Raw genomic sequence first — 53,676 nt, 5'->3', positions numbered from 1 at the left:
CTAATTCGGCCATTACCCAATACTTTTACAACTCGGATGCTTACTTCCGCTTTGTGGACGATGCGCACAAGTTGGGTGTGGATGTGCCTGTGGTGCCTGGCATCATGCCCATTACCAGCTCGACACAGTTGCTTCGTTTTTCAGATGCTTGCGGTGCAGAGATTCCCCGTTGGATTCGTTTGCGCTTGCAAGGCTATGGCGATGACACTGCCTCTATCAAGGCATTTGGCCTAGATGTGGTGGCCGATTTGTGCGATCAGCTGCGCAATGCGGGAGTGCCTGCGTTGCACTTTTACACGATGAATCAGAGTGCGACGACTTTGGAGTTGTTGAAGCGCTTGGCTTGATTACCTATAGGTGGTTTATTTAGTATGAATCGTTTGAGGATTCTAGTGAACCACTTGTTAAATTAGCGCTGTCATGAAGCAAGCGAATGACCAAAATGGTTTGATCATCCATGGCTTTAAACATCACAAGGTGGCGGCCTTTTTTCCCTTTTCGCTGTACATGTAAAAGCCGTATGCCTGGTCCAATATCGTCTCTGGGTTTACTACCTTGAATGTCTGGACCGATCTCTAGGGCCTCAATGGTTGATGAAATGGTGTCTACGTATTCGTCAGCTTGATTTTTACCAAAAGTATCTGCGGTCCAGAGATAGATGCTTATTAAATCTACTTCAACTTGATCAGTTTGCTGAATTCTCCAAATGTTACTCATACTGCTGCTGCAGCTTTTGCAACGATAGACTTCAGGTGCGCACGTAAGGATTCCTTCGAATCAAACTGTTTGTATCTTCCAGCTTCAAAATCTGCCATGCCTAATTGCATTGCTTCCCTAAGTGCCTGAAGGCGTAAGGCGTCCTCTTTCTCGCGCTGCTCGATCAACCGAAGGCCTTCTCGCAATACCTCACTGGCGTTTTGATAGCGACCGCTGGCGACCAAGTTCTCAATCATCAAGGCTTGATGCTCTGTGAGAACGACGTTTCGAGTAGGCATGGAAGTTTCCTTGTTAAGGGGTGTTGGCATATTATGCCAATTGACTGCCTTTCTGGTCAATTTAATCTTATTGCTCTTTGCAAATTCAAGGGCATCCAATAAAGCTTCTGCATCGTCCTGAGCTATGTGTTTTGCTATGTCTTCATCAGTAGTGGAATCCAGTAAAAAATGATTGACCTTATGACTTAGCTTGGATGGCTTTTGATTCACATCAATATTTTTACGAGTCAATTTCGTCATCTTTTTTCCTTGCAGCTACGTACGATTTACTTTCCGAAATTGACGGACCTTCATTTACCGTTCATCAAAACTCATCACCACCTCTTTGCTAGTGGGCTTGGCCTGGCAACTGAGCACAAAGCCTTGTTCGGTTTCCCAGTTTTCTAGCGTGAAGTTTTTTTCCATAGCCACGGTGCCTTGCATCACTTTGGCGCGGCACGTGCAGCACACGCCGCCTTTGCAAGAGTAGGGCAGGTCTAGGCCGGCCGCCAATGCCACATCCAAAATTTTGTCGGTAGCTGACATCTGCATTTGATGCTTCTTGCCGTCCAGCACAACTGTCAGTGCCACATCGCCTTTAGATTCAGGGGCATGGCCTAAGACCACTTGCTTGCGCGCGTCTGCGGGCAAAGCTTCCAAAGTGGGCGATGTGAATCGCTCTGTGCGAATGTTGCGAGCAGGCACACCGACTTCTAACAAAGCTTTTTCGGTGGCTTCAATCATGGCTTCAGGGCCACAGATGAAAACCTCGTCCATGCTGGCCGCAGGCAAGAGGCTGTTCACAATTTCTTTGACCTTGGCTTCATCAATACGGCCTTCAAGCAAAGGCACTTCTTGCGCTTGGCGTGACAACACATGAATGAGTGTGAGTCGGTTGGGATAGCGGTCTTTGAGGTCTTGCAGCGCTTCGTTGAACATGACGCTGTCCATGCGGCGGTTGCCATAGACCAATGTGAATTTGGACTCAGGTTGTTCTTCTAAGGTGCTGGCCAAAATAGACAAGATAGGCGTGATGCCAGAGCCTGCAGCAAAGCCTACGCGGTGAATGGCACGGGGGCGCTGCACGATGAAGCGGCCATCGGCTGGCATGACTCTGAGGACATCGCCCACCTTCAGTTGCGTGGCAGCCCAGTTTGAAAACACGCCACCTTGAACAGGACGAATGCCCACTTCTAAAGTTCCGTTTTGTGTGTAGGCGTTTTGTGACGAACTGATGGAATAACTACGTCGCACATCCTTGCCATCGATGTTGGCGCGCAGTGTTAAAAATTGACCGGCTTTGAAATTGAAACCGCTGCGCAATTCATCTGGCACTTGCAACGTAATGGCCACCGCACCTGCTGCTTCGGGTGTAATGTTGGAAACAGGCAGGTCGTGAAATTTGAAAGCGGTCATGGTGAATCAATACGGTTTGAAATAATCAAACGGCTCCATGCAATCGAGGCAGCGGTAAAGCGCTTTGCAGGCGGTGGAGCCAAAGTGGGATGTTTCGGTGGTGTTGTGCGAATTGCATTGCGGGCAGGGCACCGCCAATTGTTCGTGGCGACCAGGATTGCTGGCGCTGCGGGCGGCAAATTGGATGATGCTGGCGGCGCCCGATGCACTGGCTTTGCCAACTTGAGTTTGGCAGTCGTGATCAGCGCCGCTGTGCGGCGGCGCAATGCCGTACGCGCGCAATTTTTCTTTGGCTTCAGGTGTGATCCAGTCGGTGGTCCAAGCAGGCGCCAATTGAGTTTTGACCTTGCCCTTCAAGCCATGCGCTTGCAGCAAGTTGTGCACGTCGTCTTCAATTTGCCCCATGGCTGGGCAGCCGCTGTAGGTGGGCGTGATGACCACTTCCAATTGTTCAGTGCCATCTTGCGCAAGTGCCGTTCGCACATCTCGCAAGATACCTAACTCGCGCAAGGTGACCACGGGAATTTCGGGATCGGTTAGCGATTCAAGCAGTTGCCATGCTTGTTCAACTGCGCTTGGTGAAAGCGCAGTCGTTGAAGCAGAGGTAGCCATCGTCATGATGAACTTAAGATGCTTGAATTACCAAGTGGCATTGGGATGCGCACGCGGCAAGGTTTGCATCTCGGCCAACATAAAACCCAAATGCTCAGAGTGAACGCTGTGTTTGCCAGTGGGCACAAAGCCGCCAGCCGCAGGGCGCTTGAGAGTAGCTTCGGCCAAGGCCTGATCCACAATTTGGTTCCAATCGTTTTGCAAACTGGCCATGTCTAAGCCCGTTGCTTTAGCCGCTTCCGATTCGTATTCAGTGCTAGTCCAAAACTCTTGCGTATAAGGCATCAAGTGATTGACAGCCGCTTGTGCGCGGCCATGCGATTCAGCGGTGCCATCGCCCATGCGCAGCAACCAATCGCGCGAATGACGCAAGTGATATCGCACTTCTTTGAGCGACTTGGCTGCAATAGCTGCCAATTGCGCGTGTGGTGCATGTTGTAGTTTGTCCCACACCAACACCATCAGTGCGCTGTACAAAAAATTGCGAACCAAGGTGGTGGCAAAGTCGCGCTCACTGGCCGATGTGCCAGCCAGCGGTGCGTGATGCGGCAACTCTAGCAAGGTGTAGTTTTTGAAATCGGGCACATCGCGAAAGAAGGCCAGAGTGTCTTCTGTTGCGCCATTGCCCATTTGCGCTGCGGCTTCTTGGTAGAGCAATCGTGCTTGGCCGACCAAGTCCAAGCTGTTGTTGGACAAGGCAATGTCTTCTTCCAGAATGGGACCGTGGCCACACCATTCGGCATTGCGTTGGCCCAAGACCAAAGCGTTGTCGGCCAAGTGCAGCAGATAGTCGAGGGGCAACGTGTGGTTCAAAGTTGCTTGCGCTGCTGACATTACATGTGCCCCACTTCAGAAGGAATTTCGTAGAAGGTGGGGTGACGGTACACCTTGTCGCTGGAAGGCTCAAAGAATTCCGATTTGTCATTGGGTTCGCTGGCCGCAATGGACGAAGACTGCACCACCCAAATGCTCACGCCTTCTTGACGACGTGTGTAAACATCGCGCGCCATTTGCAACGCGTGTTGAGAGTCGGACGCATGCAAACTGCCGCAGTGCTTGTGCTCCAAGCCTTGCTTGCTGCGCACAAACACTTCCCACAAGGGCCACTCTTTGAGGGCGGCAGGAGAGGCAGAAGCAGCGTTGGCACTTGAAGTACCTGCTTGCGAAGCTGATTTTGTTTGATCGGCGCTCATGCGGCCTCCTTCAAATTCTTTTGTGCTTGTCTGTGCGCTTGTTTGTTGGCGTGTGCCACAGCGGCATCGCGCACCCATTGGCCATCGTTCCAAGCCTTCACGCGCGCACCCAAACGTTCTTTGTTGCAAGGACCATTGCCATTGACCGTGGCCCAGAATTCGTCCCAATCAATCTGACCGTAATCGTGATGTTGACGTTCTTCATTCCACTTCAAATCGGGGTCGGGCAATGTGACGCCCAAGATCTTGGCTTGCGGCACTGTGGCATCCACAAACTTTTGGCGCAGGTCGTCATTGCTGATGCGCTTGATGCCCCAGCGCATGCCTTGCACGCTGTTGGGGCTGTCGGCATCGGGCGGTCCAAACATGGCCAAACATTTCCACCACCAACGATTGACCGCGTCTTGCACCATCGCCTTTTGTTCGGCCGTGCCTTGCATCATGACGAGCAAGGCTTCGTAGCCTTGGCGTTGGTGAAAACTTTCTTCCTTGCACACGCGAATCATGGCGCGTGCATAAGGGCCGTATGAGCAACGGCACAAAGGAATTTGATTCATGATGGCCGCGCCATCGACCAACCAACCCACCACACCCACATCGGCCCAATTGAGCGTGGGGTAGTTGAAGATGGAGCTGTACTTGGCTTTGCCGGTGTGCAGCGCGTCCAACATTTGATCGCGGCTGGTGCCCAGTGTTTCGGCAGCGCTGTACAAATACAAACCATGGCCGCCTTCGTCTTGCACCTTCGCAATCAAGATGGCTTTGCGCTTGAGGCTAGGTGCCCGGCTGATCCAATTGCCTTCAGGCAACATGCCCACAATTTCGCTGTGCGCGTGTTGGCTAATTTGTCGCACCAAAGTTTTGCGATACGCATCAGGCATCCAATCTCGCGGCTCAACTTTGCCGTCGGCATCAATGCGCGCATCGAACTGAGACTGCAAAGCCACTTCGGCTTCGGTCAGAGGTTTGGGAACTGATTTGAGTGCGGCGGTGGCTGCAGTGCTGTTGGTGTCCGGTGCGTCCGGCACATTGAAGGATTGCGTGTACATGGGCTTCTCCTCGCTTGGTAAGCGTGTTTGAAGCGAAGTATATCAATTAACCGACCGATCGGTCGGTTAATTGATTGGCAAAGTTCTAGGTGTTTTCTCCAGAGCTGCGCCATTTGAAAATGCATTGGTTAAGACCATTCTGAGTTATTAGGTGTTACATTAAAAAGAATATTTAAGTACACACTTAAAACTTAAAGAGGTGCATATCAATGAAGGTTTACTTAAGCAACTACAGGCACCATTGGTTCTCTCCCTATACCTTGATCGACTATTTTTTCTTCTGGACTAAGTGGTCGAAATGTCATCGCGACCAAAGCTTGGCTCGGGCCTTGTCAAATTCAGAGGATGAGTCAACCTGGACAGACCGGCCTGACTGGGTAGAAAAATGGCACGACCGCCTAGCGCCATTGAGCGTGGCCATTCAAAAAACATTGGATTTGATTCACCCCAAAATTGACTATGTGAAGGTTGACTACTGGGATACATGGAGCATGGATGACAGCTTGGCCCAGATCATCTTGCCACTTCTTCGCCAGTTGCATGATAAAAATCATGGTGCACCTTTTGTTGACGATGAAGACGTGCCCAACCACACCTACAAGTGTGACTACGAGGGCATGCGGGCAGTTGAGGCACGCATTCAAAATGGTTTCCGCCTTTTTGGACGGTATTACCAAAATCTCTGGGATTGAGTTGGCTGCAATGGCGCGGCTACTGTCTGAACCGATTCATGCTCACACGAAGCATTTCAATCTCTCTAGCCCTAACCCCCATCTGCGCAAAGTGTTCAGGCCAAGTGGCCACTACTTTTTGGATGTTGCTCACCATGTCCTTGGCCTCTGAAAGTTTCAAACCAAACGCAGCCACTTCAGACAAGGCATTCGAAATGCTAGATTCGTGGCCGTTAGCGCCCACGCGCATTTGCTGGTAGCCCAAAGCCTGAGCCGCAGGCAGCACATCAAATGCGGGTGACAAATGGTAGTGACCTTGGTCTGAGCGAATCAGGGCATGGTTTTTTTCATGGTCATCGGTGTTGTCGATCAAGATGTTGAACACCATGCGTTTGAAAAGTTGTGCTTGTTGCTGTTTGATCAAGCTAGGTTGCGCATATCGGCGCAACAGTTGAGAAAGTTCTGGATAGCCCATGGGCTCGCCAGCTGCCCTTATGACGGTGTGGGCCGACAGCACATGAAGTCGTGTGTTTTCTAAACGATCAAAACGCTCAACCGCAACGGCATGTCCTTGGGCCAATGCCAGTGCACGGGTGTGGGCTACAACAATCCCGGCCTTTGCTGCCAAGGTCATGCTGGCGTGTTCAATGAGAGGGGTATCCCATTCTGAGGTTTCAGCAAACTTCAGCACCCATTGTTTGCCATCCATTTCAATGAGTGACTTGGGGTGCGCGCCGCCAAACGAGGGTCCGGGTTTGAGAAGCCGGACGTGTGCCTCGCTGAGTTTTTCTCCATCCAGAACGTTTTGAATGGCTTGATGCATCTGCGGCAAGTTTTCAAATGTGGCGATGGCGCTTGCAAGGGGTGCGTTGTAATGAGACTGATGCAAAGAGACGCCCAATGCGCCAAACCGATCGTGACCTGCAAAGTACAAGTACTCCAAAAGTGACAAGCGCACGGGCTTGAAAATGTGTCGGATGACACGCTCTCCCCAGCGGTCTGGCCTGGCATCGTTGACCGCGCCTGCTGCCGCATCCAATTCTTTGGGCAAGTGCAAAGCGTTGGACAGCGGCAAGTCGTCGCTCAAAGCAAATCTGTTTTGCAACCATTCGTCGGCATAAGCAAGGCCTACTTTGCGGTTGTTTTCTGCCAGAACCAATTGACCAATTAATTGGGGCTTGGTTTGACCTAGCCACCACAGCGACATTTCTGAAGCGGGTGTGTATGCGTTATCAGTCATGCACATTCCTCTTTGGGCGTTTGAGAATGCGTAACTCGTGGGCAAGGGCTTGCGCATCATTGGCCGGGTTTGCCAAATGGCGCAGACCCTCTTCGAAACCTGCCAGCCAGAGTGCAGTGGCATATACGCCCATGCCCACTTTGGGGTCGCCTTTTTCCATGCGCATCAGTGTGGGCACAGACACATTGAGCCGGGTGGCCCAATCTCGCAAAGACTCGGATCTGCGAAGCCTGGCGGTGGACAAATGATCACCCAATTGGATCAAGGCTGCAAGCACAGCCGAAGGCAAGGTCACGACGGCTTGAGAGGGTCTAGACATTGATTTGTATTCTTAAAAATAGACAATAAATGATTTTTGTTAAATCATATGTTAATTTTTAAGAGTGCGCTATACACGTTCAAACCCCCAAAGGTATTTGACTGAATTCTTGGAGATGAAAAAAGTGACCGCTTTGGCTTAAAGCACTTAGCTGTGCTCAACCGCCCAGCTATGACCCGTACCTCTTGCCAACGCTGGCCCTACCACTTCCATAGCCTCGCGCAATTTATCCTTCAGCGTAAACGGCGCATTCACCACAAACATGCCACTGGCCGACAAACCTGCCGAGCTGCCGTCTGTGTTTCGACCAATCGACAGTGTCAGATTGAGCCAAGGCTTTTGGGATTGATTGCTCAAAGTGCGCAAGCGCTTTGGCAAATCGTGCGCTTCGGGCCGCGCAATGATGGGATACCAAACTAAGTAAGTGCCCGTGGCAAAGCGCTTGAGGCAGTCTTGTATGTTAGCGGCCACTTTGCTGTAATCGCTTTTAATTTCGTAGCTGGGGTCCATCAGCACCATGGCGCGCTTAGAGCCCGAAGCCGAAGGCGGTGGCGGGAGCAACTTTTTGAGCGACTCAAATCCGTCTTCGCGGGCAATCATGATGCTGCGGCCTGCATCGAGCTGGGCCACATTGGAGGCTAAGGCTTTGCTGTCAGTAGGATGCAATTCAAACAAACGCAGCTTGTCGCGCGCATCTTTGCGCAACATTGCGTGAATAATGAAAGGTGAGCCGGGGTAAAACTTGGCTTGACCATTGGGGTTGAAGCTGGCAATCATGTCCAGGTAGGCCTGGAGTGCTTCAGGAATGGGCTTGGCGTCTTTCTTGGCACTGGCAACGTCTAGTTGGCTGAGCAGTTTGAAAATGCCATCTGCAGCTTCACCGCCAGTTTCGGAATAGTCGCCATCAAGCCGGTAAAGGCCGGCACCGGCATGGGTGTCCACAATGGTGATGCCGCCCTCTTTTTGCTGCAAGTGCTGCAAAGTGGCAATCAAGGTGAGGTGCTTGATGACATCGGCATGGTTGCCGGCGTGAAAGGCGTGTCTATAACTGAACATGCTCTGATGGTAACGCCTCCACCCCATCAAATGCCAAAAAACCCTTGCAAAACAACAATTTTGTCGTTTAGAATCGAGGGCTTCGCAGCGCATTAGTGATCCCGCGGCGAAGGGCCTAGATTTTTACCGCAGGTAACAACGCACAGGCCAACCCCACCTAAGAGGTTCCCAAAAGAGGAACACCGACCGTGGAAAAGGATCCGACAAACCTTCTTTTAAAGAGAAAACTCATGACAAAAACGTTCAGCGCAAAACCCGCTGACGTGACGCACGAGTGGTTTGTGATTGACGCGACCGACAAGGTCCTCGGACGAGTAGCCAGCGAAGTTGCTCTCCGTTTGCGCGGCAAACACAAGGCCATTTATACGCCTCACGTCGATACTGGCGACTTCATCGTCGTCGTTAACGCAGCACAACTCAAAGTGACTGGCACCAAGTCTTTGGACAAGGTGTACTACCGCCATTCTGGTTATCCAGGCGGCATTACAGCCACTAACTTCCGCGACATGCAGTCCAAGCACCCTGGACGCGCGCTCGAGAAGGCCGTTAAGGGCATGTTGCCCAAAGGTCCTCTGGGCTACGCCATGATCAAAAAACTCAAGGTGTACGGTGGCGCTGAGCACCCCCACACCGCCCAACAGCCTAAAGTGCTGGACATTTAAGGAGCCTTGAGAATGATTGGTGAATGGAACAATGGCACCGGCCGTCGCAAATCTAGCGTCGCCCGCGTGTTTCTGAAAAAAGGCTCTGGCAAGATCACGGTCAATGGCAAGGACATCCAAGCCTACTTCGGCCGCGAGACTTCGATCATGATCGCTAAACAACCTTTGATGTTGACAAACAATGCCGAATCTTTCGACATTCAAATCAACGTTCACGGTGGCGGCGAATCCGGTCAAGCTGGTGCAGCTCGTCACGGCATTACACGTGCCCTGATTGACTATGACGCTTCTTTGAAGCCCGTGCTCAGCCAAGCTGGTTTTGTCACACGTGACGCCCGCGAAGTTGAACGTAAAAAGGTCGGCTTGCACTCTGCTCGTCGCCGTAAGCAGTTCTCTAAGCGTTAATTCGTTTTCAGACTGTTTCAAGAAAACCGCACTGGTTCGCCATGGCGGTTTTTTTTCGCCCAACGAAACCCCTTCTATCAGGGCAGTTATTCAAAGTGAATTGTTGACTGATCCACTATACTACTTGCCTAGTAGACGGAGAAAATCATGAGCGCCTTAGCCGAAACAGTCCAAACAGAAATGCCCGAACCCATTGTCTTTACCGACAGTGCCGCAGCCAAAGTTGCCGATCTAATTGCCGAAGAAGGCAACCCAGATTTGAAACTGCGCGTGTTTGTTCAGGGCGGTGGTTGCTCTGGCTTTCAGTACGGTTTTACATTTGACGAAATCGTCAATGAAGACGACACCACCATGACCAAACATGGCGTGTCATTGCTGATCGATGCCATGAGCTATCAGTACCTCATTGGCGCAGAGATTGATTACAAAGAAGACCTTCAAGGTGCGCAGTTTGTCATCAAGAACCCCAATGCCACCAGCACGTGTGGTTGCGGTTCTTCCTTCTCAACCTGATCGGTTCAGATTGACACAGGGCTATCTAGGATAGATGGCCCCCAGCACACGGGCGCCTCGAGCGCCCGTAACGCTTTCTAGACTTCCCGTTTCTCGCTTCATGGCTTTGGCGGCCAGCCACGCAAAGGCTGCAGCTTCTACTTGTAAAGGTGGCAAGCCGTGCGCTTCGGTTGAAGCCACTTGCACACCCGGCGCATGTGCTTGCAAGCGCGACATGAGTTGCGCGTTTAGTGCGCCACCGCCGCACACCCACAATTGTTTTGCTTCAGGCGCATGGCGTTTTAAATCTTGCGCAATGGCGATGGCCGTGAACTCGCAAAGCGTGGCTTGCACATCGACGGCTTGATAGTCAGTGCGCAAATGTTGTTGCAACCATGCGGGGTTGAACAAATCTCGGCCTGTGCTTTTTGGGGGAGCTAGATGCAAGAAAGCTTCTGTTAATAAGCTTTGCAAAAGCGCATCAATGACTTGACCTTGCGCAGCCCATTCGCCATTGGTATCGTAATCTTTACCTTGGTGCAAATGGACCCAATGGTCCATGAGCGCATTGCCTGGTCCGCAATCGAAGCCAATGATTTCAGCTTTCTCATTTGAAGCATTGCGCATAATACTGATGTTGGAAATGCCGCCAATGTTGACCACTGCAACAGTGTGCGATGGATTGCCAAAAATTTCTGCATGAAAGGCTGGCACCAAGGGTGCGCCTTGACCGCCTGCTGCCAAGTCGCGCGTTCTAAACTCGGCCACCACATCGATGCCCGTGAGCTCGGCCAACAATGCGGGGTTGTTCAGCTGCAAGGTGTAGCCCACTGCGGGTTGGCCAGTGGCAGGGTCGGCATCAAACTCAAGAGGGCGATGACGCACCGTTTGTCCATGTGCGCCAACCGCTTGAATGTCATTGGCTTGCATGCCACTGGCTTTGAGTAACGCATGCACCACTTGGGCGTAGCTTCTTGCTAAGCGATTGCCAGCCAATGCGGCGCGATGCAACTCGTTGTTACCCGGTGTATTCAAACTTAAAAGTTCTGCCCGGAAATCAGCGTCAAATGGCATGAAGACATGCTGCAAGACTTTGAGGCTGGGCGTCTTCAACAACGAAGGAGACAAGTTTTGAACCAATACACCATCGACCCCATCGAGCGAGGTGCCAGACATCAAGCCAATCAAGAATTGCATGGTGGGTTGATGGCCTACTGTTGGGAGTGGCGGGGAGGCTGGCGCAAGCGGGGCGGAAGAGGTCAACCAGGCCCCTGCCAACGCTGAAAATTATTGAATGTTGCCTTGGCGCATTTGCGCCGCGGCCATCAACTGAGAACGTGCAACTTGGGCGCGTTGGTTGAACTGAGGACGCACAGCCGCAGAGACAGGCTCGGCAGAACCTTGTTGGGCCAATGTGAGTGGGTCGACGTGTCGGCCGCCGATGCGGAATTCAAAGTGCAGGTGTGGACCAGTAGACAAGCCCGTAGTACCGACTGCACCAATGATGTCGCCTTGCTTAATGGCTTGGCCGCGTTTGACATTCATTCGGCTAAGGTGAGCATAGACCGTGCTTTGGCGCGCGTTATGCTGAACCACCACCATGTTGCCGTAAGCACCTTGGTAGCTGCTCTCGGTGACTACGCCGTCGGCCACAGAAATAACTGGCGTACCGGTGGGGGCTGCATAGTCAACGCCGGTGTGGGCGCGCCGTGTTTGCAAAATAGGATGGAGGCGTGAACCAAAGCCGCTAGAAAGGCGTGAATACGGCACGGGTGACGCTAAGAAGGCACGGCGCAGGCTGTCGCCTTTCATGGTGTAGTAAGCGCCCTTTTGACCGGGCTCTTGAAACCAAATGGCGTCGTAGGTTTTCTTGTCGTTGGTAATTTCGGCGCTGAGCAAACGACCTGTGCGCAGGGGTTCGCCTTCGGCTTCTAATGTTTCGTACACCACAGAAAACACAGCGCCTTTGCGCAGTGCACGGTGAAAGTCAATTTGACCTGAAAACACGTCGGCCAATTGGCGCGTGACGGTGTCGGGCAAGCGCGCTTCGTCAGAGGCCGCATACAAAGACGAGGCCACTGTGCCGCCGGCCATGCGAACGCTGGCTGTTAAGGGAGCTGTGTCTGTGCGGACGCTGAATGTGTTTTGGGCGCTGCGCGTGATGACCATTCGCTGAAACTGCGAGTCGTTGTCGCTTCTGAGCCAGCGTGTGGTGAGCGTCAGCAGTTGTTGTTGCTCGTTGGCTTCGACCGACACATTGCGGCCAGAGCGATTCAGCAAGGCTTGGCGCGCTTCTGGGTTTTTGCGAATGAAGGCCGCAGCAGCTGAATCAACCAAGCCCAAGCGGCGCAGCAGACTTTCGGGGGTATCTGTGCCGCGGGTGATGTCGTTGCGATAGAGCCTGAGCGTTTTTTGCTCGAGGGATGCAACTTGGGCTTCTAAATTGGGTGTTTCGAGTGTTTCTACCAAAGTGCGCACAGGCAAGTTGGCGGCATCTGGCCCTAAGCTGGCAACCGCAAAGGCGCCGCCACCGCCGCCCAGCAAAACAGCGGCCACCACAGCGGTGACGTGTTGAGGATGACGCGCAACAAAAGCCCGCAGCGTTTCGCTGTGGGCTTTGGCCTGTGCCAACAGCTCTAGGCTGTAGGGTTTGGCAGTCGTCATTAACTGGTCGAAAAAATTCATGCGGTCCGAGAAAAAACAATATCAAGGTCAGCCCTTAAAATAGAGCAGACAATTCCCGCCATTCTAACGCCTAAGCGACCTGGCGCACACTGGAAAACCCTTATGAATTCACCCGTTTCGACCCAATATCCCGTGACAGATGCGGTCAAAGAGGCTTTGGCGGTCACTTTGCGAGGCTGTGAGGAGCTGATTCCCCAAGAAGATTGGGTCAAAAAGCTGGCCAAATCCGAGGCCACGGGTGTGCCATTGCGAATTAAATTGGGATTGGACCCCACGGCGCCAGACATTCACGTGGGCCACACCGTTGTGCTGAACAAGATGCGCCAATTGCAGAATTTGGGTCACCAGGTGATCTTTTTGATTGGCGATTTCACCAGCCTCATTGGCGATCCTTCTGGCCGCAACTCCACGCGTCCCCCTTTGACGCCCGAGCAAATCAAGGCCAACGCCGAAACGTATTACCGACAAGCCAGCTTGGTGCTGGACCCCACCAAAACCGAAATTAGGTACAACAGCGAGTGGAGTTTGCCGCTGGGTGCCATGGGCATGATTCAATTGGCGGCCAAGTACACGGTGGCGCGCATGATGGAGCGCAACGATTTTCACGACCGTTTTAAGGCGGGCACACCCATTAGCGTGCATGAGTTTTTGTACCCCCTCATGCAAGGTTATGACTCCGTGGCTTTGAAGTCCGACTTGGAATTGGGCGGTACCGATCAAAAGTTCAACTTGCTGATGGGCCGCCATTTGCAAGCCGAGTATGGCCAAGAGCCGCAATGCATTTTGACCATGCCTTTGCTGGAAGGCTTGGATGGCGTGGACAAAATGTCCAAGTCCAAGAACAACTACATCGGCATTAGCGAAGAACCCAACACCATGTTTGCCAAGGTACTGTCTATTTCTGACGTGCTGATGTGGCGCTGGTACACCTTGTTGTCGTTCAAATCGATGACCGACATTGAAGCCTTGAAGAAACAAGTGTCTGAAGGATTAAATCCCAAAGAAGCCAAAGTGGCTTTGGCCAAAGAGATTACCTCGCGCTTCCACGGCGCAGCAGCGGCCGAAGCCGCTGAGCAAGACTTTATGAACCGCAGCAAGGGCGGTGTGCCCGATGAAATTCCTGAGGTGAGCTTAAGTGGCGCACCTTTGGGCATTGGCAATTTGCTCAAGATGGCCGGTTTGGCGCCTTCGGGTTCTGAAGCCAATCGATTGATTGATGGCGGCGGTGTGCGCGTGGACTCTTCTGTGGTCAGCGACAAAGGATTGAAGCTAGAAGCAGGGACTTATGTGGTGCAGGTGGGTAAGCGCAAATTTGCGCGTGTGCATTTAAGCGCTTGATGATTTCAAAACTGCCAGCTTGGTCGCCGCGCACTTTAATGTGGGCATCGGTGGTGGTGGCCATCATTACCATCACCCTTAAAACTTTGGCTTGGTGGATCACAGATTCTGTGGGCTTGCTGTCGGACGCCATGGAGTCTTTGGTCAATTTGGCCAGCGCTATTTTTGGCTTGGTGATGGTCACGGTGGCAGCACAACCCGCCGATGCAGAACATCCTTATGGTCACCACAAAGCAGAATATTTTTCTTCGGGCTTTGAAGGCATTTTGATCATTGTGGCGGCCATGGCCATCATTTGGGCCGCCAGTCATCGCATCTTTGATCCACAACCCATTGAGCAAGTCGGTTGGGGTTTGGCTTTGTCAGTGGGTAGTTCGGCTTTGAATGGCTTGTTGGCATGGGTCATGTTTGGTGCAGCCAAAACGCATCGCTCTATTGCGCTTGAAGCCGATGCCAAACATTTGGTCACCGACGTTTGGACTTCGGTGGGTGTGGTCATTGGCATTGCCATGGTCAGCATGACCGGTTGGTTGTGGCTCGATGCGCTCGTTGCCATTGCGGTGGCACTCAACATTTTGAAAGAAGGCATTCACCTGATCTGGCGCTCATCGCAAGGCTTGATGGACGAGGCCGTTGAGCCTGAAGTGATTGCGCAGATCAACGAAACCTTGGCGGGCTTTGCGCACCAACGCGATGACGTTTCTATCATTCGCTTTGACCACATCACCACGCGCAAAGCAGGGCAACGACGTTTTGTCGACATGCACATGCACATGCCGGCCTCTTGGACCTTGGGCCGTGCGGCCGCATTGCGAACGAGTGTCGAGCAGGCCTTGATGAGCGCCGTGCCAGGCTTGCGCGCTTCCATTCAGTTGTTGCCTTCCGATGTAGAAGCACACTTTGATTCTGAAAGAGATTTATTGTGATTGGTGTAGCGCAACGCGTGCTCGAGGCACGAGTGATGGTGGATGGCCAAGTGATTGGTCAAATTCAAAGGGGTTTGTTGCTGCTGTTGTGCGCCGAGCAAGGTGACACGGTGGCCAATGCAGACAAGATGCTCAGCAAACTTCTGAAGTTACGCATTTTTGGTGATGAAGACGGCAAGATGAATCGCTCTTTACAGGACTTGGATGGCAATGGTTTGCAGGGTGGTTTGTTGGTGGTGAGTCAGTTCACTTTGGCCGCCGATGTGAGCAGCGGCAACCGCCCCAGTTTTAAACGCGCTGCGTCACCAGCAGATGGACAGCGTCTGTACGACTACTTCGTAACCCAAGCCCGAGAGGCACACCCCATAGTGCAAACGGGTCAGTTTGCTGCTGACATGAAGGTTCACTTGGTGAATGACGGACCTGTCACCATCCCTATACATACGTAATCGGGGTAAGTTTCATCCTCTCCGGAGAGAGTAAAACAATTGGGGTCAGATCAACATTAATTTCTAATCTAAAGGGCTTAAGGCAAAGGGGGCTGAACGATTTCTGGTACTCCAGTATGAGGAAGCCCCCTTTGCCTTAAGCCCTTTAGATTGACAAAATTAATGTTGATCTGACCCCAATTGTTTTTTCACCCCAAGCCTCCCACACGCATAATCGACGCATGAACGAAAACAAAAATGATTTTGCGAAGCTGAGTTTGTCGGCTTCGATGTTGGGCAATTTAGAGCAGTTGGGCTATTTGCAAATGACGGCCATTCAGGCGGCCAGCTTGCCTGTGACCTTGGCTGGCAAAGATTTGATTGCACAGGCCAGTACAGGCAGTGGTAAGACGGCTGCTTTTGGCATCCCCTTGGTGGAAAAAATTCTGCCCGCAGACTTTGCCGTTCAGGCCATGATCTTGTGCCCGACACGTGAATTGGCCGATCAGGTCAGTCAAGAAATTCGACGCTTGGCGCGTGCGGTGGGCAATGTCAAAGTAGTCACCTTGTGCGGTGGCGTGGCCTTGCGTGGCCAAGTGTTGAGCTTGGAGCATGGCGCACACGTAGTGGTCGGCACGCCCGGTCGCATCATGGACCATTTGGAGCGCGGCTCTTTGAAACTCAAAGGCCTCAAAACCTTGGTGCTCGACGAAGCCGATCGCATGCTCGACATGGGCTTCTTTGACGACATTGCCACAGTCGCCAGACAGTGTCCGCAAAATCGTCAAACCTTGTTGTTCTCGGCCACCTATCCTGAAGGCATTGCCAAGTTGGCCACGCAGTTCATGAAAGAACCGCAAACCGTGAAGGTGGAAACACAACACAGCGCCAACAAAATCAAACAGATCTTTGTGCAGGTGAAAGAGTCTGAGCGACTGCACGCCGTGTCGATGGTGTTGAATCATTTCCGCCCAACTTCTACGCTGGCGTTTTGCAATACCAAAGTGCAGTGCCGCGATTTGGTGGCGGTGCTGCAAGCACAGGGCTTCAGTGCGCTGGCGCTGTATGGTGAATTAGAGCAGCGTGAACGCGACCAAGTGCTGATTCAATTTGCCAACAGAAGTTGCTCTGTTTTGGTGGCCACCGATGTGGCGGCGCGCGGATTGGATGTGGCGCAACTGGAGGCGGTGATCAACGTTGATGTCACCCCCGATGCCGAAGTGCACATTCACCGCATTGGCCGCACAGGCCGTGCCGATGCAGAAGGCTTGGCGGTGAGTTTGGCCAGCATGGACGAGATGGGCTATGTGGGCAAGATTGAAGTGCTGCAAGGCCGCGAATCTAGCTGGCAAGAGTTGAGTACATTCACGCCTGCTGGCAAAGACATGCTGGTACCCGCTATGGCCACCTTGCAAATTGTGGGCGGTCGCAAAGAGAAGATTCGTGCGGGTGATGTGCTGGGTGCACTCACGGGCGATGCAGGTTACACGCGTGAGCAGGTGGGCAAGATCAATGTGAATGAATACTCCACTTATGTGGCGGTTGCGCGTGAGATTGCACATGAAGCTGCTGACAAGTTGTCGCGCGGTAGAGTAAAAGGCAAGTCGGTGAAAGTGCGTTTGCTGGAAGATGCTTCTGGTGTAGACAGCGAATAAGCGTTGTTGTTGCTTTAGTTATTTTTAATAGATTTACTAGATTGCAAAGACGATCATTGATTCACTGATACTCAATGTAGGTCCATGAAGTTGAGGGCTCAAGCATCATGACTTGATGCTCTTTACATGTGATCCCAATAAAAGCCGTGCAAATTATTTCAAACATGGCATAGTGCTTGAGTTCGCTCAATATCTTGATTGGGATAAAGCTTTCATTTTTGAAGACGAGCGCCGAAATTACAACGAGACTCGCATACATGGACTGGTCCCGTTAGACGGCAGACTTTATAGTCTGATCTATGTTCTGCGAAATGGTTCTACCAGATGTATCAGTTTGCGGAAAGCAAACAAACGGGAGGCTAAGCTCTATGAAAAAAATCAATAAAAACACCCAGAAAATTAAAATCATCATGCCAACGGATGACGAAGACTATCAAATCACTTTGGCAGCCATGAGCGATCCAGATAACCCGCCTTTGACTGATGCTGATTTTGAGTACATGGAAAGGCATGGCGTCTTTGGCGCGCCCTGGACCAAGCCTGGTTATGGTCAAGTTAAAAAAACAAACTGACCTCTGAAATTAATACGGGTTCTTAAATCCCAGCCTGTGCATGATCTCAACCTCATGCGCCTCCATGGCCTCGGCATCGGCCTCACTGGTCTCATGATCCCAGCCTTGCGCATGCAAGGTGCCATGCACCAGCAAATGCGCATAGTGCGCCTGCAATGTCTTGCCTTGCTCACGGGCTTCCTTGGCCACTACCGGCGCGCACAACACCAAATCGGCCATCACCACAGGTGACTGCATGTAATCAAACGTCAGCACATTGGTGGCGTAGTCTTTCTTACGAAACTCACGGTTCAAGCGTTGACCTTCTTCGGCGTCCACAATGCGCACTGTGATTTCGCCATCAGCAGCCAAGCTGCGACGAACCCAGCGGGCTACTTTATGACGAGGCAAGGCGGCACGATGGCGCGCAGCGTAGGGGATGTCGCCAAATTGCAAAGAAAAGTTAAGAGTGGAAAGTGCCATGTCGAGAAAAGCGATATTAAATTAGGTGAACGTCAGAAAATCTGGCGAAGCGAGCACTTTAAGCGTCAATCGATCGACTGCGTACCGTGGTTCTTTGCGCATCATAAGCATCCACAATGCGCGCTACCAAAGGATGACGCACCACATCCGCGCTAGAAAATCGCGTCATGGCAATGCCCTTCACGCGCCTTAAAACACGCTCGGCATCAATCAAGCCACTGAGTTGCCCTTTGGGCAAATCGATCTGACTCACATCCCCCGTGACCACCGCCTTGGCGCCAAAGCCAATGCGGGTGAGGAACATTTTCATTTGCTCTGGCGTGGTGTTTTGCGCTTCGTCCAAAATGACAAAGGCATTGTTCAAGGTGCGGCCGCGCATAAAAGCCAAGGGTGCAATTTCAATGGCATTGCGCTCAAAGGCTTTTTGCACTTTGTCATAGCCCATGAGGTCGTAGAGTGCGTCGTACAAAGGCCTTAGGTAAGGGTCCACTTTTTGCGATAAATCGCCTGGCAAGAAGCCCAAGCGCTCGCCAGCTTCTACGGCAGGGCGAGTCAGCACAATGCGCTGCACACTGGCGCGTTCTAACGCGTCTACAGCACAGGCCACAGCCAAGTAAGTTTTGCCGGTACCAGCAGGGCCAATGCCAAACGTAATGTCGTGCGTGGCAATGTTGTCCATGTACAAAGCTTGCACGGGCGTACGGGCTTTGAGGTCGGCGCGGCGGGTTTGCAGCGTGGGCACGTCGGGGTTGTTGGCCACCTCGGGGTCGCCGGCCATCATGAGTTGCAGTGAATCTTCCTTGATGGGCCGATCGGCCATCTCGTAAAGGGCTTGCAGCAACTCGAGTGCTTGGTTGGCCTTGGCTTTGGGGCCGTCAATCTTGAATTGCTCGTGCCGATGCGCAATTTTGACCTGCAGACCGGCCTCGATGGCGCGCAAATGGGCGTCCATGGGGCCGCAAAGATGCGTCATGCGGGTATTGTTGTGCGGCGTGAAGTTGTGTCTGACAATCAAGCTGATAATCTCCCTATACCCCCTAATGATAGGCACTTATCTGATGAAGAAGAACGGCAGGCCATGATTGGTCAGTTAACAGGCACTTTGATCGACAAAAACCCACCCGAAGTGATGGTGGATTGCCATGGCGTGGGCTATGAGGTGAGTGTGCCCATGAGCACTTTTTACAACTTGCCCGCCTTGGGCGAGAAGGTCAAGCTGCTCACGCATTTTGTGGTGCGCGAGGATGCGCAGCTGTTGTACGGTTTTGCCACGGTTGAAGAGCGTGCGGCTTTTAGGCAGTTGATCAAAATTTCGGGCGTGGGCCCCCGTACCGCATTGAGTGTGCTGTCGGGCATGGGCGTGGCCGATTTGGCGCAGGCCATCACGCAACAAGAATCCGGTCGCTTGGTCAAGGTGCCAGGTATTGGCAAGAAAACCGCTGAGCGTTTGCTGCTAGAACTCAAAGGTAAATTGGGCGCCGACCTCCTCACCACGGGCAGCACCTCACACGACCACGCCAACGACATTTTGCAAGCCCTGGTGGCTTTGGGCTACAGTGACAAAGAAGCCGCGTTGGCCTTGAAATCTTTGCCCCCCGATGTGGGCGTGAGCGATGGCATCAAGATGGCGCTCAAGGCTTTGGCCAAATAAAATAATCAAACATGAGCATTCAAACCGACGACTTTGGCACACCACCGCCTGCACGGATGGTCGACGCCGCTCCCGCAACGCCCCAAGAAGAAGCCATAGAGCGCGCCCTGCGCCCCAAGTTGCTAGACGACTATGTAGGCCAAGCCAAGGTGCGCGAGCAGCTCGAAATTTTCATTGGCGCGGCCAAAATGCGCGGCGAGCCTTTAGACCACGTGCTGCTGTTTGGCCCGCCTGGTTTGGGCAAGACCACCTTAAGCCACATCATTGCCGCAGAGCTTGGCGTGAACCTGCGTCAAACCAGTGGCCCCGTTTTAGAAAAGCCCAAAGACTTGGCAGCCTTGCTGACCAATTTGGAAAAGAACGATGTGTTGTTCATTGACGAGATTCACCGCTTGTCTCCCGTGGTGGAAGAGATTTTGTACCCCGCCTTAGAGGACTACCAAATTGACATCATGATTGGTGAAGGCCCCGCAGCGCGCAGCATCAAGCTCGATTTGCAGCCCTTCACTTTGGTGGGCGCCACCACCCGCGCGGGCATGTTGACCAATCCTTTGCGCGACCGATTCGGTATTGTGTCGCGCCTTGAGTTTTACACGCCAGAAGAGTTGGCGTGCATTGTCAAGCGCAGTGCCAGCCTGCTCAAAGCGCCCATGGACGCGGCTGGTGGCGAAGAAATTGCCAAGCGCTCACGCGGTACACCGCGCATTGCCAATCGGTTGCTCCGACGTGTTCGCGATTACGCCGACGTCAAAGGCGTGGGCCACATCACGCACGACATTGCCAAACGCGCATTGGCCATGCTCGATGTGGACCCCGAAGGTTTTGATTTGATGGACCGCAAGCTGTTGGAAGCCGTCATTCACCGTTTTGATGGTGGGCCTGTGGGCTTGGACAACATTGCCGCCAGCATTGGCGAAGAGCGCGACACCATTGAAGATGTGATTGAGCCGTACCTGATTCAACAAGGCTTTTTGCAACGAACACCCCGCGGCAGAACAGCCACCTTGGCGGCCTACAGGCATTTGGGTGTGACGCCGCCCAAGAGCTTTACGCAAGCATAAATCGATGGCTGTCAACGCTCAACTGCATTGACTTAAAACTCGTCGCGAGTCGATTCATCCAAGTGAGATGTATCCGCCCACCCCACCAATGACACACCTTGCGGCGTCCACAACAAACGATTGATGGCCGTGTTGGTGAGCGTCCAAGTGCGAGGTGCTTGCAAATCTTGTTGGGTGGCAATGCGATACAACAAGTCCATGACACCCCCATGTGCAAACAAAGCGATGTGTTGTCCCATGTGTTTGGCTGCCAATTCATCCAGAGTTTGGCGCACACGTTGTTCCATGACCACCAAGGACTCGCCGCCGTTGGGCGGCATCCAATGCGGATCGCGCTTGCGCCAACGCAGGGCATCTTCGGGCAAATCTTTTTCAATCTCGGCAAAGGTCTTGCCTTCAAACGCGCCAAAGCCACGCTCGCGCAGGCCAGGGTGGCTGATGGTTTCAAGCCCTTGCTGAACAGCCACCGCTGTGGCCGTTTGATGTGCGCGTTTTAAGTCGCTGGTGTACACCGCATGCAAGGGGTCTTGTGCGGCCAAGGCTTGCGCCAGTTGACCGGCCTGCCATTCGCCTTTGGCATTCAATGGAATATCGAGTTGACCCTGAATGCGGGTATCGACGTTCCACGCGGTTTCGCCATGCCGGATGGCAATGATTCTGGTGGCCTGCATTTATCGGGGTAGCGTGGTATCGACGCGCCGGTTCATGACGCTGGGTTGAGGAAAGCCTTGCAAAGCTGCGCCCATGATGGCGCTCAAGATGGTGGGGTGGTCGGCCCAAGGGCCGTCATGGGAAGCCTTGGTTTGGTAAACCACTTGGCTGGTTTTGAGGTCGCGAATGATGATACTGACCTCTTGGGCATAGGCCACGGCAGGTGGAAAGCCAGGACGAATGCCGGGGTACACCGGCCCACCCACGCTCCAGCCAATATTGGTGCTCATGCCGCGTGGACGATAGCCACTGCCAATGCCAATGTGAAGGTGATTGACCCAAGGTCCTCGCACAGGGCGCCCCCATGTGTCTGTGATGAACTCTGCGGTACGCACACCCACCCAAACACTGTATTGAGCGTCGACATCGTTGCGAGTCCATCCCAAAGGTGTTAACACAGCTTCTAATTCAACTTCGGCCCAACCCGCTTGGACGCTGTTGACATCTGCTGGCAGACGCTCCCATCTAAACAGGGCTTGTTTGGGTGCTGCAGAGCCAGTAGGCCATTGTGTGCTGGTTTGCACTTGGCTTTCAAGCACGCGCATGGTGCTACAGCCACTGAGAAACAGCACGCAGCAGAGGGCTAAAAATCCAGAGATGAATTTGAATTGACGTGTCATCTTGTGCACTTTCATTGAGAAATCAATCAACCCGAGATTTCAAATGGCGACTCAAAGTTGAACCACCTGCACACCTTGCAAGCTGGCCATCACATTGGGCGCTTCAAAGCTCTCTTCGTCAAATGCTTTGTCACCGTCTTCGGTGGGCATGCCTGTGATTTTTAAATTTTTGAAGTCATGCAATTCGGTGTCCATCAAATGCGAGGGCACCACATTTTGCAAAGCGGCAAACATGTTTTCAATACGGCCTGGAAACTTTTTTTGCCAGTCGCGAATCATGTTGCCAATTTGTTTGCGCTGCAAGTTTTCTTGGCTGCCGCACAAGGTGCAAGGAATGATGGGGAACTGACGGTGCTCGGCCCAGCGCGCCAAGTCGGCTTCGGCCACATGGGCCAAAGGCCGAATAACCATGAACTCGCCGTTGTCGCTGAGCAATTTGGGCGGCATGCCTTTGAGCTTGCCGCCAAAGAACATGTTCAAGAAAAAGGTTTGCAACATGTCGTCGCGGTGATGGCCTAGTGCCAGCTTGTTGCACTTTAATTCGCGCGCGACTTTGTACAAAATGCCGCGACGCAACCTGCTGCACAAACTGCACATGGTTTTGCCTTCAGGAATTTTGTCCTTGACGATGGAGTAGGTGTCCTGCGTTTCAATGTGAAACGGGATGCCCACGTTGGCCAAATAAGCCGGCAAGATTTCTGCTGGAAAGCCAGGTTGCTTTTGGTCCAAGTTGACGGCAATGAGTTCAAAGTCGACGGGCGCGCGGGCTTTCATCTTCAGCAAAATGTCGAGCATGCCGTAGCTGTCTTTGCCGCCCGACATGCAGACCATGACGCGGTCGCCTTCTTCAATCATGTTGAACTCGCTGATGGCCTGGCCCACCTGTCGGCACAAGCGTTTTTCGAGCTTGTGCGTTTCGCGTTCAATTTTGATGGCCTTGGCTTTTTGCTCGGCAGCAAGTTCGGCTTCATCGGCCACGGCTTCTAGCCATGCGTTGTGTGTGGGTGCGTTCATGGCTTCACCATTGTCCTGTTTCCATGCGAATGGCAACTTCGCAATCTTCAAAAATTTCTAACTTGGCAATCTTCACGCGCACACCTTTGACACCATGCAATTGCATGAGGCGGTGCGAGAGTTTGCCAATGAGGCTTTCTAGCAAATTGACATGCTCGGCGGTGCATTCATCGATGATGATTTTGCGCACCTTGCGATAGTCCAATACATTGCTGATGTCGTCGTCGTGCGGCAGCAAAGGTTGCGGGCCAAGGTTGAGTTCGGCGTCCACTTGAATAGGCTGCGGCGCTGTTTTCTCGTGCTCCAAAATACCCAAGTTGGCGTCAAAGCGCAGACCTGTGAGCGTAAGGGTTTGGTTGCCAGAGGTGGCTGCTGGATTTGAAAGAGTGGCCGTCATGGTGTATTCACATCAAAGAAAAGTCGCGCTCGAATTTCATCAAGTGCTGACCGCCATCCACCAACAATGTGGTACCTGTGATGGCGCGGTTGTGCATGGCAAACACCACGGTGCTGACCACATCTTCAACAGAAGAAGATCGGCCTAGCGGGCTGAGCTTGTGCAGTTGTTCAAATTTGTCGTCGGCCAACATGTGGCTAGTAAGCGTGAGGCCTGGTGCCACGCCCACCACTCGCACTTGGGGCGCCAAGGCTTGCGCCAACAAAGTGTTGGCCGCTTCCAGTGCCGCCTTGGACAAGGTGTAGCTTAAAAAATCGGGATTGGGATTCCATAACTTTTGATCGAGCATGTTGATGACCACTGCCTCGGCAGCGGGCGCTTTCCGATCTTGGCAATGTTGGTGCAGGGCCTGCGCCAACACAATGGCGGCGCCGGTATTGCTGGCCCAATGCGCGGCCATGTTGGTGTAGCTAAAGCTTTGAACATCGTCGTGTTCAAACAAAGCGGCACTGTTGACCACAGCACTGAGGGCCCCCATTTGCTTGACGACTTGGGGCAGTAGCGCTTTGGTGGCGGCTTCGTCTGCCAAATCGGCTTGGAAGATGCACAAGCGGGGGGCTGTTGAATCGCCGTTCAAGGTCAAGCAGTCTTGGGCCGTTTGCAAGGCCTCGGCTTCGGAGCTTTTGTAATGCACCGCCACTCGCCATCCGGCACGCGCCAAGCCCAGGGCAATTTCGCGGCCTAAGCGCTTGCCGGCGCCTGTAACCAGGGCCGTGCGAGGGGCGGATGAAAGAGGAGCCGACATTCGGGGACAATCAGGGGGTGATGACAGAACCTCATAGTTTAACGACCGACATGCGCTTGCGCGTGCACAAGGCCATTTCTGATGCGCAGGGCTGGTTGCCTTTTGACCAATTTATGGCCATGGCCTTGTACGAGCCTGGGCTAGGCTATTACGCCAACCAGCAGCCCAAGTTTGGCAGCATGCCCCAGTCGGGCAGCGATTTTGTAACAGCTCCCGAGTTGTCGCCCATGTTTGGCGCCACCTTGGCCAAGCAGGTGGCTGAGGCTTTGGCCGCCAGCGGCACCGATGAAGTGTGGGAATTTGGCGCAGGCAGTGGTGCCTTGGCGCAGCAACTGCTGACAGAACTCAAGCGTTTGGGTTGCCCCCTTAAGCGCTACAACATCATGGACTTGTCCAGCACCTTGAAGGCTCGGCAGCAGGCCAAATTGGCCGAATGGGGCGATCAAGTGCGGTGGCTCAGCCAATGGTCGGACACCCTGCAAGGCGTGGTGGTGGGCAACGAAGTGCTCGATGCCATGCCGGTGAAGCTGCTCCATCGCATTCAAGGGCAATGGCACGAGAGGGGCGTGGTGCAGGCCGACAACGAACACGGATTGGCTTGGCAAGACCGGCCCACTGAGCTTCGTCCGCCCATGGCGCCTGTGGGCGAGCACGATTATTTGACCGAAATTCAGCCGCAAGCAGAAGCCTTTGTGGCTAGCTTGGCCGAACGCCTGTTGGCCAGTGAAAAAGGCGGCGCAGCATTCTTTTTGGACTATGGGTTTCCAGAGTCCGAATACTTTCACCCCGAGCGCCACATGGGCACTGTGATGTGCCATCAGGCGCACAAGGCCGACCCCAATCCGCTTGAAAACGTGGGTTTGAAAGACATCACGGCCCATGTCAATTTCACGGGCATTGCATTGGCAGGGCAAGACGCAGGCTTGCAGGTCTTGGGTTACACCAGCCAAGCGCGGTTTTTATTGAACTTGGGAATGGCCGAAAAAATGGCCGATTCGCCTTTGGTCGAGCGGGCACAGGCCATGAAACTCCTGAGCGAGCATGAGATGGGCGAGCTGTTCAAGGTGATTGGTTTTGCCACCCACGACCATTGGCAAGCCCAAGGTTTTGCAGCGGGCGACCGCAGTCACCGGCTTTAAGGATCCCATGCTGCGCTGGCTCATTGTGGTTTTTTTGGCGCTGTTGCTCATTAGCTGGGTACGGCCTTGGCTAGAAAAGATGGGCTTGGGCAAATTGCCCGGTGACTTTCACTTCAAATTGTTTGGTCGCGAGTGGTTTATTCCGTTCACCAGCACCTTGTTGTTGAGCTTTGTACTCAGCCTGTTGACCAAGTTGTTGTAAATAAACGGCGACTTTTAAAACATTTGTGTTACAGTTCGGCTCTTGTGGCCTTCCGCTAGATCCAAATATAGGCAGGTCACAACAAGCGCGGTTCCTGATTGAAGTCTGATTTCTCGTGATTCAGGCTTGAACAGAAGAGCGGCGCACCCCCAAATTTGGGTGGGTTTGATTTCACGCTTCCCCCTATTTCCAGTACTCAGTTCAGTGCTTAGCCAACAGTTAAGCCAAGGACTTTTGGACCCCTTGCCTGTTTGGCAAGTTGCCAACTGTTGTTCTGTGCACACCAATTTTTTAGCTTATTAGATGATTCATACAATTACTTTTGAAAATAACCCCGTCACCGTGGGAAAATACCGCATTGCCGCTTGTCCGCGCGCATTGCCCTGTGGCCGTTTTGCGGCGCAAGTGTCAGTGGCCAGTGGACGTGGCAGTGCAAGTACCGATCGGGTGATGTGTTTTACCAATGACTTCGCCACCCGCGATGCTGCCGCCAGTTTTGCACTGGCAAAGGGTTTGGATTGGGTGCGTGACAGCACGCAAGCCCACTGAACTCCCGAGAGAACCTGAAAGGAAAAAATGGCGAAAGAAGATTTGATCGAACAGATGGGCGTTGTGAACGAGGTTTTACCTGACACACGTTTTCGTGTGACCTTGGACAACGGACACCAGTTGATCGCTTACTCGGCAGGCAAGATGCGCAAGAACCACATCCGCATTTTGGCGGGCGACCGCGTCACCTTGGAGTTGTCCCCTTACGACCTCACCAAAGGCCGTATCAGTTTCCGTCACTTGGCAGGCCGTCCACCGGCAGCGCCGCGCACGCCTCGCACACCTTCCCGTTAATCTTCAGTTAGCCACTGGCTAACCTGCGCTTAACGCCGGGTGTGTTGCGAGTTGAGTTCGCTAGACCTTGAACTGGTCAATGGCACGCACTCTGGCTTCATGAATTTTTTCGCCAATAGCAGGGCCCATGAGGCCCTGTTTTTGCGCCTGTGCTGCAATGTCTGAGGTGATAACCGACAAAGCTGCACGCAACACTTCTTGCAAGCGCTGGGCTGGCGCATAAACCGTATTTTCAAATCCAAGCCGGCCCCGCGCATCGCACTCGCAGGCCAACAAAATGTCGGGCCAACGTTCGGGTTTGCGGATGGCATCGCAGCGCTCTAGCAGTCTCATCAGAGAGGCAGCATTCAAATCTTGACTGCGGTGAATGTTGCCGTGCTCTCGCGCCACTACATCGGACAGTTCTTTGCATTCCACCGGAATGCGCAATCGCTCGCACACTTGCTTGAGCAATTTGGCGCTGCGCTGTTCGTGACCAATGTGGCGTGGCCATTCGGCTTGCGGCGTGTTGCCTTTGCCTAAGTCGTGCATCAGGCAAGCTACGCGCACAGGCAATGAGGCATTCAGTTGTGCGCTCATGTCGAGCACCATCATGAGGTGCACGCCAGTGTCTATTTCAGGGTGGTATTCGGCGCGTTGGGGCACGCCCCACAAAGCATTGACTTCGGGCAACAGGACTTTGAGCGCGCCGCAATCTTTGAGCACTTCAAACATGCGTGACGGTTTGACGGTCATCAGGCCTTTGGCCAGTTCTTGCCAGACTCTCTCGGGTACCAAATGTTCAACTTCACCAGCATCCACCATCTCTTGCATGAGATTTAAAGTTTCGGGCGCAATGCTGAATTCTGGAAAGCGCGCCGCAAAACGGGCCACGCGCAAGATGCGCACAGGGTCTTCTCTGAAGGCCGTTGTCACATGCCTCAGCGTTTTGGATTGCAGATCTTTCAAGCCGCCGTAGGGATCGATACCGTGCGCTGTAAAGACCTTTGCAAACGCGCCGTTGGCGGTTTCGTTGTGCGCTTGGGCCAACATGCCTGAATGCGCTTCAGGCAAGGCCAATGTGTTGATGGTGAGGTCGCGCCTTGCCAAGTCTTCTTCTAAAGTGACCTCGGGCGAGGCATGAACGGTGAAGCCTTTGTAGCCCGGCGCGGTTTTGCGTTCGGTGCGGGCCAAGGCATATTCTTCGCGCGTTTGCGGATGCAAAAACACAGGGAAGTCTTTGCCCACCGTTTGATAGCCCTGCTGCGTCATTTGTTCAGGCGTAGCACCCACCACCACCCAGTCTTTGTCTTTGACCGCTTGGTGAAGCAAGGCGTCTCGAATGGCGCCGCCAACGCTGAAGATTTGCATGGCCATCTTGCTGAAAATCTAACGTTTATGGCTTGGTGCGGAAAGGCTCTTCAAAATCAATGAAGTCTTTTTCTGCCAAGGCTTCATCGATCCAAGCTTTCACGCCAGGCATGTTGCACAAGCGCTCTATGTAGGCCTGTGTTTCTGCACTGACGGGCAAAGCATAAGTTTTGATGCGCATCACCACGGGTGCAAAGTAAGCATCGGGAATGCTGAACTCACCAAACAACATCGGGCCTTTGTGCGCTTTTAAAAGCGATGAGAACAAGCTGTCAATGCGCTTCAAATCTTTGCGCACCGCTTCTTTGTCGCGCAGGGCCAAGGCGCCAATTTCTGGCAGAGACGCATCAATGTTCATGGGGCATGCGCTGCGAATGCCCGCAAAGCCGCTGTGCATCTCGGCACAGATGCTGCGTGCATGAGCGCGGTGTGCCACAGCAGATGGCCAAAGTTTTTTCTCGGGAAACTTTTCGGCTGCGTATTCGGCGATGGCCAAGGTATCCCACACAGCCAAATCGCCATCGACCAAGACGGGCACTTTGCCTACTGGGTTGATGTCTTTCAAACTTTGCTTGAACTTGGACTGTGCATCAAAACTATCAAAGCGCACCATGACTTCTTCGAAGTCAATGCCGGCTTGTTTGAGCATGACCCAGGGCCGCATGGACCAGGATGAATAATTTTTGTTGGCGATGTAGAGTTTCATGGACGTCCCTTAGCCCGGAAAACATCCAGTTTATGGCATGCACCTTTGTGGCTCAAATAGCTAGGGGCAATGCTGCCAAGACTGCTGGCTTGAATGTTCAGGTCTTGAAGACTTAAGGCTTTACCAGAAGCAATGTTGTCAACCGCCATAGAGCGCAGGTTGTCGCGACTCATGAGGGGCTGGCCTGGTGCCAATTCCATCAGGAAAGCTTGAAGCCAAGCGACGGTATGCGGAATGCCAAAGACCCAACGCCCTTGGCCGCCTTTCACGCCCGCCCATTGACCAGACTTTTGGACCAATTCTTTCAAGGTCAAGGTGTCGGGGCCACAAATTTCGTAGGTCTGTCCCGAGGTGTTGTTGTGCATGACGCAATGCGCCACCGCGCTGGCAACATCCTCGACCCAAACAGGTTGAAAGCGGGTGCTGGCGCCGGCCAAGGGCACCACTGGCGCAATCTGTTGAAGCTGGGCAAACAAGTTGAGGAACTTGTCTTCGGCGCCAAAGATCACGCTGGGTTGCAAAATCGTTAAATCTAAACCGGCTTGTTTCAGCACTGACTCGCCTTGTGCTTTGCTGCGCTGATACAGCGAAGGGCCTTGCGCGCTAGCACCCAAAGCGCTGATGTGAATCAAACGTTTGACACCGCTTTGTTGGCAAGCCGCTGCAATGATTTTGGGCAACTGCACATGCGCTTTGTCAAACGCCGCTTCAGAGCCATGCAAGATGGCAATCAGATTGATCACCACATCGTGCTGTGCCATGCACTGCGCCAAAAATGCTTGGTTGTAGACATCGCCTTCAAGCACCCGCACTTTGGGCATGCTTTGAATAGCCGCGGCTTGTGATGCGCGGCGCGTGATGACGGTCATGCGGCAGCCGATGCGAGTGAGTTTTTCGCAAACATGGCGGCCCACAAAACCTGTGCCGCCCAAAATTAAAACGCGTGGCTGAATGTTCATCTCTATCCCTCAGGGCAGTTGGCCCAAAGGGAGATGATACGCATGGAAAGACGTGTTGTTATTTGACCGTAGGATTGGCCAGCCATTGCGTGGCCAATTCGACCCAATACGTACCGCCCAGCGGGATCAGGTCGTCGTTGAAATCGTAGCTGGGGTTGTGCAAAGTGCAGGGGCCAGCGCCATGGCCCATTTCGCGGTGCGAGCCGTCGCCATTGGCAATGAACACATACGCACCGGGCTTGGCTTGCAACATGAAGGAGAAGTCTTCTGCGCCCATGGTGGGTTCTTGCGTTTGGACGTTCTCTGAGCCCACGATGCCGGCCATGACCTTGCGCGCAAATTCGGCTTCGGCTGGGCTGTTGATGGTGGGTGGGTAGTTGCGGTTGAAATGGAATTCGGGCTTGGCATCGAAAGCGGCGCACAAGTTGTCCGTGATTTGGCGCATGCGCGATTCAATCAGGTCGAGCACTTCAATGCTGAAGGTGCGCACAGTGCCTTGAATGACGCAGAAGTCGGGCACCACATTGGTGGCTTCGCCAGCATTGATCATGGTGACCGAAATCACGCCTGCATCGACCGGCTTTTTGTTGCGCGTGATGATGGTTTGGAAAGCCTGCACCAATTGGCAAGCCACGGGCACGGGGTCGATGCCGTTGTGGGGCAGGGCTGCATGGCTGCCTTTGCCGCGAATGGTAATTTTGAATTCGTTGCTAGACGCCATGACAGGGCCGGGGCTGACAGCAAAGCTGCCCATTTGAGCGCCTGGCCAGTTGTGCATGCCAAACACGGCTTGCATGGGGCATTTGTCGAACATGCCGTCTTTGATCATTTCGCGGGCACCACCACCGCCTTCTTCGGCGGGTTGGAAAATCAAATAGACGGTGCCATCAAAATCGCGGTGCTTGGCCAAATGTTTGGCAGCGGCCAACAACATGGCTGTGTGGCCATCGTGACCGCAAGCGTGCATTTTTCCTTTGTGCTGGCTGGCGTGCGCAAAGGTGTTGAACTCTTGCATAGGCAGGGCGTCCATGTCGGCTCTCAGGCCCACACCACGGCCGCAAGCACCGCCATCGCGGCCGTGCACCACTCCCACCACACCGGTTGTGCCCATGCCACGCAAAATGGGAATGCCCCAATCGGTGAGCTGCTTGGCCACCACATCGGCTGTGCGAACTTCTTGGAAGCACAACTCGGGGTGAGCATGAATGTCTTTGCGAATGGCCGCAATGCTGGCGGCGTCGGTCAGGATGGAGTCGATGATTTTCATGACCACAGTCTACCCAGAGTCTGGCCAATGCGCTACACCCCTTCAGAACGTGGGGGACATTGAAATTCAGGGTTATCCCCAGAATTCCACCGATTTAAGGCATGCCATTTCAATGCACCCCTTTTAGAATGAAGCCATGACCGATTCAGTCCTCGAAAAAAATGCCGTGGTGCGCGGCTTGTGTCCGCACGACTGCCCCGATACCTGCGCTTTACTGACCACCGTAGAGAACGGGCGCGCCGTCAAGGTGAATGGCAACCCAGACCACAAGCACACGCAAGGCGTGCTGTGCACCAAAGTGTCCAGGTACACCGAGCGCACCTACAGCCCCGAACGCCTGATGCACCCCCTGAAGCGCAGCGGCCCCAAAGGTTCGGGTCAGTTTGTGCAAGTGACTTGGGACGAGGCGATTCAAGACATTGCGGCGAGATTGAAATTAATTGCGGCCCAAAATCCTGAGGCCGTCTTGCCTTACAGCTACGCCGGCACCATGGGCTGGGTTCAGGGCGAGGCCATGGCCTCCCGGTTTTTTCACAAAATGGGTGCCTCGCAGTTAGACCGCACCATTTGTGCCTCGGCTGGCAGCGAGGGCTTGGTTTACACCTTGGGCGGCAAGTTCGGCATGAAGACCGAATTCTTTGCTGAATCTAAGTTGATTGTGATTTGGGGCAGCAATTCCATCACCAGCAACATCCACTTCTGGCGACTGGCACAAGATGCCAAACGCAACGGCGCCAAACTGATTTGCATCGATCCCCGTCAAAGCGAAACCGCCGAAAAATGCCATGTGCATTTGCCCATCAAACCCGGTACCGACGCCGCTTTGGCGTTTGCCATCATGCGCGAGCTGGTGGTCAACAATTGGCTAGACCACGACTACATCGAAAAATACACCGTGGGTTGGGAGGCACTGCGCGAGCGCGCCATGACCTGGACCCTAGAGCGCGCAGCAGAAGTTTGCGGCATCGACGCAGAACTGATTCGATCCTTGGCCAAAGACTGGGGCACCACCCCCCAAGCCGCCATCCGTTTGAACTACGGCATGCAACGCGTCAAAGGCGGCGCCAATGCGGTGCGCGCGGTGGCGTGTTTGCCTGCCTTAACGGGCGCATGGCGCAACAGAGCGGGCGGCATGTTGCTCAGCAATTCAAGTTGTTTCAAAGTCAACAAGCAAGACTTGCATCGGCCCGATTTGCTAGGCGCAAGGCGGCCGCGCATGATCAACATGACCACCATCGGCAACGACTTGAACCACCCTGGTAGTCCAGAATGGGGCCCGCAAGTCAAAGCCCTTTTGGTCTACAACAGCAACCCAGTTGCCATTGCGCCGCATTCGAGCAAAGTGGTGCAAGGCTTTGCCCGCGAAGACTTGTTCACGGTGGTCATGGAGCACTTTCAAACCGACACCGCTGACTACGCCGATTACATCTTGCCGGCCACCACACAGCTCGAACACTGGGATGTGCAAGGCAGCTATGGGCACACCGATTTGTTGTTGAATCGTCCCGCTATTGTCCCGGTAGGCCAAGCCAAATCGAACAGCGAAATTTTCCGCTTACTGGCCAAAGCCATGGGCTACACCGAGCCATGCTTTAGCGAATCGGACACGAGTCTGTGCCGCACCGCGGTGGGTACGGAAGTTAATTTTCAAACTTTGTTGGATGTGGGTTTTGTGTCCATGCCCGTACCCGATGCACCTTTTGCAGAAGGCGGATTTGCCACACCCTCAGGTCGCTGCGAATTTGTGAGCGACCGTTTGGCCTCTCAAGGTTTAGACCCCTTGCCAGATCACATCCCCAATTACGAAATGCCTTCTGCAGGTCATCGCTATCCCTTGGCCATGATCTCGCCCCCTGCACGCAATTTCTTGAACTCGTCTTTCGTGAACGTGGAAAGTTTGCGCGAAATAGAAAAAGAACCGCTGGTTGAAATTTGTTTTGAAGATGCCTCTGCACGCGGCATTGCCACAGGCGATACCGTCAAAGTATTCAATGACCGCGGCGAATACCACTGCAAAGCAGATGTCACAACGCGCGCACGCCCTGGTGTTGTGCATGGCTTGGGTATTTGGTGGCGCAAGATGGGTTTGAACGGCACCAATGTGAATGAAGTGACCAGTCAATTGTTAACCGACTTGGGCCGAGCGCCTGTGTTTTACGACTGCCAAGTAGAAGTGGCACTCTTGAAGAAAGCTTAATGTCATGGCAGAAATTTTGATTCAGCGCGCGCACACTTTGGGCATGGATAAAGCTCGCGCAGTTGCCGCTCAGTGGCAAAAAGAAGCCGAAGAAGATTGGGGTATGGACTGCACTTATGTGGCCAACGAAACGAACGATAAAGGCGAAGTGCAAGACCGCCTGAACTTTGAGCGCGCTGGTGCATCAGGCCATCTGTGCGTGACTGCTACGCAACTCAGTATGAAGTTGGAGTTGGGTTTCCTGATGGCGTCGTTCAAAGACAAGATTGAAGAGAAGATTTCTAGTAACTTGGACAAATTGCTGGCGTGAATAAATGGGGTCAGATCAACATTAATTTAGTCAATCAAAGGAGCTAAAGGCTAAGGGGGGCTTCCTCATACTGGAGTACCAGAAATCGTTCAGCCCCCCTTAGCCTTTAGCCCCTTTGATTAGAAATTAATGTTGATCTGACCCCATTTATTGAAATCTTCCAACAACCAAATAAGTTGAGAGGATAGGGTAGGGGCTCTGAACGATTTCTGGTACTCCAGTATGAGGAAGAGCCCCTACCCTATCCTCTCAACTGCTCTCTCACGGCAAGTCAGTATTCTCTTCAGGCGCCTGAGTATTTCGAGGCCCAACACTCCCCAAGCGAGCCTTCAAAGACTGCGGCTGCCCAGTAATGATTGCCGCGTAGTTGGTCGTGTTAGACAAAACCTTCTTCACATAATCCCGAGTCTCAGTGAAAGGAATGTTCTCCGCCCAAATAGCAGCTTCCAACACAGGCCCCTTGCGCCAATTGCGTGACCGACTAGGACCCGCGTTGTAAGCGGCAGCGGCCAAAGGCATCGAGCCATCGAAATCGTCGAGCACCAGTTTGAGATAACCCGTACCGATAGCGACATTGACTTCGTGATCCGTGATTTGCTGGGGCTGGAAATTGGTCATCCCAATTTTTTTGGCCGTCCACTTGGCAGTCGCTGGCATCACTTGCATCAGTCCTGCTGCGCCCACCACAGATTTGGCGTCCATGATGAAGCGGCTCTCTTGACGAATCAGGCCGTAAACATAGGCTGGGTCGAGTTGAATTTCTTTGGCTTTTCGAAGCACGGTGTCTTTGAGCGGCATTGGGAATCGCTGATCAAAATCGATTTGCGTCTTTGTTCTGTCGCTGGTGTTGATGCACCGATCCCACACTTGTTTGCTGCAGGCCAAGTCTGCAGCTGCCAACAAATCGCGCTCGCTCATGCCACCAGGCGTATGCAAATTGGTGGTGTAGTTCCATTCGCGATTGCCTTCTGAACGAAGACCCAAACTCAATGCATACAAAGCACGCTGAAGTCCGCCGTTTTGTGCAGCTTCCAATTTTTCTTGAGGGGTCAAAGCAGCGGGTTTGGCGGGCGCTGTGATGGACTGACCCAGTTCTTCAAGCGCCAATTGCTCATAGAAACCTTTCACACTGGCAATGCTTTGAAGTGCCGCTGTGGCCTCTGCACGTTGAGGGTCTGTGGTCGCTTTGTGCAGTGCCAACTGACCGCGTGCTTTCCAATAAATCCAAGTCGGGTCTTGCTTGCTGCCTTCCATGGCGTCAATGCTGGCTACCACCGCCTTCCAATCGCCTTGACGCAGGGCTGCGCGCGTTTTCCAAATGAGCAAATCGTCGTTCAAGTCTTGGTTGCGACTGACTTTGTTGAAATAGCTGTGCGCGTTGTCTTGAAGTTTTTGCGCCGCTTGTTTGCCTATGACCGCCCACACCCAGTTGTGCTCTTCTTTGGTGAGCATCAAGCCCCATTTTTTCTCAAGCAACTGCGCCGCTTTGTCGGGGTCGGTGTTGGCTACACGAATGAGGGCCAAGACCGACAGTTCCTTGCGCTTTTTGGTGATTGCCAAAATGCGTTTGTCTAAATATTTTTGTGGATCGGCTTGGATCAGGATGGCTTGCTTGCCTAGCTCTGTTGATTCAATGTTGAGCGCCAGTTGCGCGGCGCGGGGGCGGTTGTTGTCCATCGCCAAGCGGGCTTTGCGCCACACATCCAAGACGTCAATTTTCTTCAGGTCGTGGAGCTTTTCGGCGGTGTAAGTGCAGCCGTCTTCGGTGTCGCGGAAGGCGTACCAAAGACGCTTTAATTCTGCGGCTGTTTCGGGTTTAGAAATAAAGGCGTCGGTCGACAGGGCGTAGCAGCGCACCTCGCGGTCGTCGTTCATGCGAAAGCGGGGGTACTCCTGGGCGAAGGTGGCCCATTCGCGTTGCCTGCCTAGTTGCAACAACCAATCGTTGCGCAATCGGTCTTCGGCGTAAGTGCCTGCGTACTGCGTCAAAAATTGCTGAATTTCGGCGTCGGTGGCTTGGTCCAAGCGCACGCGCAGTTCCCAATAGGCGGCCCAAGACTCAAGGGCATGACCTTTAGCGCGTGGCAAAAGGCGCGCGAGTTGGTTCTTGTCGTTCTTTTTGAAGGCCTGATTCATCTCCAAAATGACGTCATCCGCCTTGTTTTGGACGTTTGTTTGACCCAAGGCGGGGTTCATGAACGAGAAAATGAGGACGGAGGCCCCAAGCGATGTCAAAATCTGTGTGAATTGCATAGGTCGATTATGGACAAATCAGAAGCCAAAAAACAAATTCGCCAAGACTTGTTGAATGCGCGCCTCAACATGACGGACCGCCAAGAACGGGTGGATGCCCTTCAGCGCGTGATGCGCATCTGGTTGTTTGGCCGGCCCGAGTTGGTCATTGGTGCTTATTGGCCCATCAAAGGCGAGTTTGATCCTTTGCCTGCGCTGCACCGTTGGAAAGAAGATGGCGAGTTGACGGGCGAAGCGCAATTGCGCCGTATTGGCTTGCCCGTGGTGGACAAAGTGAACAAAACCCTCACCTTCCACGCGTGGTATCCCGGTTGTCCCATGGAAGAAGATGCCTATGGCATCCCCAAACCCAAAGACACCGAAGTGATTGTGCCGACCCTTTTGTTTGTGCCTTGTGTAGGCTACACCGCAGGCGGTTATCGCTTGGGTTATGGCGGCGGCTTTTACGATCGCACCTTGGCCACTTTAGAACCCAAACCCTTCACAGTGGGATTGGGCTTTACGCAGGCCTATGTCGATGATTTTGAACCCGAGCCGCACGATGTGCCGCTAGATGCCATCTTGAACGACAACGGCGTGGTTTGGCCTGTGGGCTAAATCACCTCGCCATTGCGTATTCAAATGATAAAAAATTGAGATCACATCAGTATGGCAAGACCTAAATCCGCAACGCACGACATCAAACGCGATGCCATTTTGGACATCGCGGCCCAGTGCTTTGCCGACCGCAGCTATCCAGCTGCCAGCATGAGTGAAATTGCCACGGCTTGCGGCACGTCGAAGGCCCGGCTTTACCACTACTACGACAGCAAAGAGGCCATTCTGTTTGACCTGATGGACCGCTACACGCAGCGCTTGTTGTCTTTGATTGCGCTGACGGACGCCACCGCGCAACGCCGCAACTTGGACGACCGTGCGGCATTGCATGAGTTGATTCGCGCTTTTTTGCAAGAGTACGAAAGCTCGGCCACTCGGCATGTAGCGCTTCTGAACGACACACAGTTTTTAAGCGACGTGGCCGATGAGAGTTTAGGAACCCCCGGTATTTCGCCTCGCGAACTGATTTTGAACCGCCAGCGCGATGTAGTGGCCGCAGTTACCCGCGCCTTGCGCCGCGCCTATCCCGGCCGCCTCAATGCCAGCAACCAAACCGCCATCACCATGATGCTGTTTGGCATGATCAACTGGACCTTCACCTGGCTGCGCCCCGGCGGCCCTATCTCGTATGTGGCCTTTGCCGAAGAAGTCATCCTCCTCCTCGAAAAGGGCTTAAATTAAATGGGGTCAGATCAACATTAATTTCCATTCAAAGGGTCCAAAGGCTGAGGGGGGCTGAACGATTTCTGGTACTCCAGTATGAGGAAGCCCCCCTCAGCCTTTGGACCCTTTGAATGACCAAATTAATGTTGATCTGACCCCATTTAATTTTTCTCGAAAGCCAACCATGCTGATTCGCAACAACGACGATGGATTCATTCATCCCTTGAGCAGTGAGATCACGAGCAAAGATGCCTATTCAACGCGGCGAGAGTTGTTGCGTCAATGGAGTGCGGGTGCAGCAGCTGCAGGCTTGGCGGGTTGGGGGCACCGTGAAGCTTTTGCGCAGGGCAATGCTGCCGCGAAATTGGCGGCGCTGCCGGCCAGTCAATCTGCCGTTCAAGGGGCCATGACCGTTGAGAAACTCACCTCTCAAAAAGACGCTACCACGTACAACAACTTCTACGAATTTGGCACCGACAAATCAGACCCCGCACGCCAAGCGCACACCTTGAAAACATCGCCTTGGACCATTGAGGTGGAAGGCTTGGTTAAAAAACCAACGCGCTTTAATTTGGAAGACATCATGAAGTGGGGCGCAATGCAAGAGCGCATTTACCGCTTGCGATGCGTTGAGGGTTGGTCCATGGTGATCCCCTGGATTGGTTATTCGATGTCCGACCTCATCAAACGCGTCGAGCCTTTGCCTGGCGCCAAGTTTGTTGAGTTTGTGACGCAAGCCGATTCGCAAACCATGCCGGGTTTGAGGGGCGGTTTCTTAGATTGGCCGTATGTCGAAGGCCTGCGCATGGACGAAGCCATGCACCCTCTGACCTTGCTCACCTTTGGCATGTACGGCGAAGTCTTGCCCAAGCAAAACGGTGCGCCAGTTCGCTTGGTGGTGCCCTGGAAATACGGTTTCAAGAGTGGCAAGAGCATTGTCAAAATTCGATTTGTTGACAAGCAACCCGTCGTCTCATGGGCCAAGGCTGCGCCCCAAGAATATGGTTTCTATTCCAACGTCAACCCCACCGTGGATCACCCGCGCTGGAGTCAAGCTTCAGAGCGCCGCATTGGTGAGGGCGGTTTGCTCGACAAAAAACGCAAGACGCTGATGTTCAACGGCTACGAAGCGCAAGTGGCTTCGATGTACACCGGCATGGACTTGGTTAAAAACTTTTGAACCTGCGCAACGCACTCAGGCATGCATGGGCCAAGCCATTGTTGCTGGGCTTTTTGTTGTTGCCGTTTGCGTTTTTGGTGCAAGGTATTTTTGAACAAAGCTTGGGTCCTAATCCTGCCGAATATTTAATTCGATCGACAGGCGAACTGGCGCTTCGGATGTTGTGCCTCACCTTGTTGATTACACCTCTGAGGGTTCAATTTACTTTGCCAGAACTGGCGCGGTTCAGGCGAGGGCTGGGCTTGCTGACCTTTTTCTATGCCTTCATGCATGCGCTCTGCTACAGCCTACTGGACATGGAACTGGTGTGGAATGACATCGTCAATGACATTGTGAAGCGGCCCTTTATTTTGGTGGGTACGTTGAGCTTTGTGTTGCTGAGTTTGCTGGCAGGCACGTCGTTCAACCGCGCTGTGAAGACATTGGGGGCTCAGCGCTGGCGTAAGTTGCACCAGGCTGTTTATGTCATTGCAGGCTTGACCATCCTGCATTTCTTTTGGATGCGTTCAGGCAAGAAAAACTACGAAGAGGTGATGGTCTATGGCGCTATCCTGGGCTTGTTGCTGGGATGGCGTGCCTGGCACACATGGAAAAATTGGCAAGCTGCCAAGCGCAACACTTAATTAAATTTTCATCAAGTGTTGCTTGGGCCAGGATCAAGCTTTGACCAAGTGCTCGCCCACAAACGTTTGAGCCACAGTCTCGCGATCGCGAATGACATGCACCTCTGTGCCATCAATTAACACTTCGGCCGCGCGGCCGCGGGTGTTGTAGTTGCTAGACATGCTCATGCAATAGGCCCCTGCAGACAACACGGCCAAGGTATCGCCTGCTTGCACATTGAGCGTGCGATCGCGGCCAATCCAGTCGCCGCTTTCGCACACAGGGCCCACCACATCGACCAAAGTGCCTTCGCCAGCGCGCGGCGTGACGGGCAAGATTTGGTGAAAAGCTTGGTACATGGCCGGACGGGGCAGGTCGTTCATGGCGGCATCGATGATGCAGAAGTTTTTTTGCTCGCCGGGTTTCATAAAAACAACCTCGGACAAACACACACCCGCATTGCCCACCAAAGAGCGACCCGGTTCAATCATGAATTGACGCTGGCCATAACCACGTGAATCTAACTTGGCAAAAAGTTGCTTCCACAACTGATCGGCAGCAGGCGGTGTATCGCCGTTGTAATCAATGCCCAAACCACCGCCAAAATCGATGTGGTGAATGGGAATGCCGGCAGCTTCAATGTCGGCAACCAAATCGAGCACGCGGTCCATCGCGTCCAAATAGGGCGTGGCCTCCGTAATTTGAGACCCGATGTGGCAATCGATACCCACCACCGCCAAGCCTAGCAACTGCGCAGCGCGCTGATAGGTTTGCAATGCGCTTTCGTGCGCCACACCAAATTTGTTGCCCTTCAGGCCGGTAGAAATGTAGGGATGCGTTTTGGGATCGACGTTCGGGTTGACGCGCAAACTGACGGGAGCTTTTTTGCCCAAGGACAAAGCCACTTCGTTCAGCACTTCCAGTTCGGCTTCGCTTTCAACATTGAAGCAGCCAATGCCCAGCTCTAACGCCTGTTTCATTTCGGCGCGAGTTTTGCCCACGCCCGAAAAAATAATTTTGGACGGCTCACCACCTGCGGCCAAAACGCGGGCCAGTTCGCCGGCCGAAACAATGTCAAAGCCACAGCCTGCTTTGGCAAAGATTTGCAACACGGCCAAATTGGAATTGGCTTTCATGGCGTAGCAAATTTGCACCTTGCGACCTTCAAAGCCGCGTTGGTAGGCCGCCAAGGCCGACAGCATCGACGCTTTGGAATAGGCAAACACGGGTGTCCCCATTTGTGCGGCCACGTCTGAGAGTTTGACGCCCTCCATGCACAAGTTGTTGCCCTGGTAGGCAATGTGAGGTTGTCCTGGAATGTTGGGGGCTGTCATGGTGTTTTGGCCGGAGGCGTGGGAGAGGGAGGAGGAGAGGGAGGTTTGGGGCTGCTTGGCGCCGGTGAAGTCAATTGAGGCGTTAAAGTTTGCAGCAAAGTGGCGCGGTCTGCAGCCATCGGGTCTTGCGGGTGAACCAAGGGCCCTTTTTGACCGCAAGCCGACAAAGCCACCGCACAAACCCCAAGGGCTTGCGCAATGACTAAAATTCTAGAAACTTTGAACATGTGACGATTGTAATGACCGACCTCGAATTTCTAGACACCGCCGAACGCCTTTTGTCACGCATCGAGGCCAGTTGCGACCGCATCAACGACGAAACCGATGCCGACATCGACAATCAGCGCGTGGGCGGCATGATTACCATCACCTTCAGCAACCGCTCGCAAATCATTGTGAATTTGCAAAAACCATTGCACGAAGTGTGGATGGCCGCCAAGTCTGGGGGCTATCACTACAAGTTCAAGGATGACCTATGGCAAGACACCAAAGGTCAGGGCGAGTTTTTTGATAACTTGTCGCGTTTTGCGACAGCGCAATCAGGCACTTCTTTGCAGTTTTAAGCCTGGGCAAAGGCTTCAAAAAAGCGCCATGCCTGACATGCCTGAAATGAATTTAGTTTCGGAATAAATCCATAATCTTTTTGCGCTCATCGGTTTCAGGCAGCGCGCCGCCTTTGTCTGCGCCTACGCCCAAGGTGCTGACCCCGCCGCCCTTGGCGTACTCTTCAAAGTACCAATCGCCATTCAGGTACAGCAAACCTTCAGGCGCAATGGCGTCTGAAATGGGCATGTTTTTAAGGGCAGTTTCCATGAAGTTGATCCAAACCGGCAAGCTTAAGCCGCCGCCGGTTTCGCGATCGCCCAGCTTGCGCGGCGTGTCATACCCAATCCAGACCACCGCGGCCAAGTTGCGGTGATAGCCAGCAAACCAAGCGTCCATGGAGTCGTTGGTGGTACCGGTTTTGCCGTAGATGTCGTCGCGCTTTAAAGCCACACGTGCCTTGGCCGCTGTGCCAGAGCGCGTGACCTCTTGCAACAAACTGGTCATGACAAATGCATTGCGCGGCGTAATGGCGCGGTTGGCTTCGTCCAATGGCGCAGGCGGTGAATCCACCAAAATTTTGCCTTTGTGGTCTGTGATGCGGGTAATCAGGTGCGGCTGCACGCGCACACCGCCATTGGCAAACACCGAGTAGCCTGCGACCATTTGCATGGGGGTCACAGAGCCAGCGCCCAAGGCCATGGTGAGGTAGGCCGGATGTTTTTCTTCGTCAAAACCAAACTTGGTGACCCATTCTTGTGCGTTGCGTGTGCCAACAGCTTGCAAGATGCGGATGGAAATCATATTTTTTGATTTGGCCAGACCTTTCCGCATGGTCATCGGGCCTTCAAACGTGCCGTCGTAGTTTTTGGGTTCCCAAGGCTGACCGCCTGTGACGCCGGCGTCAAAAAACAAGGGTGAGTCGTTGATGACAGTGGCGGGCGTAAAGCCTTTTTCTAAAGACGCTGAATAAATGAAAGGCTTGAAACTGGAGCCGGGCTGGCGCCACGCTTGAATGACGTGGTTGAATTTATTTTTTGCAAAATCAAAGCCGCCTACCAAGGCCTTGACCGCGCCGTCTTGCGGGTTGATGGCCACAAAGGCGCCTTCAACTTCTGGCAGTTGGGTAATTTCCCAAGCGCCCTTGGGTGTTAGTACCACGCGAATGACTGCGCCGCGTTTGATTCTGATGTTGGGCCCGGCTTTGTCAGACAAACCAGACTGCGCAGGCTTGAGGCCATCACCCGTGATTTCCAATTGCTCCGCGTTTTGCCGAACCGCCACAATTTTCTTGGCATTGGCTTCGAGCACCACGGCCGACATGACGTCGCCATTGTCGGGGTGCTCTTCTAAGACGTCATCGATGGCGTCTTCCATCTCCTTGGGGTTGTCGGGCAAAGTGATGAATTTTTCGGGGCCTCTGTAAACTTGACGGCGCTCATAGTCCATGATGCCTTGGCGCAAGGCTTGGTAAGCGGCAGTTTGCTCGGACGACTGCAGCGTGGTGTACACATTCAAGCCGCGGGTGTAGGTCTCTTGACCGTATTGCGCAAACATGAGTTGTCGCACAGTTTCTGCAACATACTCGGCATGGATGCGATTTTTGTCTTGGCTGTGGCGAATTTTGAGCGTTTCGGCCTTGGCTTCTTGTGCTTGCTTGGCAGTGATGAAACCATTTTCTTCCATGCGCTCAATGATGTACAACTGGCGTGAGCGGGCACGTTTGGGATTGCTGATGGGGTTGTAAGCTGAAGGTGCTTTGGGCAGGCCAGCCAACATGGCCGCTTCGGCAATGCTGATGTCTTGGAGGGGTTTGCCAAAGTAAGTTTCGGCTGCTGATGCAAAGCCATAAGCCCGGTTGCCCAAGAAAATTTGATTCATGTAGATTTCAAGAATCTGATCTTTGGTCAGCAAATGCTCTAACTTAAACGTCAACAAAATTTCATAAATTTTGCGCGTGTATGTTTTTTCTGTAGACAAATAAACATTGCGCGCCACCTGCATGGTGATGGTCGAAGCGCCTTGGCTTTTGCGTTTGCCCAAGTTGGCAATGGCCGCCCGAATTAAGCCCAAATAATCCAAACCACCGTGCTGATAAAAACGCGCATCTTCGATGGACAACACCGCATCTTTCATGACTTGCGGAATTTCTTTAATGGGCGTTAGGTTGCGACGCTCTTCGCCAAACTCGCCAATCACCGCGCCATCTGCGGTAAAAACACGCAGGGGCAACTTGGGGCGGTACTCGGCCAAATCGGAAGTGTCTGGCAGTTGTGGATAGGCCATCACCATGGCGACGCCCACCACCATCAAGATGGACAACACACCTGCGCCCACCAATCCCAAAGCCCACAGGCAAACCCTCAGGGCCCAGTGCAAACGCGGGGCTTCTTGAAGCTCAAGTTGATCGGGTGAAGAAGAGGATGATTTTTTTGGCATGGATGTGGCGGGAAAAACCGCTGACCGCATTATAAAAACTGCTGGGCAGATGGCGGAATTTGCATGTTGCGCAATGCAACTGAATTGCCAGAGATTGTAGTCTTTTAGAGGGGGCAAGGGCAGTTCAATCAGGGCTTGTGTTGCTTCCTTTGAAAGCCCCCTTTGAACCCTATCGCCAAATTGAAGTTGCTAGCGCTGTCGCCCCCTGCTTTGCATGTGGGGGTCTGGCAAATTTCAAGTCATCCCTTAGAAGCCAAAGCACAGCATTCAGATGTCCTGGATACCCATCAAAGCAGCTGGGCGGTCACCACCGTCAAAAGCGCCAAGGTCACTGTGCAAAGGGGCTTGTCCTTGCGCCACTTGTTGCACTTGAGCTTGAACCTTGGTGACGACCATCAAGTGGCCAATCCAGCGCCCCATCCATCGATCAATCCAACTTGGAAGCCAGAGCCATTGTCCATTCAAGAATCAGCCATCAGCCTAACCTTGTTCTTGCCGGACCATCACTTTTGTACATTTCAAATGCCATGCATGCCGCAATGGGGCCCCCAAGACATAGAGGCCGAAAGTCGCTTGGAAGCTGCACGTCTCATGGGGCGTCCTATGGAAGATGTGAGTTTGGATTTCCAAGTGCATGGTCTGCCAGAAGGGACCATGTTAGCCACTGTCATGGCGTGCGAGAGTGCCCTGGTTCAAGCGGCCATGGCCATGTTTGAAAAGCTAGGCTTCAAATTAAACAGCCTAAGCAGTCATTCTAATTTGCAAGCGTATGCCCTTGGCTGGAAAGTAGCGCCCGAATTTCTAAATTCAATGGTGCATGGCAAGGTGGCAACATGTTGAATGTCTTGCGGCTAAGCCAAGCACCACAGCAACCCAAAACGCTTTGGATTGTGGCCTGCCTATTTGGCTTTTTGTTGGGCATTGCTTGGACCCTTTGGCAAACCCATTGGGCTGAGTTGAGCCTGCCACTTTTACGCCAAGAAAAGGCGCTATGGACGGCTCAGTTGCTACAAAAGCAACCCACCCAAACTGACCTAGAGGCCTTGCAGTTCAGTTTGACGCAGGCCACGCAAAGAGTTCAGGCACTCGAAAAAAGGCAAAGCATGCGCCAAGATTTGGAGGAAGTTCAAGCGCTGTTGTTTACCAAAAAACCAATTCAAAACAGCCATCCAATTCGTTTGCAAAAACTGCGTTGGCAAGGCGGGCATTTTGAATGGGAGGCTTCGACTTTGTCGCCCGAAGCGTTGCAGGCTTTGTTGTTGCAAACCAGCCAGTTTGAAAGGTGGCACACACTGCCCAAACTGGTTCAGATGCAAAGTGCTACGGGCCTGGATGCGGTTGTTTCGAATGCGTCAAATGCGTCAACTTCGAGTCCCAAAATAGCGTCTCAAAGTATGGTCTTCAAGCTCGAAGGTCAAATTGAAGCAGATGTTTCAAACTTGCCCTGGGTGTTGCAACAGCCATGAACTTTCAAGATATCAACGAGCGTATGGGGCGTGGTCTGCGCGTTATTGTGTGGCGTTGCTTGCCTCAAATTTCTTTGTTGTGGCGCAATGGTTTACTTTGGCAGCAGGCCCTTGTTCGGTGGGGCGTAGGCCTAAGCTGTGTGTGTTTGTCCGCTGCTTTATTGAATTTGATTCAACTGTTTCTGCACCAAACAGGTCTCTGGGTCAACCAAGCAGTGCTCAATCAAAACTTGATGCATGAGCTTGAAACCCTAAGACCACAAGCCCTTCAAGTGCAAGCAGAGGGCGCGGCCAGAGCGCAGGTGATGCTGCAAAAGAAATCGGCCCTCCAAGACTTGAACGCGCAATCGGATGCCGTGGTGGCGCACTGGCCCAATTCAGCCCTTCGCATGCCCTTGCTCAGTCAATTGCAGACTTTGGCCATGCAACGCGGCTTGCAAGTCATTGAGTTGAAAGTTGCGCCTGCACCGGACAGTCATGGTTTTGAAAGCTCGCGGGTTCTTTTTCAAATGAAAGGCTCAGAGCGGTCGACCTACGCCTATTGGCTCTCTTTAAATCAGGTTTTTTCCAATGGCATCTGGCTGAATTCGTCTTGGCTGCGGCAAGCAGATGGGGAGTACCTCATGGCGGCACAACTTCATTTGTGGTGGGATACCGAGGATGCTTTTACGGACACGGGCGTGGAAGTTCGGTGGCAAGACCCCTTGCTTCACAAATCAATTCTGAGCGATTCAAATTCAAAGCCCAATGACTTGGGGGTTCATGTTTTTCCAGATCACAGTCATGCTCAGATGCATTTGGTTGGGTCTGGGTTTTCGGATTCCACATGGGCGTTGGTCAAGTCGGGGCAACAAGTGTTGCCAGTTCAAACCGGGCAGTACTTGGGGCGTGAGCGCGGCAAAGTTCAATTTGCCAATGAGCAAGGGCTTTGGGGCGAGGTTGACGATGGCCCACTTCAAAAACTGTTGGCTTGGGAGCAGGCCAAGCCATGAGATCTGCCGCTCTATTTTTCAAACGGTTTGTCTTGCTCTGTCTGTCCTTCGCATGCATGGTCTCAGCGCTGGCATCATCAGAAGCCAAGCTGAAATGGAATTTTCAAAACATCGAAATCAAAGCCTTGCTTCAATCCTTGGCAGAAATTGGCCAACACAATCTAATCGTTGCCGATGGGGTGGTTGGGCAGGTGAGTTTGCACTTGCGCGACATGACTTGGCGCGAGGCGCTGCAAGTGGTGGTCAGCTCCAAAGGCTTGGTCATGACCGACAAGGCGGGCGTCTTGTGGATCAGCTCACCAGCGCTGACCGCAGAAAATTTACAAACCTTGGCCGTGCCTTTGAAATACGCCAAGGCCCTAGACATTGCGCAGCGTTTGCAAGCGGCCTCAGCAGGTGGCGCTGGCGGTGGCGGCGCTGCAGGCGCAGTGTCGCATCGCTGGATGAGCGCCAAAGGCACCGTGATGGCAGAACCCAGAACCAATCAACTGTTTTTTTTGGACACGCCTGCCTACCTTAAGCAGCTGCAAGCGGTTATCCAGCAATTGGATGTGCCGGTGCGGCAGGTGTTGATAGAAGCCAAAATAGTGGAAGCAGAAGAGCAGTTTGGCAAATCGCTGGGCACGCGTTTGGGGGGTGCTTATGCCGCCAGTTTTGCGCCGCCGTTTTCGAGTTCCGGACGCCCTGTCAATGTGGCATTGGGCGCCCAGGGCTTGCCTACAACTGGAGGAGTTCAGCCTGGCTACATGGTTAATTTGCCAGCGGGCCCGGCCGGCCAAGCGCTGTATGCGCCGCCCACCTTTGCCGTGTCATTGTTCAACGCCGGCGCCAACCAGTTTTTGAACCTAGAAATTTCGGCCATGGAAGCCGATGGCAAAGGCCGGGTGGTGGCCAGCCCTCGGGTGATCACGGCCGATCAAACCAAGGCGCTGATTGAACAAGGCACAGAATTGCCTTATCAAGTGAGCAACGGCAATGGCGCCGCCTCCATTTCATTTCGCAAAGCCAATTTGAAGCTGGAAGTGACCCCCCAAATTACGCCAGAAGGCGCCGTGGTGTTGGAACTCGACATTGCCAAAGACAGTGTGGGTCAAATTACCACTGCAGGCTATGCCATCAATACCAAACACGTCAAAACCCAGGTCTTGGTAGACAACGGCGGCACGGTGGTCATTGGGGGCATTTTGGAGGCTGCCGACAAGGACGATGTGGCCAAAGTGCCAGGTTTGGGGCAATTGCCCGGGCTGGGCTGGTTGTTTAAAAGCCAACAATTGACCCAAAGAAAAACCGAAATGTTGATTTTTGTAACCCCCCGTGTGCTCGCTGACGCTGTGCCCTCGGCCGCCTCGAATACACTCGGAGGATCAACCTTTCCATAGCTTTTTCTTTTGCTCATTATTTTTGTTGGCCTTCCAGGATCTGGCAAAACGACCATCGGCAGACAGATGGGGCGTCGGCTTGGCTTGCCCTTTTTAGACTCCGATGCCGTCATTGAGCAACGCTTGGGTTGTTCCATTCGCGAATTCTTTGACCGTGAAGGCGAAGAAAGGTTCCGCGACATTGAGCAAAATGTGCTGGACGATTTGAGCAAATACCACCATGGCATTTTGTCCACGGGTGGTGGCTCTGTGTTGCGAGAAGCCAATCGCAAAAACTTGCATTTGCGGGGCCGAGTGGTTTATTTGCGCTCCACGCCCGAAGAAGTTTTCAGGCGCCTCAAGCACGATATGCAGCGACCTTTGCTGCAAGTGGACGATCCTTTAGAAAAATTGCGCGCCTTGTTCAACCTTCGCGATCCGCTTTACCGCGAAGCCTCGCACTACGTGTTTGACACCGGCCGCCCCAGCATCAACAAGCTGCTCCATGCCATCATTGAAAAGTTGGAGCTTGAAGGCTTCGACACCCATGCCTCCCCTCATTCACCGAACAGATCATGACCTCTAACATTGCAGAAACAGTCCGTATTGATCTGGCCGATCGCAGCTATGACATTGTCATTGGCGAAAATTTATTGGGCCAAGCGGTCACGTATCAAAATTTGCCCAAGGCATCTGCCGCACTCATTGTGTCCAACACCACTGTGGCACCTTTGTACGAAGCCGCTCTGAAGCAGGCTTTGGCAGGGCACTACAAAACCATTCACACCCTTCATTTGCCAGATGGCGAAGCGCACAAAGATTGGGTCACCCTGAATCAAATTTTTGATGCGCTGTTGGGCCATGCCTGTGATCGAAAAACAGTGCTGTTTGCGTTGGGTGGTGGCGTGGTGGGCGACATGACCGGCTTTGCGGCGGCCAGCTTTATGCGCGGCGTGCCCTTTGTTCAAGTGCCCACTACTTTGCTGGCCCAAGTCGATTCTTCGGTGGGTGGCAAGACGGCCATCAATCACCCCATGGGCAAGAACATGATTGGCGCTTTTTATCAGCCCCAGCGCGTGGTGTGCGATCTGTCGGTTTTAAAGACCTTGCCCCCACGTGAGGTGAGCGCTGGTTTGGCAGAGATCATCAAATACGGCCCCATTGCCGACATGCCCTTCTTTGAATGGATTGATGGTCATATCGATGATTTGCGGGCTTGTGAACCCAAAGCCATGGCACATGCGGTGCGCAAAAGCTGTGAAATCAAGGCCTATGTGGTGGGCCAAGACGAACGCGAAGCCGGCCTGCGCGCTATTTTGAACTTTGGTCACACCTTTGGTCATGCCATTGAGGCAGGTCTGGGCTATGGCGAATGGTTGCACGGCGAAGCGGTAGGCTGCGGCATGGTCATGGCGGCCCATTTGTCGGAAGCCATGGGCCTGATTGATGCGGCCTTTGTTCAACGATTGACAAACTTGCTGGACCGCGCGGGCTTGCCCACAAAAGGCCCGGTGCTGAATGCCAATGACAATGCTGGCCAGTATTTGGCACTCATGTTGCACGACAAAAAATCGGTGGCCGGCGACATTCAGTTTGTGCTGATCGAAGGCCCCGGCAAAGCACGCGTGAGCAAAGCGCCCGAAGCCATGGTGCGCGCCGTGATTGATCGTTGCTGTGCTTGAAGCCTACGCTTGCCATCCTGAACGCTCTCGCGGTAGACGGCACGCCGAAGTTCCTGCGCCCACGCGCAATGATTTTCAACGTGACCGCGATCGCATCGTTCACTCCACGGCATTTCGGCGTTTGGTTTACAAAACACAAGTCTTCTTAAATCACGAAGGCGATTTATTCAGAACGCGGTTAACGCACTCTTTGGAAGTGGCTCAGTTGGGCCGATCGATTGCACGCTCGCTGGGTTTGAATGAAGATTTGGTCGAGGCTGTGGCCTTGGCGCATGACTTGGGGCACACCCCCTTTGGTCATGCGGGGCAAGATACTTTGAATGCGTGCATGCAAGAGTTTGGTGGCTTCGAGCACAACTTGCAAAGCTTGCGCGTGGTCGATTTTTTAGAAGAGCGCTATCCCGAGTTTGACGGTCTGAATTTGACCTTCGAAACGCGCGAAGGTATTTTGAAACATTGCGCCAGACGCAATGCCTTGATCATTGAAGCGCAAGAGCCTGGCGGCATTGCGCACCGATTCTTAAATGGCACCGAACCCAGCCTAGAAGCGCAGTTGTGCAATTTGGCCGATGCCATCGCGTACAACGCCCATGACATCGATGACGGTGTGCGCTCTGGTTTGTTGACCCTGTCTCAAATGGCCGAAGTGCCTTTGTTTGCACACTACAAAACACTCACATTGCAGCAGCATCCAGGTCTGTCTGAAGCTAACAAAGCCAGACGCCTGCTGTACGAAACCATTCGCCGCATGCTGAGCGATCAGGTCTATGACGTGATCGATGTCACCCGTGCTAATTTGCAAAAGCACAAACCGCAATCTGCGGACGAAGCGCGCCAAGCCGGGGCTTTGGTGGCTTTTGGGACTGAAATGGCAGACCGCGTGCGGGACATGAAGTCGTTTTTGTTCAAGCACTTGTACCGGCACCCGCAAGTGATGGAGATGACCAACAATGCGCAAACAGTGGTCCGTGAATTGTTTGATGCGTATCTCAGTCGTCCGCAAGAAATGTCTTCCGATTTTTCTCAACGTGAAGAGACGCCGCGTGCTGTGGCCGATTACATCGCCGGCATGACCGATCGTTATGCAGCGCGCGAACACGAACGTCTGACAGGGCGCAGACTTTTTGCATGAGTACGCTGCAGAAATTAGACAAGCCTGAGTCTGCTGCGGCCGCTTATGTGCTGATTATTTCTGGAGTGGTGGCGGCTTTGCAAATTGGCAAGTTGCCGCCCGCCTTGCCTGAGTTAAGTACAAGCCTCGGCCTGAGTTTGATGCAGGCGGGTTTCTTGTTGTCCTTGGTTCAACTGGCCGGCATGAGCTTGGCATTGGTGGTGGGTCTGTCTGCAGACGGTATAGGCCTTCGCCGCAGCATGCTCATGGGCCTGATCGTTTTGGGTTTGGCCAGTGCCATGGGTGCCTTGGCGCAAAGTGCTGCAGCGTTGATGTTTTGGCGCGCCATAGAAGGTTTGGGTTTCTTGTGGGTCACCTTGCCTGCACCAGGCCTGATTCGCAAGCGGGTCAGTGAGCAGCAGGTGCGCAAGCTCTTGGGTTATTGGGGCGCTTACATGCCCGCTGGTACGGCACTCACTTTGTTGTTGGGGCCCTTGTGGTTGCCGGTTTGGGGTTGGCAAACTTGGTGGTGTTTGTTTGCTGTTTTGTCGTGGGGCATGGCGCTGGTGTTGTGGCGCTTAGTGCCTGCAGATGTGGCGCCTTCTGCGCATCAATCTGAGCAGTCGTCCCTAGATTTGCAAGTTGCATGGCCTCAACGTTTGCGCGAAACCCTAACGGCATCAGGCCCTTGGCTGGTGGCTTTGAGCTTTGCGATGTATTCAGGCCAATGGTTGGCTGTGGTGGGGTTCTTGCCTTCTATCTACACGCAAGCAGGTTTGTCGGGTGCCACCTTGGGTGCGCTGACCGCCATGGCTGCTGCAGTTAACATGATTGGCAACATGGCTTCGGGGCGTTTGTTACAAAAAGGCATCCATCCGAGTGTGTTGCTGAGTGTGGGATTTGGTGCCATGGCTTTGGGCGCCTTCTTGGCATTTTCTGAATGGACATCGACTGCGCCTTGGGTTCGCTACGCGGGTGTCTTGATGTTTTCAGCATGCGGGGGGCTGGTTCCCGGTACGCTGTTTTCATTGTCTGTGCGATTGGCGCCGCATGAGCGCAACGTGTCAACCACAGTGGGTTGGATGCAACAATGTTCTGCAGCAGGGCAGTTTGCAGGGCCGCCCACAGTGGCTTGGTTGGCTTCGCAAGTGGGCGGTTGGCAGTGGACCTGGGCTGCAACAGGTTTATGCTGCGTGAGTGGTTGGATCTTGTCGTTTTTGATCGCCAAGGCCTTGAGTTCTCAAAAGGGTTCTGTATGAACAAAGTCACCTCAGAAGTGATGGTGCAAGACACCTTGCGCTGGTTAGAGCGTGCAGTGATCGGCTTGAATTTGTGTCCCTTTGCTAAGTCTGTGTATGTCAAAGGACAGGTGCATTGCACGGTCAGTGAGGCAGACGATTTGGAAGCTTTGCGCGATGACTTGCTGCGTGAGTTGCGCGACTTGGTGGCGCTTGATGCATCGGTGCGGGACACCACTGTTTTGGTCATTCAAAATTTGCTGCACGACTTTTACGATTACAACGATTTTTTGAACGTGGCTGACGATTGCCTCTTGTCACTTGACTTAGACGGCGTGATTCAAATTGCCAGCTTCCATCCGCAGTATCAATTTGCAGGCACCGATGAAGACGACATCACCAACTTCACCAACCGGTCGCCTTACCCCACTTTGCATTTGATTCGTGAAGCCAGCATTGACCGCGCGGTGGCTGCGTTTCCTGAAGCAGAAGATATTTTTGAAGCCAACATGGCCACCATGAACCGATTGGGTTTGCAGGGTTGGCAAGACTTGAATGTGGGGCCCTCATTGCCTCAGAATGAGACCGATGAAAAAAAATAACGCCAAGTCCGATGCGGCCAAACCACTAGATCTCGATCTGCGCCCGGGGCAATCGATTGAGTTGCTCAAAGAATTGCACATTCTGACGCGCGAAGGTAAGTTGAACCAAGACTCGCGTCGCAAACTGAAGCAGGTCTTGCACCTGTATCAGTTCATTGAAAAAATTCTGAAGGAGTTGGCTGAGGAAGATGCTGCCAAGGCTTCAAAGTCAGGTGAGTCAGGGCTTGCTGAGGCGGCTGTTGATACGGTTGCGCAAACGAATGGTCTGACCTTGGCCGATCATGGCGCTGGCAAGTCTTATCTGGGCTTCATCGTCTACGACTTGTTTTTCAAGGCATTGTCTGAAGGTCACATTTACGGTATCGAAGCCCGCGCTGAATTGGTCGAGGCGTCGCGTTCGTTGGCGCAGCGATTGGACTTCAAGCGCATGGTCTTCTTGAACACCTCGGTGGCCGAGTCATCACAGTCTGATCAAATGCCCGCGCAAATCGATGTGGTCACCGCATTGCATGCGTGCGACACCGCCACCGACGACGCGATTGCCTTTGGTTTATTGAAAAAAGCTCGCGCCATGGTCTTGGTGCCTTGCTGCCAAGCCGAAGTGGCCGCCAAGCTGCGCCAAAACAAAGCCTTGAATTTGTCTCGCACTCCCTTGGCTGAACTTTGGCGCCACCCTTTGCACACCCGCGAAATTGGCAGCCAACTCACCAATGTATTGCGCTGCCTGTACCTGGAGTCCAAAGGCTACACCGTCACGGTTACAGAACTGGTGGGCTGGGAACACAGCATGAAAAACGAACTCATCCTGGCCCGCTACACCGGCCGCCCCAAAGCCGGCGCCGCCGACCGCCTCCAAGCCCTCCTGACCGAATTCGGCCTCACCGAATCCCTTGCATCCCGTTACCCTTAATTGGGGTCAGATCAACATTAATTTCTTTCGGGTTAGCATTCACGCATGGCCCGTCATCCTCGTTTAGCCCTTCCTGGTTACCCGCATCACGTGATTCAGCGGGGTAACAACCGTCAGCCCATCGTGTTGGATGAGGCCGATCGCAAGATGCTTTACAGCCTTTGGCTAGAAGAGTCGCAACGCCACAAAGTGGCTGTGAATGCGTATGTGTTGCTCGACAATCACTTTCACATGCTACTCACGCCGCCCAGCGATGAGGCCATGTCCTTGATGATGCAGGCGGTTGGCAGAACTTATGTGCGTTACTTCAATCAACGCCACAAGCGCAGCGGCACATTGTGGGAGGGGCGTTACAAATCCTCGGTGATTGATTCGGAGGCTTATCTTCTGACGTGCATGGCCTACATTGATTTAAATCCCGTCAGGGCAGGCTTGGTTGAGTCGGCTGAAGAGTTCAATTGGTCCAGTTACAAGCACCTAATTGGTCAAAAAATCGACAAATTGGTGACGCCGCATGCCCTTTATTGGGGCTTGGGTAACACGCCATTCTCTAGAGAAGCTGCTTATGCAGAATTTGTGGCGGTTGGGCTTTCGGCTTCCATTCAAAAAGACCTCACGGAGTCAGTTTTGAAGAGCCGAGTCGTGGGTCGACCCGAGTTTTTGAAGTCTTTACAGAAGACAACTCAGACGCCCATCCTGCCGAAAAAGGCGGGCAGGCCGTTCAAAAAACCACTTTGAAACCGTAAATAGGTGAAAAATATCACTGATATGAATTCTTTTTAACTCAATTTTGATCTGTCCCCAATTAATTTAATTTTGAAAAAAGAAGAAATTAATGTTCATCTGACCCCAATTATTTTTCTTGGCATTTTTGTTGCAATGCAATATGCTCTCTTTCCCGCGAAATATCTTTAGGAGTGCGCCATGACTTCGGCTGCCGAAAAATCATCTTTGCAACAAACGGGTCTGTATGACCCAACTCAAGAACACGACGCTTGTGGTGTGGGCTTTGTGGCCCATATCAAAGGTGCCAAAACGCATGCCATCGTGACGCAAGCGTTGAAGATTCTTGAAAACTTGGACCACCGGGGTGCGGTGGGTGCCGACAAGTTGATGGGTGACGGCGCGGGTATCTTGATTCAGTTGCCTGATGCACTCTATAGAGAAGAGATGGCCAAGCAAGGCGTGAACTTGCCAGCCCAAGGCGAGTACGGTGTGGGCATGGTGTTCTTGCCTAAAGAGCATGCCTCACGCATGGCCTGTGAGCAAGAACTTGAGCGCGCCGTCAAGGCCGAAGGTCAAGTCTTGTTGGGCTGGC

General features: G+C 53.2%; 63 protein-coding genes (2 of these 63 only partly in view). 36 read left to right on the top strand and 27 right to left on the bottom strand.

Going from position 1 to position 53,676, the window contains the following annotated elements:
* Positions 1–347, top strand: partial view of a methylenetetrahydrofolate reductase [NAD(P)H] gene (gene metF, locus AMM03_RS05845; protein WP_090129535.1) — the 3' end only. The gene continues 481 nt to the left of window position 1, outside the view; the window shows 347 of its 828 coding nt (coding positions 482–828); its start codon lies beyond the left edge, outside the window; the stop codon is at positions 345–347.
* A 19-nt stretch (positions 348–366) separates the two neighbouring features.
* Here metF and AMM03_RS05840 read toward each other — a convergent pair whose 3' ends face one another.
* Genes AMM03_RS05840 through paaA form a run of 7 tightly spaced genes read right to left on the bottom strand, consistent with a single transcriptional unit; the run spans position 367 to position 5,244 of the window.
* Complete coding sequence (locus tag AMM03_RS05840) at positions 367–717, bottom strand: type II toxin-antitoxin system RelE/ParE family toxin (RefSeq protein WP_090129534.1); 351 nt, start codon at positions 715–717, stop codon at positions 367–369.
* On the bottom strand, positions 714–1,235 hold the full coding sequence (locus AMM03_RS14260; protein WP_228764585.1) for a type II toxin-antitoxin system ParD family antitoxin: 522 nt from the start codon (positions 1,233–1,235) through the stop codon (positions 714–716). Before AMM03_RS14260 ends, AMM03_RS05840 begins: the two co-directional genes overlap by 4 nt.
* Before the next feature lie 54 nt (positions 1,236–1,289).
* On the bottom strand, positions 1,290–2,390 hold the full coding sequence (locus AMM03_RS05830) for a 2Fe-2S iron-sulfur cluster-binding protein (protein ID WP_090129533.1): 1,101 nt from the start codon (positions 2,388–2,390) through the stop codon (positions 1,290–1,292).
* A gap of 6 nt (positions 2,391–2,396) precedes the next feature.
* Entirely contained in the window at positions 2,397–3,008 is a 612-nt protein-coding gene (gene paaD, locus AMM03_RS05825) for a 1,2-phenylacetyl-CoA epoxidase subunit PaaD (RefSeq protein ID WP_228764584.1), read from the bottom strand.
* Positions 3,009–3,029: 21 nt separating this feature from the next.
* Positions 3,030–3,836 (bottom strand): 1,2-phenylacetyl-CoA epoxidase subunit PaaC, encoded by an 807-nt coding sequence (paaC, locus tag AMM03_RS05820; protein ID WP_090129531.1) that lies wholly within the window; start codon positions 3,834–3,836, stop codon positions 3,030–3,032.
* Positions 3,836–4,195 (bottom strand): 1,2-phenylacetyl-CoA epoxidase subunit PaaB, encoded by a 360-nt coding sequence (gene paaB / locus AMM03_RS05815; RefSeq protein WP_228764583.1) that lies wholly within the window; start codon positions 4,193–4,195, stop codon positions 3,836–3,838. The genes paaC and paaB overlap by 1 nt, the downstream gene beginning before the upstream one ends.
* The gene (gene paaA, locus AMM03_RS05810; protein WP_090129530.1) at positions 4,192–5,244 is read right to left on the bottom strand and encodes a 1,2-phenylacetyl-CoA epoxidase subunit PaaA; all 1,053 of its coding nucleotides are present in this window, start codon (positions 5,242–5,244) and stop codon (positions 4,192–4,194) included. The genes paaB and paaA overlap by 4 nt, the downstream gene beginning before the upstream one ends.
* Positions 5,245–5,453: 209 nt before the next feature.
* On the opposite strand from paaA, the gene AMM03_RS05805 reads away from it, so the two are divergent.
* Positions 5,454–5,936, top strand: coding sequence for a hypothetical protein (locus AMM03_RS05805; protein WP_090129529.1), 483 nt, complete (start codon positions 5,454–5,456; stop codon positions 5,934–5,936).
* A 19-nt stretch (positions 5,937–5,955) separates the two neighbouring features.
* Here AMM03_RS05805 and AMM03_RS05800 read toward each other — a convergent pair whose 3' ends face one another.
* From AMM03_RS05800 to AMM03_RS05790, 3 genes are all read right to left on the bottom strand, one after another.
* The gene (locus AMM03_RS05800) at positions 5,956–7,155 is read right to left on the bottom strand and encodes a type II toxin-antitoxin system HipA family toxin (RefSeq protein ID WP_194942795.1); all 1,200 of its coding nucleotides are present in this window, start codon (positions 7,153–7,155) and stop codon (positions 5,956–5,958) included.
* Complete coding sequence (locus AMM03_RS05795; protein ID WP_090130634.1) at positions 7,148–7,474, bottom strand: hypothetical protein; 327 nt, start codon at positions 7,472–7,474, stop codon at positions 7,148–7,150. Before AMM03_RS05795 ends, AMM03_RS05800 begins: the two co-directional genes overlap by 8 nt.
* A gap of 147 nt (positions 7,475–7,621) precedes the next feature.
* Positions 7,622–8,530 carry a 23S rRNA (adenine(2030)-N(6))-methyltransferase RlmJ gene (locus tag AMM03_RS05790; protein WP_090129527.1) on the bottom strand — a complete coding sequence of 303 codons (909 nt, stop codon included), beginning with the start codon at positions 8,528–8,530 and terminating at the stop codon, positions 7,622–7,624.
* Positions 8,531–8,760: 230 nt separating this feature from the next.
* Between AMM03_RS05790 and rplM the strand changes: the two genes are divergently transcribed.
* The 3 genes from rplM to erpA all read left to right on the top strand — a co-directional run bounded on the left by rplM (position 8,761) and on the right by erpA (position 10,110).
* Positions 8,761–9,192 carry a 50S ribosomal protein L13 gene (rplM, locus tag AMM03_RS05785; protein WP_055361704.1) on the top strand — a complete coding sequence of 144 codons (432 nt, stop codon included), beginning with the start codon at positions 8,761–8,763 and terminating at the stop codon, positions 9,190–9,192.
* Positions 9,193–9,204: 12 nt separating this feature from the next.
* Positions 9,205–9,597 (top strand): 30S ribosomal protein S9, encoded by a 393-nt coding sequence (rpsI, locus tag AMM03_RS05780; RefSeq protein WP_055361703.1) that lies wholly within the window; start codon positions 9,205–9,207, stop codon positions 9,595–9,597.
* A 147-nt stretch (positions 9,598–9,744) separates the two neighbouring features.
* Positions 9,745–10,110 carry an iron-sulfur cluster insertion protein ErpA gene (gene erpA, locus AMM03_RS05775; protein ID WP_090129526.1) on the top strand — a complete coding sequence of 122 codons (366 nt, stop codon included), beginning with the start codon at positions 9,745–9,747 and terminating at the stop codon, positions 10,108–10,110.
* Between the two features lie 21 nt (positions 10,111–10,131).
* Here the strand turns inward: erpA and AMM03_RS05770 are convergent, their stop codons facing one another.
* A complete protein-coding gene (locus AMM03_RS05770) occupies positions 10,132–11,286 on the bottom strand; it encodes an anhydro-N-acetylmuramic acid kinase (protein WP_090130633.1) in 1,155 nt (384 codons plus the stop codon).
* Positions 11,287–11,376: 90 nt separating this feature from the next.
* Positions 11,377–12,753 (bottom strand): M23 family metallopeptidase, encoded by a 1,377-nt coding sequence (locus AMM03_RS05765; RefSeq protein WP_090130632.1) that lies wholly within the window; start codon positions 12,751–12,753, stop codon positions 11,377–11,379.
* A gap of 123 nt (positions 12,754–12,876) precedes the next feature.
* On the opposite strand from AMM03_RS05765, the gene tyrS reads away from it, so the two are divergent.
* The 6 genes from tyrS to AMM03_RS05735 all read left to right on the top strand — a co-directional run bounded on the left by tyrS (position 12,877) and on the right by AMM03_RS05735 (position 17,693).
* On the top strand, positions 12,877–14,112 hold the full coding sequence (gene tyrS, locus AMM03_RS05760) for a tyrosine--tRNA ligase (protein ID WP_090129525.1): 1,236 nt from the start codon (positions 12,877–12,879) through the stop codon (positions 14,110–14,112).
* On the top strand, positions 14,112–15,038 hold the full coding sequence (locus AMM03_RS05755; protein ID WP_090129524.1) for a cation diffusion facilitator family transporter: 927 nt from the start codon (positions 14,112–14,114) through the stop codon (positions 15,036–15,038). Before tyrS ends, AMM03_RS05755 begins: the two co-directional genes overlap by 1 nt.
* Positions 15,035–15,487: a D-aminoacyl-tRNA deacylase gene (gene dtd / locus AMM03_RS05750; protein ID WP_090129523.1), complete on the top strand. Its 453-nt coding sequence runs from the start codon at positions 15,035–15,037 to the stop codon at positions 15,485–15,487. The genes AMM03_RS05755 and dtd overlap by 4 nt, the downstream gene beginning before the upstream one ends.
* A gap of 221 nt (positions 15,488–15,708) precedes the next feature.
* On the top strand, positions 15,709–17,121 hold the full coding sequence (gene dbpA, locus AMM03_RS05745) for an ATP-dependent RNA helicase DbpA (RefSeq protein WP_090129522.1): 1,413 nt from the start codon (positions 15,709–15,711) through the stop codon (positions 17,119–17,121).
* 115 nt (positions 17,122–17,236) lie between these two features.
* Positions 17,237–17,506 (top strand): BrnT family toxin, encoded by a 270-nt coding sequence (locus tag AMM03_RS14375; protein WP_090129521.1) that lies wholly within the window; start codon positions 17,237–17,239, stop codon positions 17,504–17,506.
* A complete protein-coding gene (locus tag AMM03_RS05735; RefSeq protein ID WP_090129520.1) occupies positions 17,490–17,693 on the top strand; it encodes a hypothetical protein in 204 nt (67 codons plus the stop codon). The genes AMM03_RS14375 and AMM03_RS05735 overlap by 17 nt, the downstream gene beginning before the upstream one ends.
* A gap of 9 nt (positions 17,694–17,702) precedes the next feature.
* Here the strand turns inward: AMM03_RS05735 and ybeY are convergent, their stop codons facing one another.
* The gene (ybeY, locus tag AMM03_RS05730) at positions 17,703–18,155 is read right to left on the bottom strand and encodes an rRNA maturation RNase YbeY (protein ID WP_090129519.1); all 453 of its coding nucleotides are present in this window, start codon (positions 18,153–18,155) and stop codon (positions 17,703–17,705) included.
* Between the two features lie 58 nt (positions 18,156–18,213).
* A complete protein-coding gene (locus AMM03_RS05725) occupies positions 18,214–19,170 on the bottom strand; it encodes a PhoH family protein (protein ID WP_090129518.1) in 957 nt (318 codons plus the stop codon).
* 63 nt (positions 19,171–19,233) lie between these two features.
* Here AMM03_RS05725 and ruvA point away from each other — a divergent pair, with 63 nt between their 5' ends.
* Both ruvA and ruvB read left to right on the top strand, forming a co-directional pair.
* Positions 19,234–19,806: a Holliday junction branch migration protein RuvA gene (ruvA, locus tag AMM03_RS05720; RefSeq protein ID WP_090129517.1), complete on the top strand. Its 573-nt coding sequence runs from the start codon at positions 19,234–19,236 to the stop codon at positions 19,804–19,806.
* An 11-nt stretch (positions 19,807–19,817) separates the two neighbouring features.
* A complete protein-coding gene (gene ruvB, locus AMM03_RS05715; protein ID WP_090129516.1) occupies positions 19,818–20,867 on the top strand; it encodes a Holliday junction branch migration DNA helicase RuvB in 1,050 nt (349 codons plus the stop codon).
* 32 nt (positions 20,868–20,899) lie between these two features.
* On the opposite strand, the gene AMM03_RS05710 is transcribed toward ruvB, so the two are convergent.
* The 5 genes from AMM03_RS05710 to AMM03_RS05690 are packed head-to-tail and all read right to left on the bottom strand — an operon-like array spanning position 20,900 to position 24,414.
* Positions 20,900–21,538 (bottom strand): histidine phosphatase family protein, encoded by a 639-nt coding sequence (locus tag AMM03_RS05710; RefSeq protein ID WP_090129515.1) that lies wholly within the window; start codon positions 21,536–21,538, stop codon positions 20,900–20,902.
* Complete coding sequence (locus AMM03_RS05705; RefSeq protein WP_194942793.1) at positions 21,539–22,198, bottom strand: hypothetical protein; 660 nt, start codon at positions 22,196–22,198, stop codon at positions 21,539–21,541.
* Positions 22,199–22,249: 51 nt separating this feature from the next.
* On the bottom strand, positions 22,250–23,212 hold the full coding sequence (gene ttcA, locus AMM03_RS05700) for a tRNA 2-thiocytidine(32) synthetase TtcA (protein WP_090130631.1): 963 nt from the start codon (positions 23,210–23,212) through the stop codon (positions 22,250–22,252).
* A gap of 4 nt (positions 23,213–23,216) precedes the next feature.
* The gene (locus tag AMM03_RS05695) at positions 23,217–23,609 is read right to left on the bottom strand and encodes a dihydroneopterin aldolase (protein ID WP_090129513.1); all 393 of its coding nucleotides are present in this window, start codon (positions 23,607–23,609) and stop codon (positions 23,217–23,219) included.
* 7 nt (positions 23,610–23,616) lie between these two features.
* Positions 23,617–24,414: an SDR family oxidoreductase gene (locus tag AMM03_RS05690; RefSeq protein WP_090129512.1), complete on the bottom strand. Its 798-nt coding sequence runs from the start codon at positions 24,412–24,414 to the stop codon at positions 23,617–23,619.
* A 20-nt stretch (positions 24,415–24,434) separates the two neighbouring features.
* Between AMM03_RS05690 and AMM03_RS05685 the strand changes: the two genes are divergently transcribed.
* The 4 genes from AMM03_RS05685 (at position 24,435) to infA (ending at position 26,598) form a co-directional block, all read left to right on the top strand.
* Complete coding sequence (locus AMM03_RS05685) at positions 24,435–25,553, top strand: class I SAM-dependent methyltransferase (RefSeq protein WP_090129511.1); 1,119 nt, start codon at positions 24,435–24,437, stop codon at positions 25,551–25,553.
* A 7-nt stretch (positions 25,554–25,560) separates the two neighbouring features.
* Entirely contained in the window at positions 25,561–25,755 is a 195-nt protein-coding gene (locus tag AMM03_RS05680) for a DUF2905 domain-containing protein (RefSeq protein WP_090129510.1), read from the top strand.
* 303 nt (positions 25,756–26,058) lie between these two features.
* Positions 26,059–26,304 carry a hypothetical protein gene (locus tag AMM03_RS05675; RefSeq protein ID WP_090129509.1) on the top strand — a complete coding sequence of 82 codons (246 nt, stop codon included), beginning with the start codon at positions 26,059–26,061 and terminating at the stop codon, positions 26,302–26,304.
* A 27-nt stretch (positions 26,305–26,331) separates the two neighbouring features.
* On the top strand, positions 26,332–26,598 hold the full coding sequence (infA, locus tag AMM03_RS05670; protein ID WP_055361682.1) for a translation initiation factor IF-1: 267 nt from the start codon (positions 26,332–26,334) through the stop codon (positions 26,596–26,598).
* Positions 26,599–26,658: 60 nt separating this feature from the next.
* Here the strand turns inward: infA and AMM03_RS05665 are convergent, their stop codons facing one another.
* The 4 genes from AMM03_RS05665 to AMM03_RS05650 are packed head-to-tail and all read right to left on the bottom strand — an operon-like array spanning position 26,659 to position 30,880.
* Positions 26,659–27,948: a multifunctional CCA addition/repair protein gene (locus AMM03_RS05665; protein WP_090130630.1), complete on the bottom strand. Its 1,290-nt coding sequence runs from the start codon at positions 27,946–27,948 to the stop codon at positions 26,659–26,661.
* Positions 27,949–27,973: 25 nt separating this feature from the next.
* Complete coding sequence (locus AMM03_RS05660) at positions 27,974–28,654, bottom strand: glutathione S-transferase family protein (RefSeq protein WP_090129508.1); 681 nt, start codon at positions 28,652–28,654, stop codon at positions 27,974–27,976.
* Positions 28,651–29,613 (bottom strand): complex I NDUFA9 subunit family protein, encoded by a 963-nt coding sequence (locus tag AMM03_RS05655; protein ID WP_090129507.1) that lies wholly within the window; start codon positions 29,611–29,613, stop codon positions 28,651–28,653. The genes AMM03_RS05660 and AMM03_RS05655 overlap by 4 nt, the downstream gene beginning before the upstream one ends.
* A gap of 58 nt (positions 29,614–29,671) precedes the next feature.
* Positions 29,672–30,880: a M20 aminoacylase family protein gene (locus AMM03_RS05650; protein WP_090129506.1), complete on the bottom strand. Its 1,209-nt coding sequence runs from the start codon at positions 30,878–30,880 to the stop codon at positions 29,672–29,674.
* Between the two features lie 136 nt (positions 30,881–31,016).
* Between AMM03_RS05650 and AMM03_RS05645 the strand changes: the two genes are divergently transcribed.
* Positions 31,017–33,077: a molybdopterin-containing oxidoreductase family protein gene (locus AMM03_RS05645; protein WP_090129505.1), complete on the top strand. Its 2,061-nt coding sequence runs from the start codon at positions 31,017–31,019 to the stop codon at positions 33,075–33,077.
* 4 nt (positions 33,078–33,081) lie between these two features.
* Positions 33,082–33,387, top strand: coding sequence for a polyhydroxyalkanoic acid system family protein (locus AMM03_RS05640; protein ID WP_090129504.1), 306 nt, complete (start codon positions 33,082–33,084; stop codon positions 33,385–33,387).
* Between the two features lie 261 nt (positions 33,388–33,648).
* Here AMM03_RS05640 and AMM03_RS05635 read toward each other — a convergent pair whose 3' ends face one another.
* A complete protein-coding gene (locus AMM03_RS05635) occupies positions 33,649–35,640 on the bottom strand; it encodes a lytic transglycosylase domain-containing protein (protein ID WP_090129503.1) in 1,992 nt (663 codons plus the stop codon).
* 9 nt (positions 35,641–35,649) lie between these two features.
* Here AMM03_RS05635 and AMM03_RS05630 point away from each other — a divergent pair, with 9 nt between their 5' ends.
* The 4 genes from AMM03_RS05630 (at position 35,650) to AMM03_RS05615 (ending at position 38,703) form a co-directional block, all read left to right on the top strand.
* Entirely contained in the window at positions 35,650–36,237 is a 588-nt protein-coding gene (locus tag AMM03_RS05630) for a 5-formyltetrahydrofolate cyclo-ligase (RefSeq protein ID WP_090129502.1), read from the top strand.
* A 51-nt stretch (positions 36,238–36,288) separates the two neighbouring features.
* Positions 36,289–36,918, top strand: a complete 630-nt coding sequence (locus AMM03_RS05625) for a TetR/AcrR family transcriptional regulator (protein ID WP_090129501.1) — start codon at positions 36,289–36,291, stop codon at positions 36,916–36,918.
* A gap of 166 nt (positions 36,919–37,084) precedes the next feature.
* Positions 37,085–38,080 (top strand): protein-methionine-sulfoxide reductase catalytic subunit MsrP, encoded by a 996-nt coding sequence (msrP, locus tag AMM03_RS05620; protein WP_090129500.1) that lies wholly within the window; start codon positions 37,085–37,087, stop codon positions 38,078–38,080.
* Complete coding sequence (locus AMM03_RS05615; protein ID WP_228764582.1) at positions 38,077–38,703, top strand: protein-methionine-sulfoxide reductase heme-binding subunit MsrQ; 627 nt, start codon at positions 38,077–38,079, stop codon at positions 38,701–38,703. Before msrP ends, AMM03_RS05615 begins: the two co-directional genes overlap by 4 nt.
* Positions 38,704–38,736: 33 nt before the next feature.
* On the opposite strand, the gene lysA is transcribed toward AMM03_RS05615, so the two are convergent.
* Together lysA and AMM03_RS05605 are read right to left on the bottom strand one after the other, a co-directional pair.
* On the bottom strand, positions 38,737–40,017 hold the full coding sequence (gene lysA, locus AMM03_RS05610) for a diaminopimelate decarboxylase (protein WP_090129499.1): 1,281 nt from the start codon (positions 40,015–40,017) through the stop codon (positions 38,737–38,739).
* Positions 40,014–40,244 carry an LPS translocon maturation chaperone LptM gene (locus AMM03_RS05605; RefSeq protein WP_090129498.1) on the bottom strand — a complete coding sequence of 77 codons (231 nt, stop codon included), beginning with the start codon at positions 40,242–40,244 and terminating at the stop codon, positions 40,014–40,016. Before AMM03_RS05605 ends, lysA begins: the two co-directional genes overlap by 4 nt.
* Before the next feature lie 12 nt (positions 40,245–40,256).
* On the opposite strand from AMM03_RS05605, the gene cyaY reads away from it, so the two are divergent.
* On the top strand, positions 40,257–40,580 hold the full coding sequence (cyaY, locus tag AMM03_RS05600; RefSeq protein WP_090129497.1) for an iron donor protein CyaY: 324 nt from the start codon (positions 40,257–40,259) through the stop codon (positions 40,578–40,580).
* Positions 40,581–40,632: 52 nt separating this feature from the next.
* On the opposite strand, the gene AMM03_RS05595 is transcribed toward cyaY, so the two are convergent.
* Positions 40,633–42,999, bottom strand: coding sequence for a penicillin-binding protein 1A (locus tag AMM03_RS05595; protein WP_090130626.1), 2,367 nt, complete (start codon positions 42,997–42,999; stop codon positions 40,633–40,635).
* Between the two features lie 162 nt (positions 43,000–43,161).
* Between AMM03_RS05595 and AMM03_RS05590 the strand changes: the two genes are divergently transcribed.
* The 12 genes from AMM03_RS05590 to AMM03_RS05535 form a co-directional block, all read left to right on the top strand.
* The gene (locus AMM03_RS05590) at positions 43,162–43,839 is read left to right on the top strand and encodes a type IV pilus biogenesis protein PilM (protein WP_090129496.1); all 678 of its coding nucleotides are present in this window, start codon (positions 43,162–43,164) and stop codon (positions 43,837–43,839) included.
* Complete coding sequence (locus tag AMM03_RS05585; RefSeq protein WP_090129495.1) at positions 43,833–44,465, top strand: hypothetical protein; 633 nt, start codon at positions 43,833–43,835, stop codon at positions 44,463–44,465. The genes AMM03_RS05590 and AMM03_RS05585 overlap by 7 nt, the downstream gene beginning before the upstream one ends.
* Entirely contained in the window at positions 44,462–45,457 is a 996-nt protein-coding gene (locus tag AMM03_RS05580) for a hypothetical protein (protein ID WP_090129494.1), read from the top strand. Before AMM03_RS05585 ends, AMM03_RS05580 begins: the two co-directional genes overlap by 4 nt.
* Entirely contained in the window at positions 45,454–46,836 is a 1,383-nt protein-coding gene (locus tag AMM03_RS05575) for a type IV pilus secretin PilQ (RefSeq protein WP_090129493.1), read from the top strand. The genes AMM03_RS05580 and AMM03_RS05575 overlap by 4 nt, the downstream gene beginning before the upstream one ends.
* A 9-nt stretch (positions 46,837–46,845) precedes the next feature.
* Positions 46,846–47,394 (top strand): shikimate kinase, encoded by a 549-nt coding sequence (locus AMM03_RS05570; protein ID WP_090129492.1) that lies wholly within the window; start codon positions 46,846–46,848, stop codon positions 47,392–47,394.
* Complete coding sequence (gene aroB / locus AMM03_RS05565; RefSeq protein ID WP_194942792.1) at positions 47,391–48,497, top strand: 3-dehydroquinate synthase; 1,107 nt, start codon at positions 47,391–47,393, stop codon at positions 48,495–48,497. The genes AMM03_RS05570 and aroB overlap by 4 nt, the downstream gene beginning before the upstream one ends.
* The gene (locus tag AMM03_RS05560; protein ID WP_090129491.1) at positions 48,478–49,629 is read left to right on the top strand and encodes a deoxyguanosinetriphosphate triphosphohydrolase; all 1,152 of its coding nucleotides are present in this window, start codon (positions 48,478–48,480) and stop codon (positions 49,627–49,629) included. Before aroB ends, AMM03_RS05560 begins: the two co-directional genes overlap by 20 nt.
* A complete protein-coding gene (locus AMM03_RS05555; protein ID WP_090129490.1) occupies positions 49,626–50,867 on the top strand; it encodes an MFS transporter in 1,242 nt (413 codons plus the stop codon). The genes AMM03_RS05560 and AMM03_RS05555 overlap by 4 nt, the downstream gene beginning before the upstream one ends.
* Positions 50,864–51,448 carry a DUF1415 domain-containing protein gene (locus tag AMM03_RS05550; protein ID WP_090129489.1) on the top strand — a complete coding sequence of 195 codons (585 nt, stop codon included), beginning with the start codon at positions 50,864–50,866 and terminating at the stop codon, positions 51,446–51,448. Before AMM03_RS05555 ends, AMM03_RS05550 begins: the two co-directional genes overlap by 4 nt.
* On the top strand, positions 51,435–52,358 hold the full coding sequence (locus AMM03_RS05545) for a class I SAM-dependent methyltransferase (RefSeq protein ID WP_090129488.1): 924 nt from the start codon (positions 51,435–51,437) through the stop codon (positions 52,356–52,358). Before AMM03_RS05550 ends, AMM03_RS05545 begins: the two co-directional genes overlap by 14 nt.
* Before the next feature lie 45 nt (positions 52,359–52,403).
* Positions 52,404–53,096: an REP-associated tyrosine transposase gene (locus tag AMM03_RS05540; RefSeq protein ID WP_090129487.1), complete on the top strand. Its 693-nt coding sequence runs from the start codon at positions 52,404–52,406 to the stop codon at positions 53,094–53,096.
* A gap of 186 nt (positions 53,097–53,282) precedes the next feature.
* Positions 53,283–53,676, top strand: partial view of a glutamate synthase-related protein gene (locus AMM03_RS05535; protein ID WP_090129486.1) — the 5' end (the start) only. 4,307 nt of this gene lie beyond the right edge of the window; 394 of the gene's 4,701 nt are visible here — the first part of the coding sequence; the start codon lies at positions 53,283–53,285; its stop codon lies beyond the right edge, outside the window.

Origin of the sequence: Limnohabitans sp. Rim11 (assembly GCF_001269365.1) — a bacterium.
Taxonomy (GTDB): domain Bacteria; phylum Pseudomonadota; class Gammaproteobacteria; order Burkholderiales; family Burkholderiaceae_C; genus Limnohabitans_A.
This window is presented reverse-complemented; position numbering and strand designations above follow the sequence as displayed.

What these genes read in the sequence shown, in the direction of transcription:
- AMM03_RS05625 (WP_090129501.1), top strand. Translation starts at nt 36,289, where the DNA reads ATGGCAAGACCTAAATCCGCAACGCACGACATCAAACGCGATGCCATT.
- ttcA (WP_090130631.1), bottom strand. Translation starts at nt 23,212, where the DNA reads ATGAACGCACCCACACACAACGCATGGCTAGAAGCCGTGGCCGATGAA.
- paaC (WP_090129531.1), bottom strand. Translation starts at nt 3,836, where the DNA reads ATGTCAGCAGCGCAAGCAACTTTGAACCACACGTTGCCCCTCGACTAT.
- cyaY (WP_090129497.1), top strand. Translation starts at nt 40,257, where the DNA reads ATGACCGACCTCGAATTTCTAGACACCGCCGAACGCCTTTTGTCACGC.
- paaD (WP_228764584.1), bottom strand. Translation starts at nt 3,008, where the DNA reads ATGACGATGGCTACCTCTGCTTCAACGACTGCGCTTTCACCAAGCGCA.
- msrP (WP_090129500.1), top strand. Translation starts at nt 37,085, where the DNA reads ATGCTGATTCGCAACAACGACGATGGATTCATTCATCCCTTGAGCAGT.
- paaA (WP_090129530.1), bottom strand. Translation starts at nt 5,244, where the DNA reads ATGTACACGCAATCCTTCAATGTGCCGGACGCACCGGACACCAACAGC.
- AMM03_RS05755 (WP_090129524.1), top strand. Translation starts at nt 14,112, where the DNA reads ATGATTTCAAAACTGCCAGCTTGGTCGCCGCGCACTTTAATGTGGGCA.
- AMM03_RS05705 (WP_194942793.1), bottom strand. Translation starts at nt 22,198, where the DNA reads ATGACACGTCAATTCAAATTCATCTCTGGATTTTTAGCCCTCTGCTGC.
- AMM03_RS14260 (WP_228764585.1), bottom strand. Translation starts at nt 1,235, where the DNA reads ATGACGAAATTGACTCGTAAAAATATTGATGTGAATCAAAAGCCATCC.
- AMM03_RS05710 (WP_090129515.1), bottom strand. Translation starts at nt 21,538, where the DNA reads ATGCAGGCCACCAGAATCATTGCCATCCGGCATGGCGAAACCGCGTGG.
- AMM03_RS05635 (WP_090129503.1), bottom strand. Translation starts at nt 35,640, where the DNA reads ATGCAATTCACACAGATTTTGACATCGCTTGGGGCCTCCGTCCTCATT.
- ruvB (WP_090129516.1), top strand. Translation starts at nt 19,818, where the DNA reads ATGAGCATTCAAACCGACGACTTTGGCACACCACCGCCTGCACGGATG.
- AMM03_RS05765 (WP_090130632.1), bottom strand. Translation starts at nt 12,753, where the DNA reads ATGACGACTGCCAAACCCTACAGCCTAGAGCTGTTGGCACAGGCCAAA.
- AMM03_RS05540 (WP_090129487.1), top strand. Translation starts at nt 52,404, where the DNA reads ATGGCCCGTCATCCTCGTTTAGCCCTTCCTGGTTACCCGCATCACGTG.
- AMM03_RS05650 (WP_090129506.1), bottom strand. Translation starts at nt 30,880, where the DNA reads ATGAAAATCATCGACTCCATCCTGACCGACGCCGCCAGCATTGCGGCC.
- ruvA (WP_090129517.1), top strand. Translation starts at nt 19,234, where the DNA reads ATGATTGGTCAGTTAACAGGCACTTTGATCGACAAAAACCCACCCGAA.
- AMM03_RS05690 (WP_090129512.1), bottom strand. Translation starts at nt 24,414, where the DNA reads ATGTCGGCTCCTCTTTCATCCGCCCCTCGCACGGCCCTGGTTACAGGC.
- AMM03_RS05840 (WP_090129534.1), bottom strand. Translation starts at nt 717, where the DNA reads ATGAGTAACATTTGGAGAATTCAGCAAACTGATCAAGTTGAAGTAGAT.
- paaB (WP_228764583.1), bottom strand. Translation starts at nt 4,195, where the DNA reads ATGAGCGCCGATCAAACAAAATCAGCTTCGCAAGCAGGTACTTCAAGT.
- AMM03_RS05685 (WP_090129511.1), top strand. Translation starts at nt 24,435, where the DNA reads ATGACAGAACCTCATAGTTTAACGACCGACATGCGCTTGCGCGTGCAC.
- AMM03_RS05605 (WP_090129498.1), bottom strand. Translation starts at nt 40,244, where the DNA reads ATGTTCAAAGTTTCTAGAATTTTAGTCATTGCGCAAGCCCTTGGGGTT.
- AMM03_RS05660 (WP_090129508.1), bottom strand. Translation starts at nt 28,654, where the DNA reads ATGAAACTCTACATCGCCAACAAAAATTATTCATCCTGGTCCATGCGG.
- AMM03_RS05790 (WP_090129527.1), bottom strand. Translation starts at nt 8,530, where the DNA reads ATGTTCAGTTATAGACACGCCTTTCACGCCGGCAACCATGCCGATGTC.
- AMM03_RS05595 (WP_090130626.1), bottom strand. Translation starts at nt 42,999, where the DNA reads ATGCCAAAAAAATCATCCTCTTCTTCACCCGATCAACTTGAGCTTCAA.
- erpA (WP_090129526.1), top strand. Translation starts at nt 9,745, where the DNA reads ATGAGCGCCTTAGCCGAAACAGTCCAAACAGAAATGCCCGAACCCATT.
- aroB (WP_194942792.1), top strand. Translation starts at nt 47,391, where the DNA reads ATGACCTCTAACATTGCAGAAACAGTCCGTATTGATCTGGCCGATCGC.
- AMM03_RS05770 (WP_090130633.1), bottom strand. Translation starts at nt 11,286, where the DNA reads ATGCAATTCTTGATTGGCTTGATGTCTGGCACCTCGCTCGATGGGGTC.
- AMM03_RS05550 (WP_090129489.1), top strand. Translation starts at nt 50,864, where the DNA reads ATGAACAAAGTCACCTCAGAAGTGATGGTGCAAGACACCTTGCGCTGG.
- AMM03_RS05795 (WP_090130634.1), bottom strand. Translation starts at nt 7,474, where the DNA reads ATGTCTAGACCCTCTCAAGCCGTCGTGACCTTGCCTTCGGCTGTGCTT.
- AMM03_RS05555 (WP_090129490.1), top strand. Translation starts at nt 49,626, where the DNA reads ATGAGTACGCTGCAGAAATTAGACAAGCCTGAGTCTGCTGCGGCCGCT.
- AMM03_RS05665 (WP_090130630.1), bottom strand. Translation starts at nt 27,948, where the DNA reads ATGCAAATCTTCAGCGTTGGCGGCGCCATTCGAGACGCCTTGCTTCAC.
- tyrS (WP_090129525.1), top strand. Translation starts at nt 12,877, where the DNA reads ATGAATTCACCCGTTTCGACCCAATATCCCGTGACAGATGCGGTCAAA.
- AMM03_RS05545 (WP_090129488.1), top strand. Translation starts at nt 51,435, where the DNA reads ATGAAAAAAAATAACGCCAAGTCCGATGCGGCCAAACCACTAGATCTC.
- AMM03_RS05575 (WP_090129493.1), top strand. Translation starts at nt 45,454, where the DNA reads ATGAGATCTGCCGCTCTATTTTTCAAACGGTTTGTCTTGCTCTGTCTG.
- AMM03_RS05800 (WP_194942795.1), bottom strand. Translation starts at nt 7,155, where the DNA reads ATGACTGATAACGCATACACACCCGCTTCAGAAATGTCGCTGTGGTGG.
- ybeY (WP_090129519.1), bottom strand. Translation starts at nt 18,155, where the DNA reads ATGGCACTTTCCACTCTTAACTTTTCTTTGCAATTTGGCGACATCCCC.
- AMM03_RS05680 (WP_090129510.1), top strand. Translation starts at nt 25,561, where the DNA reads ATGCTGCGCTGGCTCATTGTGGTTTTTTTGGCGCTGTTGCTCATTAGC.
- AMM03_RS05630 (WP_090129502.1), top strand. Translation starts at nt 35,650, where the DNA reads ATGGACAAATCAGAAGCCAAAAAACAAATTCGCCAAGACTTGTTGAAT.
- AMM03_RS05695 (WP_090129513.1), bottom strand. Translation starts at nt 23,609, where the DNA reads ATGACGGCCACTCTTTCAAATCCAGCAGCCACCTCTGGCAACCAAACC.
- rpsI (WP_055361703.1), top strand. Translation starts at nt 9,205, where the DNA reads ATGATTGGTGAATGGAACAATGGCACCGGCCGTCGCAAATCTAGCGTC.
- AMM03_RS05830 (WP_090129533.1), bottom strand. Translation starts at nt 2,390, where the DNA reads ATGACCGCTTTCAAATTTCACGACCTGCCTGTTTCCAACATTACACCC.
- AMM03_RS05675 (WP_090129509.1), top strand. Translation starts at nt 26,059, where the DNA reads ATGATTCATACAATTACTTTTGAAAATAACCCCGTCACCGTGGGAAAA.
- lysA (WP_090129499.1), bottom strand. Translation starts at nt 40,017, where the DNA reads ATGACAGCCCCCAACATTCCAGGACAACCTCACATTGCCTACCAGGGC.
- infA (WP_055361682.1), top strand. Translation starts at nt 26,332, where the DNA reads ATGGCGAAAGAAGATTTGATCGAACAGATGGGCGTTGTGAACGAGGTT.
- AMM03_RS05655 (WP_090129507.1), bottom strand. Translation starts at nt 29,613, where the DNA reads ATGAACATTCAGCCACGCGTTTTAATTTTGGGCGGCACAGGTTTTGTG.
- AMM03_RS14375 (WP_090129521.1), top strand. Translation starts at nt 17,237, where the DNA reads ATGCTCTTTACATGTGATCCCAATAAAAGCCGTGCAAATTATTTCAAA.
- AMM03_RS05585 (WP_090129495.1), top strand. Translation starts at nt 43,833, where the DNA reads ATGTTGAATGTCTTGCGGCTAAGCCAAGCACCACAGCAACCCAAAACG.
- AMM03_RS05735 (WP_090129520.1), top strand. Translation starts at nt 17,490, where the DNA reads ATGAAAAAAATCAATAAAAACACCCAGAAAATTAAAATCATCATGCCA.
- rplM (WP_055361704.1), top strand. Translation starts at nt 8,761, where the DNA reads ATGACAAAAACGTTCAGCGCAAAACCCGCTGACGTGACGCACGAGTGG.
- AMM03_RS05640 (WP_090129504.1), top strand. Translation starts at nt 33,082, where the DNA reads ATGGCAGAAATTTTGATTCAGCGCGCGCACACTTTGGGCATGGATAAA.
- AMM03_RS05580 (WP_090129494.1), top strand. Translation starts at nt 44,462, where the DNA reads ATGAACTTTCAAGATATCAACGAGCGTATGGGGCGTGGTCTGCGCGTT.
- AMM03_RS05805 (WP_090129529.1), top strand. Translation starts at nt 5,454, where the DNA reads ATGAAGGTTTACTTAAGCAACTACAGGCACCATTGGTTCTCTCCCTAT.
- dbpA (WP_090129522.1), top strand. Translation starts at nt 15,709, where the DNA reads ATGAACGAAAACAAAAATGATTTTGCGAAGCTGAGTTTGTCGGCTTCG.
- AMM03_RS05645 (WP_090129505.1), top strand. Translation starts at nt 31,017, where the DNA reads ATGACCGATTCAGTCCTCGAAAAAAATGCCGTGGTGCGCGGCTTGTGT.